Raw genomic sequence first — 57671 nt, 5'->3', positions numbered from 1 at the left:
CATCTCCGCGGGTATCGAGCATCCCGACTGGTTCGTGGGCGGCGAGCTCAACATCGTCGACGCCTGCCTGGGGCGCTGGGACGGTGACGCCTCGGTCGCGAACCGGCCGGCCGTCATCCACACGGCCGAGGACGGCACGACCACGACGGTGACCTACCGTGAGCTCACCCGGCAGGTGGAGCGGGTCAGCGCCGGCCTGCGCCGGCTCGGGATCGGCAGGGGCGACGCGGTCGCCCTGTTCCTGCCGATGATCCCCGAGGCCGTCGTCGCCTCCTACGCGGTCGCCCGCATCGGCGCGGTCCTGGTGCCGCTGTTCTCCGGGTTCRCACCCTCCGCCATCGCCTCCCGTATCCAGGACGCCGACGCCAGGGCGGTCGTCGTCGCCGACGGCACCATCCGGCGCCGCCGCGCGGTGGCCATGAAACCGCTGCTCGACGAGGCGTTGCGGTCCTGCCCGACGGTGGAGCACGTCGTCGTCGTCGGCAACCTCGACGACGCCCCGGAGACCTCCGCGACCAGGGATGTCCAGTGGAGCGACCTGCTCACCGGCCCGGATGACGCCGGCCCGGGTAACGCCGGCCCGGATGGCGCTGGCGAGGCCGAGGCGCTGCGTGCGACCGACACCCTGCTGCTGGCGTACACCTCCGGGACGACGGGCCGGCCCAAGGGCGCCGTCCACACTCACGCAGGCTTCCTGGTGAAGGTGGCCAGCGAGGTCGCCTACTCCTTCGACGTCGGCCCGGGAGGCGTGTTCTGCTGGGTGACGGACATGGGCTGGATCATGGGCCCATTGTCGATCTTCGGGACGCACGCCAACGGCGCGACGCTGCTGCTCTACGAGGGCTCGCCCGACGTGCCCGACACCAACCGCCTGTGGGACCTGGTGGACCGGCACCGCGTCACCATGCTCGGGGTCTCGCCGACGCTGATCCGCACGCTGCGCTCCAGCGAGAAGATCTCGCTGGACGACTTCGACCTGTCGTCGGTGCGCGTGCTCGGCTCGACGGGCGAGCCATGGGACCCCGACTCCTACGAATGGCTGGYCAGGGACGTCTTCGGAGGGCGGGTCCCGATCATCAATTTCTCGGGCGGCACCGAGGTCGGCGGATCCTTCCTCGCGCCGTACCCGGTCGAGCCCATCCGCAGCTGCTCGCTGGGCGGCCCGTCGCTGGGCATGGACGTCGACGTGGTGGACGACCGGGCACAGCCGGTGCGCGGTGAGGTCGGCGAGCTGGTGTGCCGTCAGCCCTGGCCGGCGATGACGCGCGGGGTGTGGCGGGACGAGGCCCGCTATCTTGAGGCGTACTGGTCGACCTTCCCCGGCCTGTGGCGCCACGGCGACTTCGCCCTGGTCGACAAGGACGGGCAGTGGTTCATCCTGGGCCGCTCCGATGACGTCATGAACGTGGCGGGCAAGCGCCTGGCACCGGCCGAGGTCGAATCTGTCATGATCACCCATCCGGCGGTGGCCGAGGCGGCGGCGGTCGGCGTCCCGGACCCGAAGAAGGGCGAGGCCGTCTGGGCGTTCTGGGTTCCCCGTCCGGACGCGACGGAGGACGTCTCGGCGCAGCTGCGGGAGATGGTCGCGGCCGAGCTCGGCAAGCCCTTCGCCCCGGGGCTGGTCCGGCGGGTGTCGCAACTGCCCAAGACGCGGTCGGCGAAGATACTGCGGCGCGCGGTGCGGGCGGYGGCCCTGGGCCGGGATCCCGGGGACCTCTCCGGCGCGGAGAACCCGGACGCGGTGGAGGAGATCCGCGCGGCGGTCGGGCTGGACGCCTGAGCCCGGTATGGACCGGCGTGTGACGACGGGGCCGTGGCAGGCTGACKAGAGCCTGTCACGCCCCGTTGTTGGGAACCGATATCTCGGTGCGTTCCTCGACCTCGAGGACCGCCTGGGCGTAGGAGTGGACGTGACGGTTCATCCGGCGTACCGCGGCCTCGGGGTCCCGCGCGCGAATGGCCCTGGTGATGGACACGTGCGCCTTCGCCGCCAGCCGTCGCACCTCGTCGTTGATGAACCGCTCGTTCTCGGTGGCCGTGTAGATCGCCCGCGACAGGGCGGTCATGAGGCCGATCAGCAACTCGTTGTGGCTGGCGGTGGCCACGCCCACGTGCCAGTCGACGTTGGCCTGCAGGAACGCCGCCAGCGTGCTGCCGGTGTCGGCGATGGCCTCGTTGGCGGCATCGAGCACCTTCAGGTCGTCCTCCGTGCGGTACCGGGCGGCGAGCTGGGCGCAGAACGGCTCGATGGCCTCGCGGGTCTCCAGCAGCGCGGCCAGYCGGATCTGCTGGCCTCTGATCACCAGGCTCACCGAGGTCTCGACCGCGTCCTTGCTCGGCCGCTGGACAAAGGCGCCACCGGCCCGACCGGCCTTGATCCGGACCAGGCCCTGAACCTCAAGGATGCGCAGGGCCTCCCGGACGGTTGAACGGCTCATCCGGGTCTGCGTGACCAGCTCACGCTCTGGTGGAAGCGGTGTGTCCTCGGTGAACTCGCCGGTGAGGATGCGCTCGCGAAGCTCGTTCGCCAGCACGTCCGATGYCTTGGGGACCTCCATGGGAGCGAGCCGGATCGCCGATCGATCCTTCTTCAACGCGTCGGCCATGTGATTCTCTCTATCGATGGTCTATTGGTCAGACCTAAGTTACCATCCGAACATCGTGCGCAGGGCAATCATGGACGAGCATGACAGGAGCGGGCATGCGGTGGGATCTGGCCGACGAGCAGGAGATGTTCCGGGACTCGTTGGGCGAGTGGCTGGACCGTTTTGCCCCCGCCGAGACCGTGCACAACTGGCTCGGCGCCGGTGACGCCGCCACCTTCGAGGGGCTGTTCGTCTCGGAGGGCTGGCTGGCCGTGGGGTTCGCGGAGGAGTACGGCGGCCAGGGCGGCGGCCTGTTGGAGCTCGCGCTCACGGCCGAGCGGCTGGGGCGTCACAGCGCCCCGTCCAGCGCGTGGACGGCGTCGGTGCTCGCCGTCGAGGCGTTGACCGGCCTGCCGGGGCGGGCCGCCGCGGTGCTCACCGACGGTAGCTTCGCGGCTCTCGCCGTGGACGCCGACAGGCCGCCGGACGAGCCCGGCCCGGTTGTCCAGGTGGAGGCCGACCGGGTCGGCCTGGACGGCCTGGACGGCCAGGAGATCGGAGTCCTGCGCGGCACCGTACGGTCGGTCCTCGGCGCGGACCGCGCCCGGTACCTGGTCGTTCCGGCGAGCACGGCCGCGGGGCGGGCGTTGTTCCTGGTCGACGTCGACACCGAGGGTGTGGGGATCAGAGCTCGCGAACTGCTGGACCGCAGCCGCTCGGTGGCGGATGTGGATCTCGCCGACGTTCCCGCCCGGCGGCTGGACGTCGACGCCGAGCGGGTGCTCGCCCAGGCCGCGCTGCGGGCGGCCGTTCTCGTCGCTGCCGACAGTCTCGGGGCCGCGGAGCGCATGCTGCGTCTCGCGGTGGAGTACAGCAAGCAGCGGCGGCAGTTCGGGGTCCCGATCGGCTCGTTCCAGGCGGTGAAGCACGCGGCTGCCTCCATCCTGGTCTCGGTCGAGGCAGCCCGGTCCATCGTCTACTTCGCCGCCGCGTCCGTGGACCAGGGGAACGAGGATGCGGCGCTGCACGCGGCGACCGCGAAGGCGCAGGTCACGGCCGCTGGTGAGCAGGCGGCCGACAGTGCGCTGACCATGCACGGCGCCATCGGCTACACCTGGGAGCACGAACTGCAGCTCGCCTACAAGCGGGCAAAGCTGAACAAACGGCTCTTCGGCGCGCCGGGCGTGTGGAACGAGCGGCTGGCCGCGGCACTGCCTCTGCTGCCCGTCAGCTGATACAGACTTTTTGGTCTGTCCTTTGATACGCTCCATCCAAAAGCTGTCGTGCCTGGCCGAACAGGAGACCTGCCGTGGACTTCGACCTGACAGAGGACCAGGCGACGATCCGCAAAGCTGTCGCCGAACTCGCGAGCAAGTTTGACGATCAGTACTGGTTAGAGAAGGACTCCGCACACGAGTTCCCGACCGAGTTCTACGACGCGTTCGCCAGGGGCGGCTGGTTGGGGATCACCACGCCCGAGGAGTACGGCGGTCACGGCTTCGGTATCACCGAGGCGTCGATCCTGCTCGAAGAGGTGTCGGCGTCCGGCGGCGGCATGAACGCCGCGAGCTCGATGCACCTGTCGATCTTCGGGATGCACCCGGTCATCGTCCACGGCTCGGAAGAGCTCAAGCAGCGCAACCTGCCCCGCATCGTCAACGGCGACCTGCACGTGTGCTTCGGGGTCACCGAGCCGGGCGCGGGGCTCGACACCACGCGCATCACCACGTTCGCCCGCCGGGACGGCGACCACTACGTGGTCAACGGGCGCAAGGTGTGGATCTCCAAGGCGCTGGAGTCCGAGAAGGTCCTCCTGCTCACCAGGACGACCAAGTACGAGGACGTGAAGAAGAAGACCGACGGCATGACCCTCTTCCTGACCAACCTCGACCGCAACGCGGTCGACATCCGGCCGATCAGGAAGATGGGGCGCAACGCGGTCAGCTCGAACGAGCTCTTCATCGACGACCTGCGCATTCCGGTGGAGGACCGGGTCGGCGAGGAGGGCGCGGGGTTCCGGTACCTGCTGGACGGGCTGAACCCGGAGCGGATGCTGATAGCCGCCGAGGCGCTCGGGCTGGGCCGCGCCGCGCTGCGGCAGGCCGTCCGCTACGGCAACGAGCGCGAGGTGTTCGGCCGTCCCATCGGCAAGAACCAGGGCCTGCAGTTCCCGCTGGCCGACTCGCTGGCCCAYCTCGACGCGGCCGAACTGGTGCTGCGCAAGGCGACCTGGCTCTACGACCAGGGCAAGCCCTGCGCCCGGGAGGCGAACACCGCCAAGTACCTGTGCGCCGACGCCGGTTTCCAGGCGGCCGACCGGGCGCTGCAGACGCACGGCGGAATGGGCTACTCCGAGGAGTACCCCGTCGCGCGCTACTTCCGGGAGGCGCGGCTGCTGCGGATCGCCCCGATCAGCCAGGAAATGGTCCTGAACTATCTCGGCCCACACGTTCTCGGTCTGCCCAGGAGCTACTGATGTTCGGTTTGCACGGCCGCTCGGCACTGGTGACGGGGGCGGGCAGCGGGATCGGGGCGGCGGTCGCGGAGGCGTTCGCGGCCGCGGGTGCCGCGGTCCTCGTCTCCGACATCGACGAACAGGCGGCGAAGTCGGTGGCGGAACGGATCCGCGCCACCGGGGGTACGACGGACTCCTTCGCCCTCGACGTCCGCGACGGCACGGCCGCCGCCGAGGCCGCCCGGCGCGCGGCGGCGCTCGCCGACGGCACCCTGCACATCCTGGTCAACAACGCCGGCGCGATCGCACCGGCGATGTTCCCCGACCTCACCCAGGAGGCGTTCCGCCGGATCATCGACATCCACCTGGTCGGCAGCTTCGTGTGCAGCCAGGCCGCCCTGCCGTACCTGCCCGAGGACGGCAGCGGGCGCATCATCAACGTGACCTCGGCCGCGGGGCTGCAGGGCACGATCGGGCAGGCCAACTACGGGGCGGCGAAGGCCGGCATCATCGGCCTGACGAAGTCGCTGGCCAAGGAACTCGCGCGGCGCAACGTCACGGTCAACGCGCTGGCCCCGCTGGCGGCCACACCCATGACGCAGAACATCCGCAGCAACGAGAAGCTGGCGCAGAAGACGCTGGCGAGAATCCCGCTCGGCCGCTGGGCGCAGCCGGCGGAGATCGCCGGCTGTTTCGTGTTCTTCGCCTCCGACGCGGCCGCGTACATCACGGGCCAGGTGCTGCCCGTCGACGGTGGAACGGTGATGTGATGACCAGGGCGACCACGAGCCCCTTCCTGCGCACCGGCCGCGAGGTGCTGATAGCGGAGGCCGTCCGCACACCCATCGGCAGGTCGCACCCGGAGCGGGGCTGGTACCGCGACACCCACCCCAACGCGATTCTCGCCGCCTGTTACACCGAGCTGATCGCCCGCGGCGGTATCGCTCCCGACGTGGTCGAGGACCTCGTCATCGGCTGTACGGCGCCCTTCGGCGAGCAGTCGCGCAACATCGGGCGCAACGCCTGGCTGCAGGCCGGCTACCCGCCCGAGGTACCCGCCGTCACCCTCGACCGGCGCTGCGGGTCGGCGCAGACCGCGCTCGCCATGGCGGCCGCGCTGATCGGCTCCGGCACGCACGACGTGGTCATCGCCGGCGGCGTCGAGCACATGGGGCACGTCCCCATCAACTCGCCGGGCAAGATCTCCGAGCTGTACGGCGACCCGTGGCCGCGGGAGCTGCGCGACCGGTACTCCTTCGTCCACCAGGGCGAGAGCGCCGAGCTGATCGCGGACCGCTGGCAGATCAGCCGCACGGAGATGGACGAGTTCGCGGTGCGCTCGCACCAGCTGGCCGTCGCGGCGGTCGACGAGGGCCGCTTCGCCGCCGAGATGGTGCCCCTGGAACTGGCGGGGGAGACCCGTAGCAGCGACCAGAGCATCCGGCCGGGCACCAACCTGGAGACGCTGGCCGGCCTGAAGCCCTCCTTCCGCCCGGAGGACGGGCGCATCACGGCCGGCAGCTCGTCACCGATCTCCGACGGCGCCGCCGCCGTGCTGCTCGCCTCCCGCCCGGCCGCGCAGCGCTACGGCCTGAAGGTCCGGGCCCGCGTCCTCGACCAGACCACGGTCGGGGTCGACCCGATCATCATGTTGACCGGCCCCATCCCCGCGACGCGCAAGCTGCTCGAGCGCAACGGGCTCACGATCGACGACATCGACCTGATCGAGATCAACGAGGCGTTCAGCTCCGTGGTACTCGCCTGGGAACGCGAGCTCAAGCCCGACATGGACCGGGTCAACGTCAACGGCGGGGCCATCGCGCTCGGGCATCCCGTCGGCGCCACCGGCTCGCGCCTGACTGCCACGATCCTCGCCGAGATGCAACGGCGCGACGCCGAGCTCGGCCTGATCACGATGTGCTGCGGCGGCGGGCTCGGCACCGCCACTCTGGTGCAGCGGCTCGACGGATGATCGATCTCACGAGGTACCTGGCGCCGGGTGCCGGTGTCTGGTGGGGCCAGGCGAGCGCGGAACCGCAGCCGCTGGTGCACGCGCTGCTCGACCAGATCGACCGGCTCGGCCCGCGGCGCGCCTTCTGCGGGCTGAGCTGGGACAAGCGGCTCACCCGGGAGCTGCCCGAGACGCTTCGTCTGGTCTCCTACGGCGGCCTGGGCGAGTTACGGGTGCTCAGCCGCGCCGGGCGCCTCGACGTGCTGCCGTGCCACTACTCCGCGCTGCCGCGGATGTTCGCCGAGGGGCATCTGCCCCGTGACGTCGGCTTCGTCCAGGTCTCGCCGCCGGACGCCGACGGCACCTGCTCGCTCGGTGTCGGCGTGGACTACGCCGCCGACGCCGTGCGGCACACCCCCGTGCTGATCGCCGAGATCAACCAGCGGATGCCGGCGACCGTCGGCACGCCACGGATCCCGCTGAGCCGGTTCGCGGCCGTGGTGGAGACCGACCGCCCGCTGCGGCAGGCACCCGAACGTCCGCCGGACAGCACGGACCAGGCCATCGCGCGCAACGTTGCGCAGCTCGTCGAGGACGGGAACACCCTCCAGATGGGTGTCGGTCCGCTTCCATCCGCGGTCCTCGACTGTCTCGTCGGCCACCGGGATCTCGGCTTCCACTCCGGGATGATCTCCGATGGCATCCTGCGCCTGGTCGACAAGGGCGTGCTGACCGGGGCACGCAAGGAGATCGACCGGGGCGTCATCGTCACCGGCGCGGCGCTCGGCAGCACCGAACTGTACGAACGGCTGGTCGAGCTGCCGGTCGAGTTCCGCCCCGCCAGCTACACGCACGCCCCGGCGACACTGTCCCACCTGCGTTCGCTGGTGTCGATCAACTCGGCCATCGAGGTCGACCTGACCGGGCAGGTCGGAGCCGAGGTACGGCGCGGCGTCCTGATCGGGGCGGTCGGCGGCCAGGTCGACTTCTCGCGGGCGGCGGCACTGACCGGGACCCGTTCCATCATCGCGCTGCGCGCGCGTTCCGGGGCTCAGTCCACGATCAGGCCGGCTCTCGAGGCAGGCGTGGTGACGACGTCCCGGTCGGACGTGGACGTGGTCGTGACGGAGTACGGCGCCGCACACCTGCGTGGCTGTGACCTTGTGGAACGTGCCCGGCGCCTGATCGCCATCGCCGCGCCGGAGCATCAGGAAGCCCTCGAGCGGGCTACCTCGGACAGATCCTGAGCAGCCCGGTCAGGCCCGCGGCGGAACAGATCCACGGAGAACGGAGAGGAGCCCRAACAATGAGCACGCACCGCCCCGACCGTGTGCACATCCGGGAGGTCGGCCCACGGGACGGTTTCCAGAACGAGCCGGAACGCATCGCCACCGACAACAAGGTCCGGCTCATCAACGCCCTGGGCCGAGCCGGTTTCAAACGAATCGAGGTGGCCAGCTTCGTCCGCCCGGACGTGATCCCACAGCTTGCCGACGGCGTGCAGGTACTTGAGCGCATCGACGTGCCCGACGACGTGTCGCTCATGGTCCTCGTCCCGAACAGCAAGGGGCTKGACAACGCGCTGAAGGTGCGCCACCTCTTCCACGAGGTCGCGGTCTTCGTGTCCGCGTCGGAGACGCACAACAAGAAGAACGTCAACCGCACCGTCGACGAGACGATGGCCGACAACGACGTCATGGTCGGCCGGATCCGGGCGGAGGGGCTGCGCTGCGCCGCCGTCATCGCGACGTCCTTCGGCTGCCCGTACGAGGGCAGGATCGAGCTGAAGCGGGTGCTGGACATCGCGGAGCGGTTCGCCGAGGCGGGGGCGACCGAGGTCGGCTTCGGTGACACCACCGGGATGGCCAACCCCGCGTACGCCGGCGAGTTCTTCACCGCGGCGCTCGAACGGCTGCCCGGCGTCGAGGTCACCGCCCACTTCCACAACACGCGAGGGCAGGGGCTGGCCAACGCGTTCGCCGCGCTGGAAGCCGGCTGCTCCAGCTTCGAGTCGAGCTTCGGTGAGCTCGGTGGCTGCCCCGTCCCGGCCGGGTCGACCGGCAACATCGCCACCGAGGACCTGGTGAGCATGTTCCACGAGATGGGCGTGGCCACCGGCCTGTCGCTGCCCGCGATCATCGAGGCGGCCCGCGAGGCGCAGTCGGTGCTCGGCCGCACCCTCACCAGCCACTCGCTCATTGCCGGGCCGGTCAACTGGCCGTCCAGCGCCGCCTGACGGCTTTTCCGCCGGCACGGTTTTCCCGGCGGCACGGCTTTTCCACCGACACGACGAACACACGACACGACGAGCACAGCGGAGACAAACATGAGCAATCGGGTCGCCTTCGTCACCGGCGGCGCGCAGGGCATCGGCGAGGGCATCTCGCGGACGCTCGGGGCCAGGGGTTTCCAGGTCGCCGTCGCCGACCTCAACTTCGAGGCGGCGACGGCCACCGCCGCGGCCGTCAACGCTGCCGGCGGCAAGGCCATCGCCGTCCACGTGGACGTGACGGACACCGCCTCCGTCCAGGCCGGGGTGAAGGCGGTGACCGGCGAGCTCGGCCCGGTCGAGATCGCCGTGAACAACGCCGGCTGGGACGACTTCCTCAAGTTCGTCGACACCACCGAGGAGTTCTGGGACCGCATCCTGGAAATCAACTTCAAGGGGGCGCTGCGGGTCACCAAGACCGTGGTACCCGGCATGCTGGAGCGGGGCTGGGGGCGCATCATCAACATCGGCTCCGACGCGGGCCGGGTCGGCTCCTCGCTCGAGGCGGTGTACTCCGGCGCCAAGGGCGGCATCATCGCCTTCACCAAGACGCTCGCCCGCGAGGTGGCCACCAGGGGGGTCACCGCGAACACCGTCTGCCCCGGCCCCACCGACACGCCCGCCCTGCGCAAGTTCGCCGACAACGCCGGCCAGGACGCCGAGAAGGTCATCGCCGGAATGACGCGGTCGGTGCCCCTGCGCCGCCTGGCGCAGCCGAGCGACGTGGCAGCGGCCGTCGCGTTCTTCGCCTCCGACGACAGCGGCTACATCACCGGTCAGACGCTGTCGGTCAGCGGCGGGCTCACGATGGCCTGACCGGCCCGCCGGCCCGGCCGAAGACGTTCCACCCGGAAAGATATCCACACAGGATGGCAGGCGGCGGCCGGCACCCGTTTCACGGGTCGTGTCCGTGGCCACCGCGGATCCACGAGCTGTTGATGAGGATGGCACAATGCCCGACCCTGGTAGGCCCGACGCTGGTAGGCCCGACGCTGGTAGGCCCGACGTTGGTAACACGGCCGTCAGATGGGATCGCGTGGCGGACGGCGTTCTGCGTGTGACGCTGGAGCGGCCGCCCGCGAACGCGCTCGGCAAACCCATTATCGAAGGGCTGGCCGCCGCGCTGGACGAGCTGGACGCGGCGGGCAACGTCATAACCGTCGTCACGTCCGCCATTCCGGGTTTCTTCGCCGCCGGCGCGGATATCAAGCACATGTCCGGGGTGGACGCCGAGTCCTTCCTGGCCTATGGCAACGAGCTGCGTGGCGTGCTCGACCGACTTGCCGCGCCGAACCGCGTCACGATCGCGGCCATTGACGGGCTGGCCCTTGGCGGTGGGCTTGAGCTCGCGATGGCGTGCACGCTGCGGATTGCCGGGGCCGGGGCGCGCCTCGGTCTGCCCGAGGCCAGGCTCGGCCTGATCCCCGGCGCGGGCGGCACCCAGCGGCTGCCTCGGCTCGTCGGCCGTGGCCGGGCCCTCGACATCATGCTGACGGCCAGGCAGGTGCCCGCGCCGGAAGCCCACGCGATCGGCCTCGTCGACCGGCTCGTCGCGGACGGGCAGGCCGAGCAGGAGGCGCTCAAACTCGCTGCCGAACTGCGCCGACTGTCACAGCCCGCCCTGCACGCCGTGGTCCGGACGGTCGACGCCGCGTTCGACCTGCCGCTGCCGGCGGGCTTCGCCTACGAAGTCGCCCAGGAACAGGAGCTGTTCGAGTCGGGCGAAGCAAAAGAGGGGCTGGCGGCGTTCCTGGAGAAGCGTCCGCCGAAATTCGTCTGACARCCGGCCCGGTCGACCGGTCAGCCCGCCGTCGGGGTGGGCCGGTATCCGTAACGGCAGTGGATTTGCTCCTCGGATTCTGACGGGATTTTTTCCATGGCAGTGAATCGTTATACGTTGACCGACGAACAGCGATCAGAGCTGATTATGCTGGTTCGCGGTTCGGTCGAGGAACGGGCGGTTGCCGACCGGGCGCGGATGGTTCTGTGGTGGGACGAAGGTATGTCGGCCCGCGCGATAGCCGCTCTGCTGCATGTGTCGCCACCCACCGTGTACCTGTGGCCGGCCCGTTTCGCCAGGCTCGGGATCGAGGGACTTTACGACGCGCCGCGGCCCGCGCCGCCGCCTGTTCATGACGGGCGGGTGCGTGCGAGGATTCTCGCGCTGACCCGGCAGTCACCTCCCGCGGAGACCGGGCTGCGGCGCTGGTCGAGCCGTGCGATGGCGCGGTATCTGCAGCGCTCCGAGGGAGTCGCGGTGTCACACACCTTCATCGCCGACCTCTGGCGGGAGAACAATCTTCAGCCGTATCGGACGGGAACCTTCAGGCTGCCGGCCGGCCCGGGCCCGCGGGCGCCGGACAGCGCCGCTGCCGACCGGTTCCAGCGTTTACCGCGTGGCGAGATGCACACGAACAGTTGAGGGGAAGAACTGTGGGGAGCCTCGAGGAGACGGCGTTCGAGACCATCCGGATCGAACGTCCCACGGACGGCATCGTCGTCGCCACACTGAACCGTCCGGAGCGGCTGAACGCGATGACGGTGCGCATGTTCGAGGAACTCGAGGACCTGGCCCTGGCGGTGGACAGCGACCTCGACGCGCGCGTCCTGATCATCACGGGCGCGGGGGACCGGGCCTTCTGCGCCGGCTACGACCTCGACGACGCCGAGGAGCTGTCGAGCCTGTCGCCCATGGGCATGCTCGTACGCCAGGAGCGTGCCGCCCGGGCGCTGGCGACGGTCCGCTCGATCCGGATCCCGGTGATCGCGGCGATCAACGGCACCGCCGCGGGCGGCGGGATGTCACTCGTGCTCGTCGCCGACATCCGGCTGGCCACGCCGTCGGCCAAGTTCAACGCCGCCTTCGTGCGCATCGGCCTGTCCGCCGGGGACATGGGCTCCTCCTGGCTGCTGCCGCGCATCGTCGGCCCCGGACGCAGCGCCGACATCGCCTTTACCGCGCGTTTCGTCGGAGCGGAGGAGGCCGAGGAGATCGGTCTCGTCAACAGGATCGTCCCGGCGGACAGCCTGCTGGCCGAGGCCATCGCCATGGCCGAGCTCATCCGCGCCAACCCGGCCGGCGGCATACAGCTGTCCAAACGGTCGCTGCAGGCCAACATGGAGGTGTCCTCGTACCCGGCCGCCCTGGAGCTGGAGAACCGCGGCCAGGTGGTGCTCACCAGGGACGAGGAGATCGATATCCCGGCGGCCCTCGAGGCTCTCAGGCAGGAGTACGCCGACGCGCTGGGGCACACCGGCGCTCCTGTTCCCGGGCCARCCGCTGCCGGGCCAGCTGTTGCCGGGCCGGCCGTTTCCAGGCCGGTGACGACGGATCGGACCAACAGTGGGGAAGGCGGTTTCATGCTCCAGTTCGAGCCACCGAAGTTGGAGACGCTGACACTCGAGCCCCTTGAGGGCGGCAGCGTGTTGTTGACGGTCAACCGTCCCACCCGGATGAACTCGCTGACGGTCAAGATGTTCGAGGAGTTCAACACCGTCGCCTACGCGCTGCGGGACACCGACGCCAGGGCGCTGATCCTCACCGGGTCGGGCGACCGCGCGTTCTGCGCGGGTTTCGACCTGGACGAGATCGGCGTCATCGCCACCATGGGCGTGCGTGAGTTCCTGCGTTTCCAGGAGGTGGCCGCCGGAGGTTTCGCGGCGATCCGCGGCCTTCCCTTCCCCGTGATCGCGGCCATCCACGGGGCGGCCTCGGGAGGCGGGCTGGCCCTCGCGCTCGCCGCGGACATCCGCCTGGTCGCGCCGACCGCCAAGTTCAACGCCCCGTTCGTCCGGCTCGGGCTGTCCATCGGGGACCTGGGCACCTCGTGGCAGCTGACGCGGCTGGTCGGGCCCGGCCGGGCGGCTGAGATCGCCTACACCGTGCGTACCGTCGAGGCCGAGGAGGCGGTCCGCATCGGGCTGGCGAACCGGCTCGTGCCGTCGGAGACGCTGTTGGAGGAGGCGTTCACGGTGGCGAGGCAGATCGCCAGCAACTCGCCCGCCGGTATTCGCATGTCCAAGCGCGCGCTGCAGCACAACCTGGAGAACGCCTCCTTCGCGGCGGCACTTGAGCTGGAGAACCGCGGCCAGGCGCTGCTGACGCGCGGCGAGGACATGACCGAGGCCCTGACGGCGTTCAGGACACGCCGGCCGCCACGGTTCACCGGCCGGTAGGGGACAGCCGAGGGAGACGGTCGGAAGGACACGCCGTCGGACGCCTGGCCGGCAGGCGGACCGGCGGCGCGAAAAACGGGGAGGTTTCAGCGGGAAAGCGAGTTCGAGAAGCCGAGAAAACGAAAGAACGCCCCCGGAAAATCGCCGTCCGGGGGCATTCTTTCAGGTTCGAGGAGGGACAGGAGGGGAGGCACCCGTCAGACGTTGCGCTGGGCCTTGCTCTGCGCGCTCGCCAGCTGGCTGCGCTCGCGAATGTCCGCCCAGTCCTGGTCGCTCAGGGTGGTCAGGCCCGCGAACGTGCCCGGGCCGGCCAGCTTCTGCCCCCCGTCCATCGCGATCGTCTCGCCGGTGAGGTAGTCGCAGGCGTCCGACAGGAGGAAGATCACGAGGTTTGCCAGTTCCTCGACGGTGCCCACGCGGCGCATCGGGATCTGGTCGGCCTGGGTCGCCCCGACCGAGCTCCTGTCCGTGGGGTTGAGCATCTCCCAGGCGTAGTCCGTCGGGATGGGCCMGGGCGCGAGGGCGTTGACGCGGATGCCGTAGCGGGCCCACTCGACCGCCAGCGACATGGTCATGGCGTGCACGGCGGCCTTGCCCATCGCGGAGGGGACCACGAACGCGGAGCCGGTCCAGATCCAGGTGGTGAGCATGGACAGCACCGCTCCTGGCAGCCCCTCGGCGATCCACCGGCGGCCGGCGGCGTGGGTGGTGTTGAAGGAGCCGTTCATCACGGTCGAGCTGACAGCCTCGAAGGCGCGCGCRCTCAGGCTGGCGGTCGGCGCGATGAAGTTCGCCGCGGCATTGTTGACGACGCTGGTCAACGGCCCGTACCGGGCCCAGATCTCGGCGATGGCCACGTCGACGAGATCTGCCCTGCGCACGTCGACCGTCTGCACCTGGACGCTGCCCGGCCGGGAGGCCGACGCCTGCGCGGCGGCATCCTCCAGGACGGCCTGCCTGCGTCCCCACAGGTGGACCTCGGCGCCGTGCTGCACCAGGTGAGCCGCCACTCCCCGGCCGAGGCCGGTCCCACCGCCGGTGATGAGAATCCGCTTTCCCTGCAGCACGTCGGGTGAGTAGATGGACTTCGAGCTGTCAGCCATGGGTGTCCCTTGTCGGCTCTGCCGACTCTGTTGGCCCTCTAGTGGGGTCCTGTCGGCCCTGGTGGAGCCCCCTGGGGCTTTTTCTGGTTGCTTCGGGGGCTTCTGGTGGCCTTGTCCGTGTTGGCGCTGCTGTCCGCTGCGCGCCCGCGGTMATGAGGGCCGTAAGCCGCGTCCGCGGCACCGCTGTCGTGTTCCTGTGCTTTGCCGCGGTGCCGCGGACGGGACTTCAGTTACCCCGGTACACGGAGAAGTCCGGCGGGCGCTTCTCGTTGAAGGCGGTGATACCTTCCCTGGCCTCGGGGGACTCACCGAACAGCTTGAGGTTGGAGTACGCCAGCTGCCCGATTCCCGCGAAGTGCTCGGTGTCGGTGTTCAGCGACTGCTTGAGCACCTTGAGCGAGGTGGGTGACAGCAGGAGGATCTCATCCGCCCAGGCGCGGACCTCCGCCCGCAACTGGTCGGCCGGAACCACCTTGTTGACCAGGCCCCAGTCCGCGGCCTGCTGGGCGCTGTACTGGCGGCAGAGGAACCAGATCTCGCGGGCGCGTTTCTCACCGATCACGCGGGCGAGATAGCCGGTGCCGAAACCGGCGTCGAACGACCCGACCCGCGGGCCGTTCTGGCCGAAACGAGCGGTCTCGGACGCGATACTGAGGTCGCACAACAGGTGCAGAACGTGGCCGCCGCCGATGGCGAAACCGTTCACCGCCGCGATGACAGGCTTGGGCACGTCACGAATGACCCGGTGCAGGGCGTCCACCTCGAACAGACCGCTGTCCGACGGCCCGTAGTCGCCGGTCTCCAGACGCTGTTTCTGGTCACCGCCGGTGCAGAAGGCCTTCTCGCCGGCGCCGGTGAGGGCGATGACGCCCACCTCATCGCTGGCCCAGGCGCGCTTGAAGCTCTTGATCAGCTCGTCGACGGTGCGGGCCCGGAACGAATTGTAACGTTCCGGTCGATTGATGGTGATCCAGGCCAGGCCGTTCTCGACCTTGTACGTCACGTCAGTGAACTGGTCGTCCATTGAACCGATGACCCTCTTCGATCAGGAAGCGAGCAGGGCCGCTGCTCGTCAGGGAGTAGATGACAGGATCTTCCTGGCTGCCCGCCCGGAAAACGCCGGCGCGCCGGAGGGCAAATGTACTGGCACGAACGGCCTTTTTCAAGGCGGCGTCGGGCCGGGTATTTGAATACCACTGACGGGAGACGGGAATTACCTCCAAAGGGGGACCGGAGCTGTGGTTCGGGCGGGTGTCACCCTCACCGAAGGTGATGGATCGTCGTCGGACGGGTCCGGTGGCAAGGTCGACCAGCCGGTCGACGGAGCCTCGTCGCGCCGCTCGTGCGCGCCGGTCGGCGGGGGAGAACTCCCCCGGGTCTGTCGGGCTGGCCGGGACTGCCTCCCTGGCCGCGGGCTTCCTCGCCATGGGTCGGTGGTCCTCGGCAGAGCTTTTGGTAGCGTAGGGAGAGATTGTGATTACATCGTGTTTCTAAGGTGGTACCTCATGTATCCGCAAGGGGTACGAGGATTTCCCCTATGGGTGATGCAGGACACAGTTCTGCCGCCTACCGTTGACCCGACCAGACGCCAGCGTCGTCGCCTGCGGTTCGCCTCTGGGCAACATCGACAGGAGAGGGGGCCGTTGATCATCCTCCCACCTTCGGTGGACCTGGATTCAAGATCATGTACAAGGAGAGCTCGTGGTCGCGATCGCACCTGTGAACGCCCGCCCGATACCGGACGAGATCGCTCGTCAGATCGTCTTACCTGAGGGGCACGCCGACGAGGACCGGTTGTTTGCCGCCTACCAGTGGCTGCGCGAGAACAATCCGCTCGGCCAGGTCAGGGTGGAAGGCTACGATCCGGTCTGGCTGGTCACCAAGCATGCCGACATCRTGGAGATCGAGCGGCAGCCGGACATTTTCAGCAGCGGTGGTGGTGCCCAGCCGGGCTCCCACAACCCGATTCTGCAGAACCAGGCYGGTGACGAGTTCACCAGGAGCCTCACCGGTGGCAGCCTGCGCATTCTCGACGCCCTCCCCTACCTTGACCCGCCGGAGCACACCGCGGTCAAGGACGTCGCGGTCGAGTGGTTCCGTCCCGCGAACCTGAAGAAGTGGGAGGACACCATCCGGGAGCTTGCCCGGGAGGCCATCGGCAAGTTCCTGCACGAAGGCGAGAACAATATCGACTTCGTCAAGGAGTTCGCGCTCTTCTATCCGCTGCACGTCATCATGACCCTCTTCGGCGTGCCCGAGGAGGACGAGCCGAGGATGATGGCGCTGAGCCAGGAGTTCTTCGGCACGGAGGACCCCGAGGCGCGCCGGGCGGATGTCGAGGCGCTCACCCCGGAGGCGGCCGCGCAGCAGTGGTCCGCGGCGATCAGGGACTTCTACGCCTACTTCGACGTGCTGGTGGAGAACCGGCGGAAGGAGCCCAGGGACGACCTCGCCACGATCATCGCRCTCGCGAAGGGGGAGGACGGCGAGTTCTACCCGAAGGAGTTCGCCTACGGCTGGTTCATCGCGATCGCCACGGCCGGTCACGACACGACGTCGAGCACGCTCTCGGGCGCGCTCGAACAGCTCGCGCTCCATCCCGACCAGCTGCAAAGGGTCCAGGAGGATCTGTCGCTCGTCCCGCACCTGGTCAACGAGGCGCTGCGCTGGGCGTCCCCGGTCAAGCAGTTCACCCGGCAGGCCACCCAGGACTACACGCTGAACGGAAGCGAGATCAGGAAGGGTGACCGGCTGATGCTGCTGTACCAGTCGGCCAACCGCGACAGCGACATATTCGACGATCCCGGCTCGTTCCGGATCGACCGCCGGCCGAACAAGCACATCGCCTTTGGCTACGGCCCCCACATGTGCATCGGCCAGCACGTGGCCAAGCTCGAGCTGAAGATCATGTTCGAGGAGCTGCTGCCGCGTATCAGGAAGGTCAGCCTGATCGGTGAGCGCAAGGTCGTCCAGACGAACTTCGTCGGCGGGCTGAAGAAACTGCCGGTAAGTCTGGAGCTGCGGTGACCCACCAGCAGGTTTCCTCCGACGACCGCCGGGTGGTGGTCGTCGGAGGAGGTCATGCGGGTGGCACGCTGGTCGGGCTGCTCCGGCAGGCCGGCTTCGCCGGTGAGATCGTGCTGTTCGGTCAGGAGACGGAGCTGCCGTACCACCGCCCGCCCCTGTCCAAGAAGTTCATCGACGGCGATCTCGAGCAGTGGCTGCGCGCGCCGGAGTTCTACCAGGAGCAGGGCATCTCCGTCCGGCTGGGCGAGTCGGTCGAGTCGATCGATCCCGCGGCGCGCCGCGTGCACACGAGCAGCGCGCAGGCCCTCGACTACGACGTGCTCGTCCTCGCCACCGGGGCCGAGCCCCGGCGGCTGCCGACGCCCGGGTCCGATCTTGCCGGCGTTCTCACCCTGCGCACCCTCGCTGATGCCCGTGTCCTGCGTAAGGCCGTCATCAGCGGGAGCCGGATCGCGATCATCGGTGGTGGGTACGTCGGCCTGGAGGTCGCGGCGGTGGCGCGGGCGGGCGGCGTCGAGGTGACGGTCATCGAACGCGAGGAGCGGGTGCTCGCGAGAGTGGCGAGCCGCCGGCTGTCGGAGATCATGCAGGCGTACCACCGGGAGCGCGGCACGACGATCATCACCGGGGCGCAGGTCGTCGGCCTGTCCGGCGAGGACGGCCGGGTCAGGGACGTGCTTCTCGGCGACGGGACGCGAGTGCCGTGCGACATCGCCCTGGTGGGCATCGGCGCCGTCCCGCGCGACGAGCTCGCGGCGGCGGCCGGCCTGGTCGTCGACCAGGGGATCCTGGTCGACGACCAGGCACGCACCAGCGATCCGGCGATCTTCGCGATCGGGGACGTAACCCGCCGGCCACTGCCGGGCATCGACGGGCTGCTGCGGCTGGAGAGCATCCCCAGCGCGGTGGAGCAGGCCAAGCAGGCCGCGGCCGCGATCGTCGGCGCGGCGCCCCCCCACGCGGAGGTGCCCTGGTTCTGGTCCGACCAGTTCGACCTGAAGCTCAAGATAGCCGGGGTCGTGTCCGCGCCGCCCGGTACCGTCCTGCGCGGTGACCCGGCATCGGGGCGCTTCGCCCTGTTCCATCACACGGACGGCAGGATCACGGCGGTGGAGTCCGCGAACTCGCCGGGCGACTTCATGGCCGGCAAGAAGTTCATCGCCGGTGGCGAGCGGGTCGACCCGGTGCGGCTGRCCGACCCCGCCGTGCCGCTTCGCAACGCTGTCATCAAATAAACCGCCATCAAATAAACCGCCACCAGACAGACCATTACCAGACAAACCATAACCAGAACAAGCTGTCACTACGTCAGGCCGTCAGCAAGCCATATGAAACAATCGGATGAGCACGGAGCGCGCAATGCCCGTAGTCACCTATGTTCTGCCCGACGGCTCCGAACGCGCGGTCGACGTCCCACCTGGGCAGACCGTGATGGATGGTTCGGTTCGCAACAACCTGCCGGGAATCGTCGCCGAGTGCGGCGGTAGCTGCTCGTGCGCGACGTGCCACGTCTACGTCGATCCGGAGTCGCAGGCGTTCTTCGACGAGATGACCGACGAGGAACGCGAGCTGCTGGAGTTCTCCGACGGCGCGCAGGACAACTCCCGGCTGTCCTGCCAKCTCGTCATCACCGGCGAATGTGAAGGGGTCCGGGTGACGGTGTCGGCCGAGAACGGCTGATCCGGATCCTTCCGGGACGCCGGCCGGCGGGATGCCCGCCGGCCGGCGGTGACACATCGGAGCCCTGGCCGACCGGCTCGCCTCCGGTAGCTCGGCTGGCCGGCAGTTCGGCGGTCAACAACATGCAATCAGCGGAACAGACGAGGGAGCGGGCATGGTGGACATCACTGCTGCGGTGGTGACAGCGGTCGGTGGAGAGTTTTTGCTGGACAAGCTCTCCCTCGACGGGCCGGCGGCGGACGAGGTACTCGTCGAGATCGCCGGGGTCGGGCTGTGCCACACCGACCTGGCGGTCAAGGAGGGGCATCTGCCCTTCCCACTGCCCGGCGTTCTCGGCCACGAGGGCAGCGGCGTGGTCGTCGAGGTGGGCAGCGCCGTCACCAAGGTCCAGAAAGGTGACAGGGTGGTCCTGAGCTTCAACAGCTGCGGGACGTGCCCGCAGTGCAAGAAGGACTCGCCGGCCTACTGCCACAATTTCATGGCCTTCAACTTCAGCGGTGTCCGGCCCGACGGGACCAGCGCGCTGAGCATTGCCGGGACCACGGCGGGCAGCAACTTCTTCGGGCAGTCGTCGTTCGGGACACATGCCCTCGCGCACGAACGGAACGTGGTCAGGGTCACCGACCCCACCGCTCCGCTGGCCCTGCTGGGGCCGCTGGGATGCGRCATTCAGACGGGTGCCGGCGCGGTGCTGAACTCGCTCGACGCCGAGGCCGGCTCCTCGCTGCTGGTCCTCGGCGGCGGCTCTGTCGGCCTGTCCGCTGTGCTCGCCGCAGTCGTCCGCGAGCTCTCGGTGATCATTGTCGTCGAGCCGATCCAGTCCCGCCGGGATCTCGCGCTCTCCCTGGGCGCGACCCATGTGATCGACCCGGCGGCCGGGCCGCTGTCCGAGCAGGTTCGCGCGATCATCCCTGGCGGCGTGGACTACGCGGTCGACACGACCGCGATTGTGTCCGTTCTCGAGCAGACGTTGCTGTCGTTGGCGCCCCACGCGTCCCTGGGGATTCTCGGCGTCCCGTCCGACCCGACGGCCGCGCTGTCGCTCAACCTGATTCAGGCCCAGGTGCTGGGAGTGACCATCTACGGGATCGTGGAGGGCGACAGCGACCCGGACCGGTTCATCCCCGAGCTGCTCGCGCTGCACCAGGCCGGGAAGTTCCCCTTCGACAAGCTGATCACCACGGTGCCGTTCACACAGATCAACGAAGCCGTGGCGGCGCAGCACCGCGGCGAGGCGGTGAAGATCGTTCTTGTCCACGAGTGAACGTGGCGGGAGTAAGCGCGGCGGCCCGCACAGGATTCCGTTCTCGTGAGGAGAATGCAATGACGACGACGATCGACTACGACCAGTTCTACATCGACGGCGGCTGGCAGGCGCCGGCCTCGAACGGCAGTATCCCCGTGCACTCGGCCAGCACCGAGGAGCGGGTGGGCAGCGTCCCGGAGGGGACCGAACGGGACATCGACCTGGCGGTGGCGGCGGCGCGCCGCGCCTTCGACGATCCGGACGGATGGTCCAGGTGGTCACCGGCGCGCCGCGCGGAGGCGCTGGAGCGGTTCGCGGCCGCGCTGGAGGCACGCGGCGCGGAGACCGCGCGCCGGGTCAGCGTCCAGAACGGGATGCCGATCTGGTTAGCCAACCAGTTCGAAGCGGGCTTCCCGCCGTTGCTGCTGCGCTACTACAGCGGTCTGGTCGCGGAGAGCGGCCTGGAGGAGATACGCCCCGGCATTCTGGGCGGCCGCTCCCTGGTCATCCGTGAGCCCGTCGGTGTGGTCGGCGCCGTGGTTCCGTGGAACGTGCCGCAGGCGATCTCCTTCCTGAAGATCGCGCCGGCGCTGGYCAGCGGCTCCACCGTCGTGATCAAGCCTGCGCCGGAGACCGTGCTGGACGCCTTCCTCGTGGGTGAGGCCGCGCTGGAGGCCGGGCTGCCCCCGGGCGTGCTCAACATCGTCCCCGGCGGCCGCGAGGTCGGTGCCTACCTCGTCTCCCATCCCGGGGTCGACAAGGTCTCCTTCACCGGGTCGACCGCCGCCGGGCGCGCGATCGCCGAGACCTGCGGCCGGCTGCTGCGGCCGGTGACCCTTGAGCTGGGTGGCAAGTCGGCCGCCATCGTGCTCGACGACGCCGACCTGGCGGCCAACATCCAGAGCTTCTTCGCCTCGACCCTGCTCAACAACGGCCAGATCTGCTGGCTCGGCACGCGGATCCTCGCCCCCCAGCGCCGATACCAGGAGGTCGTCGACACCATCACCGGGCTCGCCAGCTCGCTGGCGGTGGGGGACCCGCTCGACCCGGCGACCCAGCTGGGTCCGCTGGTGTCGTCCCGGCAGCGGGAGCGGGTGGAGTCCTACATCGCCAAGGGCGAGAGCGAAGGGGCCCGGCTGACCACCGGCGGCAAGCGGCCCAAGGACCTCGACAGGGGATGGTACGTCGAGCCCACGGTCTTCGCGGACGTGGACAACAAGCAGACCATCGCCCAGGAGGAGATCTTCGGGCCGGTGCTGGCGGTGATCCCGTACTCCTCCGAGGAGGAGGCCGTCGCCATCGCGAACGACACCGACTACGGCCTCGGCGGATCGGTGTGGACGGCTGATCCGGAACGCGGCACCGCGCTCGCCCGGAAGGTCCAGTCCGGCACGATCGGGATCAACGCCTACGTCAACGACCCCACCGCGCCGTTCGGCGGGATCAAGTCGAGCGGGATCGGCCGCGAACTCGGCCCGGAGGGGCTGCACGCCTTCCAGGTCCTCAAGACGATCTATCTCGACGCGTCCAGCAGCTGACCCCGAGCGCCATGTGACGTGTGCGCGCGGACGGGACGGATGTTCCTGCCGGCCGGTTGGGGCGCTGGTCGTCAGTGAGCCGTCCGACGTCCATGGCTCGCAGGTCTCCCGTCGCGCGGGGCCGGTTACCGCCGGCCCCGCGCGACGGGAATGCCGCTGGGACGGGCGGACAGCGGTGGTGCCATGACCAGTCAACGAGGAGGGATCATGGGAATCTCGATACGCGAGTCCCTGACCACGTATCCGGGACGCTACTTCGCCGCCTGGAACGGGCGGGATCTGGAAGTTGTCCCCGGTCTGCTGGCAGGCCGTTTCAGGTGGGTCGACCCGTCGCTGCCGGCCGACATCACCGATCTCGAAGGGGCACACGGGTTCTTCCAGGCGGCCTGGCAGGGGTTTCCCGACCTGCGTTTCGAAGCGGTGGGCGATCCCCTTGTCGACGAGATCACCGGTCGTGTCGCCCAGGAATGGCGCATGATCGGGACTCACACCGGTGAGGGCTTCCCGCCCGGGGTGCCACCCACCGGCCGGGCGTTCGACCTGGCGGGCACCGACGTCTTCACCGTCGACCCCGAAGGCCGCGCGACCGCCATCCACGCCTACTGGGACGTCACGACGCTGGCCCGTCAGCTCGGGCTCGCCTGAAACGAAAGCCAGGACAGGCCCGGCACAGGGGAGACGGGAGAGCGGGGGCGGGCCACGACGATCGCCACGTCGGCGGCTACGAGCTCCGTCATCTCCGGTTCCCCGGTTACCGGACGTACCTGGCGCGGGGGCATGGACAGGTGCGGACCTCGCGTAACCGGACAGTCGCGACGGCACGGGGCGGATGCCGCTCCGCCCCGGTCGTACGCCTCGCCGTGCCGGGCGCCGGCCGGCCGGCGGCGATGCCGCGGACGCTGGCCGGCCGCGCCCGTCCGCCCGCCCGGTCAGGTGATGCGGACCATGTCCTGGCGGTGCAGCGCGACGATCTTCTCCATTGCGACCATGTCCTGCTCCCGGATCGCGGCGACGAGGTTGCCGTGCACCTCCAGGTTGTGGCGGCGCAGCTCCTCACTGCCCTCCACGTACGTCGCCTTCGTGAGCGTGGCGCTGAGGATCGACACGATCGTCTGGTAGAGCCCGACCAGGACCTCGATCCGGGACGCCCGCGCGATGGCCAGGTGCAGGCGCATGTTCGCGGCCAGATAGGCGTGCGGGTCGTCCGTCGCAGCCTGCATGTCGTGCAGGGCCCATTCCATCGCCCGCACGTCCTCGGGCGAGGCGCGCCGCAGCGCCACTGGTGGGAAGAGCGTGTCCAGGTAGGCGCGTGCCTCGAAGAGATGCTCGGGGTCGACGGTCAGCCCCTGGTGCCACAGGTCGACACCGCCGAGACGGACCTGGGGCGGTGGGTTGGCCACGAACACCCCGCCGTTGGGCCCGGGCCGGACCGTGATCAGGTCGCGTTCGCGCAGGATGCCCAGGGCCTCGTTCATCACCGAGGGGCTGACCTCGAAACGGCTGATCAGTTCGGTGCGCAGCCCGAGCCGGCTGCCGGCGGGCAGCCGCTCGGCGAGGATCCAGGCCTCGATCTCCGCCGCGACCTGCTGCGCGCGAGAACTTCGAGGCGTCGCGTCAGCTGGCATCGTCCGCGCTCCTTACTGGTCCGCGTCCCACTGGTCCACATCCCGGTCCACATCGGTACCCCGGCTGGCGGTACTCCGGCTGGCGGTACTCCGGCCGGTGGCATTCCGGCCGGCGGTGCTCCGGCCGGCGGTGCTCCGGTCGGCAGGGGCCTGCCCATGGATCGGACGAATATCCGATCATCACCGAATCTTGTAACAAGATTATGCTGCCTCCTGTCGGCAGACTCCACTGATAGTAGCTGTTCATAAGGGCACAGTCGGACGTTGCAGATCTGATCTTCAGATATATGCTTGAAACATGTATGCAGAATAGTTATGGTTGCGCCAGTCGGATGGCAGACCTTGGCGGTCCCGGAGAAGGACTGGTGCCAATTGATCATCTATCGACCGGCCCCTGAGCGGACGTCCGTGAACACGCCGTCCTCGCCCGCCGACGACGCCTGCGGCGGGTAGCGCCATGACAGGCGAGGTGGCGGCAGGGGAAGCGGTGGCCGGCGACGTGCCGGTCGGCGAGCGGCCGCCCGACGCGGGCCTGGTCGACACAGGCCTGGTCGACGTGCACACGCACGCCATCGCGCCGTGGCTGCCCGATCTCGCCAGCCGTGACGGCTGGCGGGGCTGGCCCTGCGTCCAACGGCTCGGCGACACCCGGGCGCGCATCCTCGTCGGCGGGCGGCCGTACCGCGACATCGACGACCGCTGCTGGTCGGCGCGGCGCCGGCTGGCCGACATGGACGCCGAAGGCGTCGCGGTGCAGGTGCTGTCCCCGATCCCGATCACTTTCTGTCATGACGCCCCGGCCGGCGGCGCGGCGGTCCTCGCGCGGTCGCAGAACGACTTCCTCGCCTCGCTGGTCGCCGAGTACCCCCGGCGTTTCCGCGCCCTGGGCGCGGTGCCGTTGCAGGATCCCGCCGCGGCCGTCACCGAGCTGTACCGGTGCGTGCGGGAGCTGGGCTTCCTCGGTGTCGAGATCGGCACCCGGGTCGGCCAGGCCGAGCTGGGTGACCCCGAGTTCGACCCGTTCTTCGCCGCCGCCGGGGAGCTCGGCGCCCTGGTGCTGGTGCATCCCGCCGACTCGACGCTGGATCCGCGGCTGGCCCGGCTCGGGGTGGGTTTCGGCGCCGGCATGCCGTCCGAGACCGGGATCGCGATCGCAGGCCTGCTGGCCGGCGGTGCCCCCGCACGCCGGCCGGGGCTGCGGCTGTGCCTGGCGCACGGCGGTGGCTGCCTGCCGTGGCTGCTGCCCCGGCTGGACCGGGGCCGGCTCATCAGCGATCCGGCGCTGCCAGCGGACCAGTTACCGAGCGCGCTGGCCCGTTCGTTCTACAGCGACTCGCTGACCTACGACGTGGACAGCCTGCTGCTGGCGGTGGCGCGCTTCGGCGCCGAGCACGTCCTGCTCGGTACCGACTATCCCTTCGCAGCGCGGGAGAGCCCGGCGGGCGCGGTGCTCGCCGGGCCGCACGAGCGGCTGACCGCCGGCCTGCGGGCCGCCATCGGCCGGCAGAACGCGCTCGAGCTCATCGGCCTGGACAGACGGCTCGTGCCAACGGGCCGTCCGGGCGAACCAAAGGAGTGAGACATGGCGGAGTTTCTCGGGCTCGGGCTGACCCATTATCCGTTACTCGCCGGCACCGACGAGCACATGGCCGGGCTGCTGCGGTGGACGTTGCAGGATCCCGACATCCCCGAGGCGGAGAAGGATCCGGCGTCCTGGCCGGAGCTGATGCGCCGGGAGTGGGCTGACGACCAGGGAGTCGCGGCCGCCGCCGAGCACCGCCGCGAGCTGCGCGCGGGCCTTGCCCGGTGCCGGGCCGCGCTCGACGCCTTCCAGCCGGACCTGCTCGTGGTGTGGGGCGACGACCAGTACGAGAACTTCCGGGAGGAGGTGATACCGCCCTTCTGCGTGCTGGCCTACGACGACACCGAGGTGCACCCGTTCGCGCTGATGAACGAACGGGGCAGCCCGAACGCCTGGGGCCGGCCGGACGACATGACGTTCGCCCTGCGCTCCGACGCCGCCGCGGCCCGGGCGCTCACCGACGACCTGCTCCAGGACGGTTTCGACGTCGCCTACTCCTACCGGAAGCGGGTCGGTGCCCACTTCCCCCACGCGATCGTCAACACCCAGCTGTTCCTGGACTACGACCACGCCGGTACCGAGTTCCCCTACCGGTTGTTGCCGATCACGGTGARCTGCTACGGCCAGCACGCGATCGCCCGCCGGGGCGCGCTGGCCCGGTTCGCCGAGATCCGCGACGAGCAGCTGGACCCGGTCGGCCCGTCCCCGGCGCGCTGCTTCGACCTCGGGCGGGCGGTGGCGCGCGCGCTGAACCACGGCAACAAGCGGATCGCCCTGGTGGCCTCGTCCAGCTGGTCGCACGCGTTCCTCACCGACGCCTCCTGGCACCTGCGCCCCGACACCGCGGCCGACCTGCGGCTGTACGAGGCGTTCGTGCGGGGCGACTACGCGACGTGGACCAGCGTCACCAGTGCTCAGATCGTGCGGGCCGGACAGCACGAGATGCTCAACTGGTTCTGCCTGGCCGGCGCCATGGACGAGCTCGGCATGCCGCTGAGCTGGTCCACCTTCGTGGTCACCGACGTCTTCAACTCCAACAAGTGTTTCGCGATCTTCGAGGGAAAGGCCGGTCTGTGAGCGCAACGACGGTCACCGACGAGGCCACCGGGCGGACGGTCGACGCCGGTGGCATCCCGACGCACTACCACGACCTCGGCTCCGGGGACCCGGTGCTGCTGCTGCACGGATCCGGGCCCGGGGTCTCGGCGTGGGCGAACTGGCGTCTGACGATCCCCGTGCTGGCACAGCAGTTCCGGGTGATCGCCCCCGACATCGTCGGCTTCGGCCACACCGAACGGCCCGCCGACATCCACTACTCGCTGGCCACCTGGATCGACCACACCTGGGCGCTGCTGGACGCGCTCGAGCTCGAGCGGGTGTCGGTGGTCGGCAACTCGCTTGGCGGGCGGATCGCGCTGGGGATGGCCTCGCAGCACCCCGAACGGCTGGGCCGGATGGTGCTGATGGGTGTCCCCGGCGTGGGGATGACGCCCACCGAGGGTCTGCGCGCGCTGCGGGAGTACGAGCCGTCGCTGGAGAACATGCGCCGGCTGCTGCTCGACTGCTTCGCGGTCGACCCGACCATCATCACCGACGACCTGGTGCGGATCCGGCACGAGGCCAGCGTCGCCCCGGGCGCCTTCGAGGCCTACCGCGACATGTTCTTCAGCCCCCGCCACGCCGGCAGCCAGCTCGCCATCGAGGCGGACGAGGTCGTCACCATCACCACCCCGACACTGCTGGTGCACGGACGGGAGGACAAGGTCGTCCCGGTCGAGGTCGCCTGGAACATGGTCCGCCTGCTGCCCGACGCCGACCTGGCGGTCTTCGCCCGCTGCGGGCACTGGACGCAGATCGAGCGTGCCGACGACTTCTCCGAGATCGTGCGCCGTTTCCTGGCGCGCCCGTCCGCCGTCCGTTCGTGATCTTCCCGCGGAGATGATCCCGTGACTTCCATATCGAGAACATCAGAATTACCAAGAGTGTCGACGGCGCTGCTCGACGCGGCGCCCGCTACCGACAACCGATTTCCGCTGGTCGACGAGGACACCGACCAGCACCGGTTCCGCGTCCATCGCTCGACGATGACCTCACCGGAGGTGTTCCGCGCGGAGCTGGACCGGGTGTTCAGCCACTCGTGGCTCTACGTCGGCCACGAGTCCGAGGTGTCCAGGCCGGGAGACTATGTCCGCCGGCCGATCGGCGGCCGGCCGGTGTTCATGGTCCGTGGGGCGAAGAGCGGCCGGATAAACGTCTTCCACAACACCTGCACCCATCGGGGCGCGGTGGTCTGCCGGCAGCCGGCCGGCAACGCCAAGGCGTTCTCGTGCTTCTACCACGCCTGGACCTTCGACTCCGAAGGACGCCTGATGGGGATCCCCGACCGGGACGCGTACGGCGGGGAGCTCGATCTGGCCGCGCTGTCCCTCAGGCCGGTGGCCCGGGTGGAAAGCTACCGGGGGTTCGTGTTCGCCAGCTTCGACCCGGACATCGAGGACCTGGTCAGCTACCTCGCCGGCGCGATCGAGTACCTGGACCTGGTGATCGACTCCACCGACGGGGAAATGGAGATCATCAAGGGGACCAACGAGTACTGCATCGAGGCGAACTGGAAGCTGCTCGCCGAGAACAGCATCGACGGCTACCACGYCGTCTCCACCCACGACACCTACTTCAAGTACCTGCTGGCGCTGGGCACCGACCTCGCCGGCGGAGTGAACGGCACCTCCTACGACCTGGGCAACGGGCACGCCGTGCTGGAGTACCGGGCCCCCTGGGGGCGGCCGATCGCCAAGTGGGAGCCGCTGTTCGGCGAGGACTCCCGGGAGGAGATCGCCCGCATGCGCGCCGACCTGATCTCCCGGCACGGCGAGGTGCGCGGCAGCCGGATGGCCGACACCAACCGCAACCTGCTGATCTACCCGAACCTGGTCGTCAACGACATCATGGCGATCACGGTGCGTACCTTCATGCCGCTGGCACCCAACCGGATGGACGTCACCGCGTGGGAGCTCGCGCCCCGCGACGAGCTCGCCCAGCTGCGCCAGCGCCGGCTCGACAGCTTCCTGACCTTCCTCGGCCCGGCCGGTTTCGCCACCCCGGACGACCTGGAGGCGCTGGAGTCCTGCCAGCAGGGGTTCACCAGCGGCGGCGTGGAGTGGAACGACATCTCCCGCGGGATGGCCCGCACCCCCGCGGCCAACGACGAGGCGCAGATGCGCGCCTTCTGGCGACGCTGGAGCCAGCAGATGGGCACGGCCGGCTACGGGGAGAGGGAGTCCCGATGACCACGACCACAGGTGCCCCGGCCAGTCCGGCCGCCCGGCCCGCCGAGGCGGCCCAGACCGCGCAGCCGGCCCAACCCACCTGGCCGACCTGGCCGGTCCGACCCGACGAGGTCGTCGACCTGGACGCGCTCGGTCGGTCGCGGATCGAGGACTTCCTCTGCCTGGAGGCCCAGTTACTCGACGCCTGGGATCTCGACACCTGGCTCACGCTGTTCGCGCCCGAGGCGTCCTATGTCGTGCCGTGCAACGACAGCCCGGACGGCGACCCCGCCCGGGACCTCGTCCTCATCGACGACGACGAACTGCGCCTGCGGCTGCGGGTGGAGCGCCTCAACAGCCGCCGGGCGCACCGCGAGTACCCGCACTCGCGCACGAACCACCAGTTCAGCAACGTCGTGGTGGGCGTGCGGGAGGGCGACGAGCTGCCGGTCGTGGCGTCCTTCACGGTGTGGCGGTTCCGCAACGGCAAGGCGTCCTACTACGTGGGGAAGTACCACTACCGGTTCGTCGCGATCGACGGGCGGCTGCGGATCCGGTCCAAGCGCGTGGTCCTGGACATGACGACCCTGCGCCCGGCCGGCGACCTGGCGATCATCCTGTGACTGCCCCGCTGCAGGGCCGCACTGCGGTGGTCACCGGCGGGGCGACCGGGATCGGGCTGGGGATCACGCGCCGGCTGCTCGCCGACGGGGCCCGTGTGCTGGTCGCGGCCCTGCACACCGAGGAGCTCAAGCGCGCCTACGGCGAGCTGGGCGACCACCGCACCGGTGTGGACCTGGCCGGGCACGTCGGGGATCTGTCCCGGCCAGGCGCGGGCGAGGAGCTGCTGCGGGCGGCGGTCGACGCCTTCGGCGGCGTCGACATCCTGGTCAACAACGCCGGCGGCGGGGTGATCAGGCCGACGCTGGAACACACCGAGCAGACCCTGCGGGCGACGATCGACAACAACCTGTGGACGGTGCTGCGCTGCACGCTGGCGGTGCTGCCGCACATGGCCGCCCGGGGGTACGGCCGGATCATCAGCATCGGTGCCGAGTCGGTGCGCAACGGGCTGGTGGACCATGCCGTGTACAACGCCGCCAAGGGCGGGGTGCACGCCCTGACCACCGGCCTGGCGCGTGAGTTCGCCACCGCCGGGATCACCGTCAACGTCGTCGCCCCGTCCTACGTGCGCACTCCGGAGCTTGACGCGGGCCTGCGCGCGGGCTCGCTGTCGGACCGGCTGGTGCACGTCATCGACCGCGCCGTCGAGCTGATCCCGCTGAACCGGCCCGGCGACGTGGACGACGTCGCCGCGGCCGTGGCATACCTGGCCCGTCAGGACTCGGGGTTCGTCACCGGGCAGGTCCTCAGCGTCAACGGCGGCAGCAGCATGGGCTGACCGGCGGCCGTGCCGGCGGCGCGGCCCTGCCGGCGACGGCACGGCCGTACCGCCGGCGGGAAGCTTCGGACAGGAAGATCCTCAGGGCAGGAAGCTTCAGCACATCGGGAGTACGTGTCACCATGACGAGCTCACCCACATCCGCCGGCACCGTGCCCGACCTGGAGCGGTACCGGCAGGCAGCCGACCGGCTGACGGCGGCGACCCGGYAGCGCACACCCTGTCCGCCCGTGCGGGACCTGCTGGGCGAGTCGGACATCGCCGCCGCGTACGCGGTGCAGCAGCTGCTCACCAGGGCGGCGGTGGGCTCCCACCGCAGCCTCGTCGGGCACAAGATCGGACTGACCTCCCCCGCGGTCCAGCGACAGCTCGGCGTCRACCAGCCCGACAGCGGTGTGCTCTTCGCCGACATGGCCAGGGCCGAGGGCTCCCCGATCGACCCGGCGGACCTGCTCCAGCCGCGGATCGAGGCCGAGGTGGCGTTCGTCCTCGGCGCCGACCTCGACCAACCCAATCTTGATCTTGAAACGGCGCGGGCCTCGGTGGCCCAGGTCCTGCCGGCGCTGGAGATCGTCGACAGCAGGATCGCGAACTGGGACATCAGCATCGTCGACACGGTCGCGGACAACGCCTCCTGCGGCCTGTTCGTCCTCGGCGCCCACCGCCAGCCGCTCGGCGATCTGGACCTGACCACCCTGACCATGGCCATGACCGCCGACGAGCGGGTGGTCTCCGAGGGTGTCGGCGCGGCCTGCCTCGGGGATCCGTGCCAGGCGCTGCTGTGGTTGGCACGCACCGCCCGGGAGTTCGGATCCCCGCTGCGCGCGGGCGATCTGGTCCTCTCCGGCGCGCTCGGCCCGATGGTCCCCGTGACGCCCGGCACCACCTACCGGGCGACCATCACCGGGCTTGGCACCGTCACCGCATCCTTCCGGAAGGATCTTTCATGAGCACCACCAAGGTCGCGGTCATCGGCTCGGGGAACATCGGCACCGATCTGATGATCAAAATCATGCGGCTCTCGTCCACGCTGGAGATAGCGGCCATGGTGGGCATCGATCCCGCCTCGGACGGGCTGGCCCGCGCGGCCCGCCTGAAGGTGCCGACCACGGCGAACGGGGTCCAGGGCCTGATCGACCTGCCGGGCTTCGACGAGATCGGCGTCGTGTTCGACGCGACGTCGGCCAAGGCCCACGTGGCGAACGCGCGCGCGCTGGCCGGGTACGGCAAGCGGCTGGTTGACCTGACCCCCGCCGCGATCGGGCCGTACGTCGTCCCGGCGGTCAACCTCTCCCAGCACCTCGACGCGCCCAACGTGAACATGGTGACCTGCGGCGGGCAGGCCACCATCCCGATGATCGCCGCGGTGTCCCGGGTGACCCGCGTCCGCTACGGGGAGATCGTGGCGTCGATCGCCTCGAAGTCGGCCGGCCCGGGCACCCGCGCGAACATCGACGAGTTCACCGAGACCACCGCGCGCGCCATCGAGGTCGTCGGCGGCGCGGACGTCGGGAAAGCGATCATCGTCCTCAACCCGGCCGAACCGCCGATGATCATGCGTGACACCGTGCTGTGCCTGGCGGACGACGCCGACCCCGACGACATCCGCGCCAGCATCGCCGCGATGGCCGCCGAGGTGGCCCGTTACGTGCCCGGATACCGGCTCAAGCAGCAGGTCCAGATCGCCCCTGTCGACCCGGACGAGCCGCTGCGAACCCTGATCGGCGACGCCGGCCCGCGGCCGGCCTGGAAGGTGTCGGTCTTCCTGGAGGTCGAGGGAGCCGCCCACTACCTGCCGGCATACGCCGGGAACCTCGACATCATGACCTCGGCCGCGCTACAAACCGCTGAACGACTGTCCGCCGCGGGGTCGCCGGCCGTCGCGTGGCCCGCGACGGTGGGGGAGCCGGCAGCGTCACCGGCGGTGTCAGCCGTTCCAGTCAGCTCGGAGGTGGCCCTGTGACCCCGCCCAGGCTCTACATCCAGGATGTGACCCTTCGGGACGGGATGCACGCCATCCGTCATCGCCTCGCCCCGGAGCGGGTACGCACGATCGCCGCCGCGCTGGACGCCGCCGGTGTGGACGCCATTGAGGTCGCCCACGGCGACGGCCTGGCGGGCGCCAGCCTGACCTACGGGCCGGGCAGCAACAGCGACTGGGAGTGGATCTCCGCGGCCACCGAGGTGATCACCAACGCCGTGCTCACCACCCTCCTGCTGCCCGGCATCGGCACCATCCACCATCTTGAACGGGCCTTCGACCTCGGCGTCAGGTCCGTGYGGGTGGCCACCCACGCCACCGAGGCCGACATCAGCCCGCAGCACATCACCCGGGCCCGCGAGCTCGGTATGGACGTCTCCGGCTTCCTGATGATGAGCCACCTGGCACCTCCGGCCGAGCTGGCGCGGCAGGCGAAGATCATGGAGGACGCCGGCGCGCACTGCGTGTACGTGACCGACTCCGGCGGGCGCCTGACGATGGGCGACGTCCGCGACCGGGTCCGCGCCTACCGGGACGTCCTCGACCCGGCCACCCAGATCGGTGTGCACGCCCACGAGAACCTGTCGCTGTCCGTGGCCAACTCGGTGGTGGCCGTCGAGGAAGGTGTCACCCGGGTCGACGCGTCGCTCGCCGGCCAGGGCGCCGGCGCCGGCAACTGCCCGATCGAGGCGTTCATCGCGGTGGCGAACCTGCTGGGCTGGCAGCACGGCTGCGACCTGTTCGCGCTCCAGGACGCCGCCGACGACATCGTCCGCCCACTGCAGGACCGGCCGGTGCGGGTGGACCGGGAGACGCTGACCCTCGGCTACGCCGGTGTCTATTCCAGCTTCCTGCGGCACGCCGAGCGGGCGGCCCGTGAGCACGGGCTGGACACCCGCGACATCCTGGTGGAGGTGGGCCGCCGCGGCCTCGTCGGCGGCCAGGAGGACATGATCGTCGACGTCGCGCTCGACCTCGTCGCGGCCGGCGCCGCCCGGGGCGGCGCGGTTCCCACCGGCGTTGGCGGCAACGACGCCGTCCTGGCCGGCGCTGTCGGCGGTGGCGCCGTCCCTGCCGGCGCCGTCCCTGCCGGCGCCGTCCCTGCCGGCGCCGTCCCTGCCGGTGCTGTCGAAGCCGGGCGGCCCGGGTGAGCGCGGCGGGACCGGCTGCCGCGCACCGGCCGCCGGTCGTACGGATACTGGTCGTACAGTCGCTGACCGCACAGCTGAGGGCCGCACAGCCGGGAGTCCCAGCGCTCACGGGGTTACCACTCAGGGAGGACAGTTGACATCACAGGCGCCGGGTGCAGGTGGTCTGGCCGCGTTCCGCGCGGCGCGGGACTTCCTGCTCGCCCACCGGGAGGACTACGACAGCGCGTACGCCGGGTTCCACTGGCCGGAGCTGACGGAGTTCAACTGGGCGTTGGAGTGGTTCGACCATCTCGGTGCCGACCCGGACAGCTCCGGCCGGACCGCGTTATGGATCGTCGAACAGGACGGCTCGGAGCGGCGTCAGACCTTCGCGCAGCTGTCCGCCCGCTCGAACCAGGTGGCCAACTGGCTGCGCGGGCGGGGCGTGACGCGCGGTGACCGTATCGTGCTCATGCTGGGCAACCAGGTCGAGCTGTGGGAGACGCTGCTCGCGGCGATCAAGCTCGGCGCGGTCGTCATCCCGGCGACCACGCTGCTCGCGTCCGCCGACCTGCGGGACCGGATCACCCGTGGCCAGGCCCGCTACGTCGTTGTCGGCGCGGCCGACACCGACAAGTTCGCCGACGTGCCCGGCGAGTACGACCGGATCGCGGTCGGAGCGCCGGTGGCGGGCTGGGCCTCCTACGCCGACGCGGCCCAGGCGCCCGCCGCGTTCGTCCCGGATGGTGTGACCCGGGCCAGCGACCCGTTGCTGCTCTACTTCACCTCGGGCACCACCGCGGCCCCGAAGCTCGTCGAGCACACCCACGCCTCCTACCCGGCCGGGCATCTGTCGACGATGTACTGGATCGGGCTCACACCCGGTGACGTGCATCTGAACATCTCCTCGCCGGGCTGGGCCAAGCACGCGTGGAGCAACGTCTTCGCTCCCTGGAACGCCGGGGCCACGGTGTTGATCTACAACTACAGCCGGTTCGACGCCGCCGCGCTGCTGGCGCAGATCGACCGGTGCGGGGTGGACAGCTTCTGCGCGCCCCCGACGGTGTGGCGGATGCTGATCCAGGCCGACCTCACGGTKGTGCGCAACCCGCCACGCAAGATCGTCGGTGCGGGCGAGCCGCTCAACCCCGAGGTCATCGAGCAGGTGGAGAAGGCCTGGGGGGTGCGCATCCGGGAYGGCTTCGGGCAGACTGAGACCACCGTGCAGATCGCCAACTCGCCGGGCCAGCTCGTCAAGCCGGGCTCCATGGGACGCCCGGTGCCCGGATACCACGTCACGCTGGTCGACGTCACCACCGGTAAGCCGGCGCAGGAGGGTGAGATCTGCCTGGACCTCGCCCAGCGTCCGCTGGGGCTGATGGTCGGCTACCGGGACGACGCCGTACGCAACGCCGAGGCGATGGCGGGTGGCTACTACCACACCGGTGACGTGGCCTCGCGTGACGCCGACGGGTACATCACCTACATCGGCCGCGCGGACGACGTGTTCAAGGCGTCGGACTACCGGATCTCGCCGTTCGAGCTGGAGAGCGTGCTGATCGAGCATCCCGCCGTCGCCGAGGCCGCCGTTGTCCCGTCACCGGACGCAATCCGGCTGGCGGTCCCGAAGGCGTACGTGGTACTCACCGACGGTCACGCGCCCGACCGGGACACCGCGCTGTCGATTCTGCGCCACGCCCGCCAGCAGCTCGCGCCGTACAAGCGGATACGCCGCCTTGAATTCGCCGAGCTGCCCAAGACGATATCCGGCAAGATCCGGCGGGTGGAACTTCGCCGTCGGGAGGAGGAACTGCATCCGCTCGGCGCCGCCGCGGCCGCTGTGGCGGGCAGTGGGGCGGCCGTCCGTGAATACCGCGACGAGGAGTTTCCGGAGCTGCGGGGGTGACGCTTTTCCGGACCGGCGGGAACTGTTCTGACAGGACCCGCCGTCCGGGAGGCGCCGGTAACGGTGCGCGCCGGGAGAAGACGCCTAGTTGTTCCAGAGGGATTTTTTTCCGAAAGAACTGGCGGGTTCCGGCCGGCGGCGTTGCATTGTGTTCAGATAGCGTGAGACGGCCTCTGCCCGGTTGGTGGCTCCGAGCTTGCGCAGAATGTGTTTCACGTGCACTTTCACGGTGCCCTCGGAAACCATCAGGCGGGTGGCGAYCCGCGCATTGGTGGCGCCGTCGGCCATATGCCGCAGAACTTCGATCTCCCGACGGGTCAGAGGCGAGTCCACAACGTCCTCGATCGCCCTGACCAGCACGTTCGTCCCGATAACCGGAACGGGCTCGGCGGGGGCGCCGGCGGGTTTCAGGGACATGTCGTCCGCCGTGAAGGATGCCATCAGGTCGGATATACCCGCCGTATAGGTACACAACTGGTCGCGAAGGGCCAGCATCCGGTCGGCGAACACGGCACGCTCGATCGCGTAGCCCAGGCCCTCCATGAACAGCCCGATGGCCTCGCGGTCCAGAGTGTCCACGTGCCGCCGGTCGGTGTACGCGTCGGCGTGCATGAAGCCGATCACCGACGACATCGACACGATCGGTGCGGCGACGTAGGAACGTGAGCCAGTTACAATCTTGAGCAGGGGATGTACCTGCGGGTTTGCCTGGGCATCCCTGATCAGGATCGGCTGCCGCCGGTGGACCATGTCGGTCTCCAGCACCTGCTGGTCCAGCAGGACCGGGTCCGTGCTGCCGGCCTTCACCATCAGTGCGGCAAGATCCGGATCGCCTCGGACGTAGGCCGACCTCGCCACCCAGCGGGAGTTCTGGATCTGGGACAGCAGAGCACGTCCGAAACCGAGTTTTTCGACCTCGGCGGGAGCTCTGGTTATCAGGTCCTGGACCGTGGAGAGATCCCGCAACCGGCTCAACGTATTGCGTACGTCGGCCAGCGTCGACGTTCGCTGGGCCAGCATCGCGTCACGCAGGGATATCCGGATCTGGCAGAGCCGGGTGAGCGCCGCGATCAGTTCCGCGTGCGCCTGGCCGCCGGTCTGCTCCACGCCGGCGGCCAGCCGTTCGGTAATGGCGTCCTGGGCCGCCGCCAGGGACATCTCCGCGGTGTGCGCGTCCAACGGGGTGATGCTCAGCGGCGCACAGTCCCAGCCGGTCAGCCTGGCTACCAGCTGGAGAATGGAACGCACACGTTCGAGCTCGTTGCGTGGCAGCTCGGGACGGCGGAGGAACCAGTTCTCGCCCCGCGCCGCGCGCGAGCGTCCGCCACCATCACCGGAGCTGGTAGTGGACATGATGGCCTCCGTTTCCTCGTCATCGAGAGCCGTCCGGAACACGAATCGCGGTCGGTGCCGCCGGGGCGACGCGCGGGCCGGTCCGCCTGACGCGGAAAGGTGCTGCCTGTCCAAGATTGAATAGTAGGACGACGACGGGCTCCGGGCCAGCAGGTACCGGGTTCCGAGGGGCGTTCCGAAGGGGCGCTGAGGGATGTTGAGGGGGGTGCTGAGGGGGTGCTGAGAAGTTTTGTGGTGCCTGCTCCGGCGCTGGTCGTCAGCGTACATCCGTTTGGCGCGGCGCCCGGTGCGGGTTGTCCGGTATGCCCTGTCGGCGATCACTGTTGATCCCTTCGGGGCGGATAGCGGTCACGCTCCGCCAGGCTTTCGACCGGCCCGGTGGAGCTCCTCGTACCAGCGCCCCCGTATCGGCCTCCCTCCGCGCCGGCGGCTGGAGCCGTCCCGCGAAGCCGAGTCCGTGATCGTCGGTACGGGATGTTGGACGGAGGTGTTGACCCGTTGCCGGTCGGCCCTGGTTGGGTCATGATGCTGAAAAGGCCGCATGTGGCGATCTTGCGGCTGTTGTGGTGTGACCAGGCTGGGCACCGTTGGCCCCGATTCGATCGGGATCCCGGTGTTCCGCCGTTGGTGGCCATGCTCCGGCGTTGGTGTCGTCGGTGACGCGGCATCGCCGACGCGCCCTGCTGGTAGCCGACTGTGCGCGACCGTGACGAGGCAATCATCCTTTGTGACGGCGTGCCGGTGCGGTGTCATCTCGGGAATGGGACAGGCATAGCGGCCAACGCGATCGTGGTTGTCGCGTTCCGCACCTTATTCTAAGGCGGAATAAAATGATTTCTTTCGAATTCTCCGAGGAACAGGAGGACTTCCGGCGTGCGCTCGTCCAGTTCGCTGAGAATGTACTACTGCCCGGTTATCGGGACCGGGCGGCCCGTACGGACTACCCGTTCGACATCCAGCGTCAGCTCGCCGATCTCGGTGTGCTCGGCATCGGCCTGCCCGAGCAGTTCGGCGGCACCGGCGTCGAGGATCCGATCACGCTCGGGCTCGCGGCGGAGACGCTGGCCTACGGCGACGTGAACATCGCGTCCGCGCCGGTGCAGGTCGGGCTTGTGGGATCTCAGCTGGCACACGGCACCACGGCCGTGCAGAAGGAGTACCTGCCGCGGCTGATCGCCGGTGAGATCACGGTGGCGATCGCGCTCACCGAGCCCGGCTCCGGCTCCGACGCAGGCGCGCTGCGCACGGTCGCCGAGCCGGTGGCCGGCGGCTGGCGGCTGCGCGGTGAGAAGACCGCCATCTCGTGGGCCTGCAACGCCACCGCGACGCTCGTCTACGCCCGCGAGCCGGGGTCCGCGCGCTCGAAGGGGGTGAGCTGTTTCGTCGTCCCGACCGATACTCCGGGCGTGACCGTCAGCCACATGCCGGGGATGGGCTGCCTGCCGCTGGGCTGGGGATCGATCCACTTCGACGAGGTGTTCGTGCCGACGGAGAACCTCATCGGTGAGTACGGCCGGGGCTTCCACAGTGTCATGAGCCACTTTGATTTCAGCCGTGCCGCGCTGGGCCTGATGTGTCTCGGCGCGGCCCGGGCCAGCCTCGACGAAGCCGCTGACTATGCCCTGCAGCGGGAGGCTTTTGGCCGTCCGATCGCCGAGTACCAGGGCATATCTTTTCTTCTTGCCGAGCAGGCCACCTATCTGGAGGCCGCACGGTGGCTGTGCTATCGGGCGTTGTGGCTGCGCCATGCCGGCCGGCCGCACACCGCGCATGCCTCCATGAGCAAGTGGTGGCCGCCAATTGTCGCCAAGGACGCGATCGAGGCGGCCATGAAGATCTACGGTAACCTCGGCTACGCGACCGAGTTCCCGTTGCAGCAGAGATTTCGTGATGTCATGGCCTATCTGGTCGCGGACGGCACGGCAGAGATCCAGAAGCGCATTATCGCCAAGGACGTTCTGGGTGGGAGGCACGGGAAATGATCACGGTCGGGCTGGACGTGCACGAGTCGATTCTCTCGACGAGCCCACAGCAGCGGCGTGATCTGCTCGGTCGTGTCCATGCCGCGGGGCTCGACCACGTGGTCGTCGCCGATCATGTCAGCTTCCACGGCGGCCGGGGCTTCGACGGGCTGGTGTCCGCCACCGCGGCCCTGACCAGCAACGACGATCTGCCCGTGCTGCTGGGCGTCTACCAGCTCGCGCTGCGGCATCCGACCACCGTCGCCCGCCAGCTCGCCTCGGTCTCCCAACTGGCGCCGGGCCGGCTGATCCTCGGGGTCGGCGTGGGTGGGGAGGACCGCTCCGAGCCGCTCAACTGCGGCGTCGACCCGTCGACCCGGGGACGCCGCCTCGACGAGAGCCTGCGCGTGCTGCGTGCGCTCGCCTTGGGCGATGCGGTCGATCACAGCGGGGAGTTCTTCGAGCTCAAGGACGCGCGGGTGCTGCCGGCTCCGACGCCCAGGATCCCGATCGTGATCGGCGGCTCGTCGGCGGCCGCGGTACGGCGGACCGTGCGCTTCGGCGACGGCTGGCTGGGGATCTTCTGCTCCGCCCGGCGCTTCGCCGCGACCCGCGAGCAGATCGCCGAGGTGGCCCAGCAGGAGGGCAGGCCGCTGCCGTCCTGGTACGGACTGAACCTCTGGTGCGGGATCGACACCCAGGCGAGCAGGGCCAGACAGCTGGTGGCCGAGCGGATGGAGCGGCTCTACCACCTGCCCTACGAGAAGTTCGAGCGGCTGGCGCCCGCCGGCACGCCGGAACAGGTGGGGGAGTGGCTGCTGCCCTACCTCGAGGCCGGCTGCGAGCACTTCACACTGGTGGCGACCAGCACGAGCTGGGAGGCCAGCGTCGAGTACACGGCCGAGGTGAAGCGGTACCTGCTCGAGCACGCGCCAGCCTGATCCGCCCTGGGCGCGCCCGGCCCTCGTCCGCCYCGGGCGCGCCCGCGGGAGGCCCGGATGTTCTTACCGGCCGACATCAACAAAATATCAACGCGAAACACCGGCCGAACAAGTAGCGTATGATCATGCTTCCCGCGCGTTCTCCCGGTTCCCGGGGAACCCGGGCCTRCCGCCGGCGGGAAAGCCGTTCTCCGGGTGGGCCATGGCCTATCCGATGACCTACCTGGTGGCCCACCTGTCGTCGTGAGCTCGTTGCCGTCGGGGGAAAGCCTCTCTTTGGAGGGGCAACTACCCCCCCACTGGGAGATGTGATCCGGCACACAAAACGGTACCGTTCGTTCCTGGCGCGTTGCCTCGCCGAACTTTTCCCGGCAACGCGAATACCGCAACAATCCCGGTCGGCGATGGCATCACAGGAGGAGATGCTGCCGTGCTGGTAGACCTTCGGACGCGTGCTGGGACAGGTATTGTCCGCGGCCATCTCGCCGAGGATCTCCGCCGGTGGTTGGTGAGCCTGGCCAGAGCGGGCGTGAATGCTCGCGCCCGCTTTTCGCCCTGGATTACCTGCTTGCCGGGACGGCGGCCGTGATGAACCGTGACGCGCCCGCGGTCCGCCGCGTGCGGCAGTCATATCGCCGGCCGACTCGGTGCGTCGACGAAAGGAGGCATGGGCATGACAAGTTCCCCGGTGGGCGGCTGGCTCGACGGCGTGGACATGGTCGCCGTGGTGCGCGGGAGTTCGCGCGGGTTCACCGTGCTCGTCCTCGGCGGGCTCGTTGCCCCCGCCGTGGCGACGGTGTCCGGGGCGCTTGGCGCGCTGGTCCTCACCGGCTCGGCCGCGGCCGCTTTCGTGGTGGCAGCTCTGCGTCAGGGAACGACCACCGATGGTGGGCGGCACGGTGCGCTGGCCGCGGTCGGCGCCTATCTGCTGGTGCTTCCGCTGGTACTGCTGGCACAGGCTGGACGGAATCCGGTGCAGATCTCGATGACTCTCGCGGCCGCGGTGATCGTGGGGTTCGTGGCCGGCTCGGTGGCTACCCGGCGGCGGTCGCCCGGCAGCGGCCGCAGTGGCGGTAACAGCCACAGTGCCGCTGGCCGCCGTGGTGGCGCTGGTAGCCACAGCGGTGCCGCCAACCGTGGTGCCGCCAACAGCCGCGGTGGTGCCGCCAGACATGGTGGTGCCGCCAGGCATGGTGGCGTCAGCAGTCGCGGCGCTGCCGCCGGCCGCGGCCGCGGTGGCCGCGTCGGCGTGCGGTCGGCGGGTGAGCGCGCATGAGCGTACCGGCTGTGACCGCCCCGTCGGTTCCTGGCAGCCGCCGCCGGGTGCGCAGGAACAAGGCGCCGAAATGGGTTGACGCCATACGGCGACCGCTCCAGCAGGGCGGGGAGATGGTGCAGCTGGCCGGGCAGGTTTTCGGCAGCGCGATCCGCCACCCTGTCGGCTACTGGGGTGAAGTGCGCGACCAGATGTTCGAGATCCTCAAGCTGTGCTGGATACCGATGATGGTGTCCTGTACGGCGTTCGGTTTCGGCGCGCCGGGCCTGCAGGGCGGCAACCTCTTCCTGCTCTTCGGCATCCCCGAACGTCTCGGCTCCTTCTTCATCATGGCCAGCGTCCGCGAGTTCGCTCCGTGGATCAACGCGATGGTGGTCGCCGGTGTCATGGGCACCGCGATGACAGCGGACCTCGGCGCGCGCCGGATCCGTGAGGAGATCGACGCGATGGAGGTGCTCGGCGTCGATCCCATCCGCACCCTGATCGTCCCACGGGTACTGGCGATCACGCTCATGACCGGACTGCTCGACCTGGTCGCGCTCGCGTTCGGTGTGCTCGGCGGTTACATGRCCTCGGTGTGGGTGCTCGGCGCCAACAGCAGCGCGTTCTTTGAGAACTTCTTCGCCAATGCCACCGTCACCGACGTGTGGGCCAGCGTCGCGAAAACGACGATCTTCGGCCTGCTCATCGGAGTCGTGTGCTGCTACAAGGGCCTGCGCACCCAGGGTGGGCCGATCGGTGTGGGACGCGCGGTCAACCAGGCCGTGGTCATCTCCTTCGCCGCCATCTGGATCTTCAACTACGTCTTCACAACCATCTTGCTCGGGCTCAACCCCGACATGCAGGTCTTCAAGTAAGGGCCGAGAGCGACCATGACCACCCCAGTGGACAAGCCATGACCACGCCCGTGGACGAGTTCGACCGGCTCGGGCAGCCGCGGGTCGCGGCGCCGAAGCCGCAGGATACTGTGATCACGCTGGGCGGTATGCAGCGTGGGGTGAAACAGGCCGTCACCACCGGTGGCGAGATCGCCCAGTTCTCTGCCCGGACCATTCGTGACTTCGGCGACATCCGTCACTACGCCTCGGAGGTCTTCCACCAGGCCGGCATCCTGATCCTGTCCAGCGGCCTGATCATCTGGTCGATGCAGTTCATCATGGGGATGCAGTGCGGGCTGGAGGCCAGCTACACCCTCAAGCAGATCGGCGCCCCGCTGTACTCGGGTATTTTCAACGCCTACTGTTCGCTGCGTGAGATGGCGCCGTACATGTACGGCTACATCTTCGCGGCGAAGGTCGGCTGCGGGCTGGTCGCCGAGATCGGTTCGATGCGGATCGCCGACGAGATCGACGCCATGGAGGTCATGGGCGTCAGGTCGCGCAGCTATCTGGTCGGTACCCGGATCATGGCCGCCTGGATAGCGATGCCGTTCCTGTTCACGGTCGGGCTCGGGCTCATGTACATATCGATGTACCTGGTGACCGTCGTGCAGCTGGGCGGGGTGTCCGCCGGTGGCTACAACTACATCTTCTGGCTCTACCAGAATCCGCTCGACTTTCTCTTCTCAATGATCAAGATGTTGTCGATGGGCACGACGATCGTGTTCGTCAGTTGTTACTACGGCTACACCGCCAGCGGTGGATCCGTCGGGGTCGGCAAGAACACCGCGAAATCGATGATGCTGAACATGGTGTTGATCCATGTCATTGGGCTGCTCACCACGCAGCTTTTCTGGGGGCTCAGCCCCAACGCCCCGATCGCGAACTAGCGCCGACTGGTAGCCGTCAGGAGGACAAGTGCCCACCCAGAATTCCGCCGAGATCATCCCGGGGATGACCCTGCCCGAGCCGCGGCTGTTGGACACCAACGGCCGCGTGCACAGCATGGAAGTACGCAACGTGCACAAGACGTTCGGTGACTTCCGCGTGCTCCAGGGGCTGAACCTGAACTTCGTGGACGACGCGATCACCACGATCCTCGGCCCGTCCGGTACCGGCAAGAGCGTTATGATCAAGCATCTTGTCGGACTGCTCGCGCCCGACGCCGGTGAGGTCCTCATCTTCGGCAGGGACATCTGGAAGATCTCCGAGCGCGAACGCTACGAAATACGCAAGCGGTTCGGCGTGCTGTTCCAGGACGGCGCGCTGTTCGGTTCGATGAACATCTACGACAACACGGCCTTCCCGCTGCGCAAGCACACCGACATGTCCGAGTCCGAGATCTCCGACATCGTGCTGGAGAGGCTCACCGAGGTGGGCCTGGAGAAGTCACTGACCAAATATCCGAGCGAGGTCTCCGGTGGTATGCGCAAGCGCGCCGGTTTCGCGCGGGCACTGGTGCTGAACCCGGACATCGTGCTGTTCGACGAGCCGGACTCCGGTCTGRACCCGGTACGCACGAGCCTGCTCAACGACCTGATCCTGGAAATGCACAGCCGGCACAAGGGTACCTACATGCTGGTGACCCACGACATCCGCACGGCGCGCAAGGTCAGCGACTACGTGGGTGTGATCTGGAAGGGCAAGGTCGTGCACTACGGCGAGGCCGAAGAGGCATTCAACTCCGACAACCCGTTTGTCCGGCAGTTCCTGTCCGGCGAATCGGCCGGGCCACTGGGGATGGACTGACAGAGGATGAGAAGGATCGGGCTGGTCGCGCTGGCCGCCGTGGTCGTGCTGGTCGCGAGCGGTTGGACGCTGTTCGGCAACGACTACCGGGTCGGGGTGCTGCTGGGGTCGGCGACCAACATTGTCAAGGGTGGCTCGGTGATGGTGAACGGCTTCGAGGCCGGGTCCGTCTCCGGTATCAGGGTCAAGGACGGCAAGGCGTATCTCGAGCTGACCCTCGACTCCGACCATGCGCCGCTGCATTCCGGCGCGACCGTCTCCGTTGCCTGGAAGGCGTTGCTGGGGGAGCGGCTGGTGGAGGTCCACGACGGGCCGACGAGCAACCCGCGGATCCCGTCCGGGGGAATGCTCGAGGGGACGATGGACCAGCCGACCGAGCTGGACCAGGTCCTCAACGCGCTCGATCCCACGACACGCACCCACCTGTCGTCGCTGGTACGTGAGCTCGACGGCACGCTGCAGGGCAACGAGCAGGACGTCAGGGCCACCCTGCAGTCGGCCGGCCCCGCGCTGTCCGCCGTGGGCCAGGTGCTCAAGGGGATCGGCACCGACGGTCCGGCGATCAAGAACCTGGTCGTCACCCTGAACCAGTTGACCAGCACGCTCGCGGCCCGTGACGGCAACCTGCGCGGCATCATCAACGACCTGACGCACCTGACCTCGGTGGTGGCCGGGCAGCGCCAGCAGCTGTCGACGTCGTTGCAGAAACTGCCCGGCACGCTGGACCAGGCGAACAGCACGCTGGCCGTGGTGCCCGGGGTCGCGGACAAGGCCGTGCCACTGCTGAACGACCTGCGCCCCGCGGCCGAGAAGCTGCCGTCGGTGTCGCGCAACCTCCGGCCGCTGCTCGCGGACCTGCGCCCGGTCATCGCCGACCTGCGCCCGACGCTGGTGGCCGCGGACGAGCTGCTGGACATCACACCCGGGCTGCTCGACCAGGCGCACGCGGCCGTGCCCGGGACCACCGCCGCGCTGGACTACCTGCAGCCGGCGTTCGCCTTCCTGCGCCCGTACACGCCGGAGGCGGTGTCCTTCCTCGGCCAGTGGGGGTCGGCCTTCGCCAACTACGACGCCAACGGCCACTATGCGCGAGGCCACATCCAGGCCGGCGCCACCAGCGTCAACCACAACCCGGGCGTGCTTGTGCCTGGTCTGCGCAACGATCCCTACCCGTTGCCCGGCGCCATCGGGAACCAGCCCTGGACCGACGCCTTCGGGAGCAGCGCTCGATGACGAACCTGACAAGAAGGAACCTGGCGCCGAGCCGCCGCCGTGGGTCGCTGCCGCGGCTGGTCGGGGTCGCGCTGGTGGCGCTGCTGGCCACCGCCGCCACGACCACCGGGCTGGTGGCGAACGGCAGCCCGTCCAGCTGGGTGGTGCACGCGAAGTTCGCCGACGCCAGCCCGCTGCTGGTGGGCAACGAGGTCAAGCTGAAAGGCGTCAAGGTCGGCCGGATCGCGGGCATGCGGGTGGACTCGGACGGCCACGCGGACGTGACGATGGAGCTCGACCCGGCCGCGATGCCGCTGCACACCGACGCCCGCCTGACCGTACGTCCGCTCAGCCTGCTCGGCGAGCGCTTCCTGGAGCTCGACCAGGGCAGCCCGGCCGCGCCCGCGCTGCCGCGCGGAGGCGTGATCCCGGCCACGCAGACCGGGCGGAACACCGACCTCGACGAGGTGCTCAACACCGTCGACGAGCCGACCGGCGAGTCCCTGGCCGCGCTGGTGACCGTGCTCGGCGAGGGCCTGCAGGGCAACGGCGGCAACATCGACGACACCGTCCGGGCGCTCGCGCCGGCGATGCGCGACACCGACTCCCTGGCGAAGGTGCTCGACGAGCAGAACACCCTGCTGAACAACCTGGTGGACAACGTCGAGCCGGTCGCGGACGCGCTCGCGCGCGACGACGGCAGGACCCTCGACAACCTGGTCTCCTCCACCCAGCGGCTGCTGGGCACCACGGCGGCCAGGCAGCAGGTGCTCGAGCGGACCCTCGCCGAGCTACCGGCCACCCTGAGCAGCGCGCGGGCCACGCTCGCCGAGCTGACCTCGACGGCGGGGGCCACCGTGCCGACCCTGAAGGCGATCCGTCCCACCACCGACAACCTCAGTCAGATAAGCGCCGAGCTCGACCGGTTCGCCGCCTCGGCCGATCCCGCGCTGGCGAGCCTGAACCCGGTGCTGCAGAAAGCACAGGCACTGCTCGACGAGGCCAGGCCGGTGGTCAGCACGCTGCGCCCCAGCGGGCCGGACACGGTGGCGGTCGCCTCGTCGCTCAGGCCGCTCGTCGGCGAGCTGAGCGACAACATCGTCAACGTCTTCAACTTCATCAAGTACTGGGCGCTGGCCACCAACGGCTCGGACGGGGTGTCGCACTACTTCCGCGGAATGGTCGTGGTCACCCCGGAGATTCTCACCGGCCTGGTTCCCGGGCTCGGTTCCAACCTCGGCGTCGGTGGCTCACCGCTGCCTCTGACCAAGAATCCCAGTGGCCAGCCGTTCGACCAGGCAGTGACCGGGCCCCAGCAGCCGGGCGGCGGCCCGGCGGGGCAGACGGGTGGCGTCACCGGCCTTCTCAGCGGCCTGCTTGCCCCCGCGCCGACCGCGGACGGCGGTGTCACCGGGCTCAACCAGCAACAGGAGAGTGGCATGCTCGGCTTCCTGCTCGGAGGCAGCTGATGGCAGGCGGGACGGCAAACGGCTGGGCACGCCAGCGTTCGCTCCTGATCGGCATCGGGCTGGTGGTGGCGTTCGCCATCTCGATCTACATCGCGCTCACCGCCAGCGGTGGCCTGCCCGGAACGAGCGGGCGCAGCGTGAAGGCGGCCTTCGACGAGGTCGGCTCGCTGCGCAATGGCGACGACGTCCGCATCGCCGGCGTCCGGGTCGGGCAGGTCAAGGACGTCCGCATCGTCGACGGCCAGCCGCTGGTCACCCTGAGATTCGACAAGGGGCGCAAGATATACCGCGACGCGTCGGCGCTGACCGCCACGGTCAGCGCGCGCTCCGCCCTGGGACAGAAGTACGTGGACTTCCGGCCGGGCACGCCGGACACCGGGGAGCTGGGTCGTAACGAGATCATCCCGGCCTCGAAGACCGGGGACGCCCAGGAGCTCTCCGACGTGCTGCGAGTGCTCGACCAGCCCACCCGCGACGCCCTGGGCTCGACGCTGCGCGAGGTCGGCGGCGGGGCGAGCGGCCACTCCCAGGACTTCAAGGACGCCGCCGCCGCGCTGCCGCAGGAGCTGCCCGACCTCGCCACGGTCTCCCGGGCGCTGTCGGTGAACAACGGCGCGGACCTCACCGACCTGCTGCGCGCCGCCGACAGCCTGTCCCAGTCGTTCGAGGGGCACCAGCAGCAGCTGGCCGAGCTGGTCGACCGGGTCAGCACAACCCTTCAGGCGCTCGACGTCGACGACCAGGCCCCGCTCGGCGCCACCCTGGACAGGGTCCCGCAGACGCTGGTCGACGCCCGTGGCGCACTCGACCAGCTGCGCGCGCCGCTGGCCCAGACGGGCCAGGCGATGACCGGGCTGCAACCGGGCGCCGTCGCGCTCGGCAACGCCACCGAGGACGTCCGGGGTGTGCTGCGCGAGGGCGTGCCACCGCTGGAGAAGGTCCCCGGCGTCGCGGGGCAGGCCGACCCGGTGGTGCCCCAGCTGACGAAGGTCCTCAGCGACGCGAAACCGCTGGCACCGCGGCTGGTCGATGCCCTGGGCAACGCCCGGCAGCCGTTGGGGGTCGCCGCGCCGTACGCGCCGGAGGTGTCGCTGTTCTTCTCCTACATGGCGGACGCGCTCTCCGACGGGGACGCCGCCGGGCACTGGCTACGGATCTATCCGGTCATCGGCAGCGAGACGGTCAGCGGCATCCTGCCGCTGCGGGATCCGCTCACCAACCGCAACGCCTACCCGGTCCCTGGGCAGGCCGCCCGCGACAAGAGCACGTCGGTTCTCGGGAACCGGCGGTGAGGGGCTGACATGGCCGCGATCACAAGACACCTACGTGTGACGCCGCTGCGGCTCGGGGCGCTGTTCATCGTCGTCTCGCTGCTGGCCGGCCTGGCGCTGTTCAACAAGAACCGCATCCTCGTCACCCTGCGGTCCGGGGACAGCTTCGACATCGAGTTCACCGCCGACAACCGGCTGGCGCCCTACCGCAGCCAGGTCAAGGTGGCGTTCGTACCGGTCGGCGTGGTCACCGGCGTCAGGGAGACCGACAACGGCGGCGCGCGGGTCACGGTGAAGGTGGACGGCGACATCCGCGGCAAGCTCGGGACCGAGCCGAGCGCGGTGATCCGCCCGACCACCCTGCTCGGCGGCAACTACTTCGTCGACCTGGTCYCCGGCGGCCGGCCCGGCAGGTTCACCGGCACCATCCCGGTGGAGCGCACCAAGCTGCCGGTGGAACTGGACAAGATCGTCGCCGCGCTGCAGCCCTCCGCGCTCGACGGTCTGCGCAAGACGACCGCCAACCTCGACGAGACGCTGGGCAACGGCGGAAGCGAGGCGATCGACCAGCTCGTGGCCCACGCGCCGGACACCCTGGACCCGGCCGCGGCGGTGGCCGGCGCGGCACTGGGCAGCAAACCCGACACCGACCTGCCCAGGCTGGTGACCAACCTGCAGGCCACCGCGCGCGAGCTCATCGACAAGCAGGGCCAGCTCGACGCCATCGTCACGGACCTGAACACCACCACATCGGTGCTCTCCAGGCGCACGACCGACATCTCCACCGCGGTCTCCCGCCTGCCGTCCACCCTGGACGCCACCGACGCGGGCCTGGCCCGGCTGAAGACGACGCTGGAGAAGCTGCGCGACACCGCCGGGCCGGCGCAGCCGGTGGTGCGCAAGCTGGACACCGTGCTGACGACCGCGGACCCCGTGCTGGCCGAGGCGCGGCCCGTGGTCAACCAGCTGCGCGGCGTCCTGGTCGACGCCCGCCCGCTCGTGCAGGACCTCGTGCCGGCCGGCCGGCAGGCCACCACCGTGCTCGACGACCTCAGCGGCCCCGTGCTCGACCGGCTCAACGGGCCGGTCAAGCAGTTCGTGCTCGCGCCGTACCACGGCACCGGGCCGTACGCGGCGGCCAGTTCGGACAAACCCCTGTACCAGGAGCTGGCATACATGGCCACCACGCTCGCCCGCACCTCGGTGCTCTCCGACCGCAACGGGGCCCTGATCGCCCTGCAGCCCGGTGTCGGGGTGGGCTCGGTCGGCGGCCTGCCGATCAGCCTCGAGCAGCTGCTCGTCGGACTGTCCAACCAGACCGGGGTCGCGCTGCAGAAGGGAGCCCAGCCGCGATGAGCAGCCGTGTACAGCGCCTCCGGCGGATCTGGGGGCGGATCGGGACCGAGCCCGGTCTCAGGCGCAACGTGCTGGCGCTGGCGGTGCTGATCGCGCTGGCCGCGATCTCCGGCAGCATCATCCTCAGCAAGCAGCGGCTCAGCGTGCCCTGGGACAACAAGTTCACCTTCTACGCGACCTTTGCCGGCACCCCCGGGGTCAGCCCCGGCCACGGCCAGGAGGTGCGCATCGCCGGAGTGCCGGCCGGCGAGATCGTGGGCGCGGGCGTCGACAACGCCGGGCACGCCCGGCTCGAGCTAGCCATCGACCCGAAGTACCGGGTCTACGACAACGCCCGCGTCGTCCTGCGGCCGAAGAGCCCGCTCAACGAGATGTACGTCGAGCTGAGCCCCGGCTCCCCGCAGCAGGGCAAGCGGCTGTCCAAGGGCGGCACGCTGCTGCTGGCGAGCTCACAGCGGCCGATCGAGATCGACGAGGTGCTCGGCCATCTCGACGACAACGCCCRCTCCGCGCTGACCTCCCTGCTGGAGGAGTCCGACGCGGCCCTGGCCTCCGCGCCACAGCAGCTCCCCGAGGGGCTGACCGCCACCGACACGGTGGTGACCAGGCTCCAGCCGGTGCTCGCCTCGTTGCAGACCCGCCGGGACACCATCCAGCGGCTGGTCACCGCGCTCAGCCAGATCTCCACGGCCATCGGCGGTGACGACGGCCGGCTGCGCACGCTCGCCGACTCGTTGCAGACGACGCTGGGCGCGGTGGGGGAGCACAGCTCGGCGGCCGACTCCGCGCTCGCCCAGCTGCCCGATCTGACCAACCAGCTCAAGCTGGCCACCGAGGCGGTGCAGGCACTCAGCGGCGAGCTGGATCCGACGCTGGACAACCTCAGGAACGCCTCGTCGTCCCTGCCCGGCTCGCTGACCAGACTCGACGGCACGCTGCGGCAGCTGGACAAGACCCTCGACCAGYTCGGCCCGGTCGTGCAGAAGGCCGACCCGGTGGTCAAGGACCTGCGGCCCTATGTCGGGCAGCTGGGCGTGGCGCTGCCTGATCTGACCGCAAGCACCGGGCGGCTGGATCCGGTCACCGCCACGCTCGTGTCGTACCTGCCCGACCTCGGCGGCTTCATCCTCAACACCCGGTCGATGACGAGCCTGGCGGACGCCAACGGCGGGATCCTGCGCGCCCTGCTCGAGGTCACCCCCAGCTCGCTGCCGGTCACCGGCCTGAAGTCCCTGTCCACTCCGACGGTGAGGTAGACGGTCGCGATGCGGATCCCACACGCCGTGATGCCGGTCGTCCGGCTGGCGTTCCTGCTGGTGTTCATGACCTTCTGCGCGCTGACGTTCGGCTACCTCTGGGTGAACTCCGGCGGCAAGCTGCCGGTGATCTCCGATTCGGGGTACCAGGTCGGGCTGCACATGGCCCGGGTGTCCAACCTCGTCAACGACTCCGACGTGATGGTGGCCGGGGTCAAGGTCGGCAAGGTGGACACGCTCTCCGTGGACGGCAACAACGCCGACATCGTGGTGCGGCTGAACTCCGCCTACCCGCTGCACCAGGGCGCCGTCGTGCAGGTGCGGGAGAAGACCCTCGTCAACGAGACCTTCCTGGAGATCGCGGACGGCGACGGGCCGGCGCTGCCCAGCGGCGCCCGGCTGCCCGACGGCGCGGGCCGGCCCGCCACCGAGCTGGACGACGTGCTGGCGAGCCTGGACGCGGACACCCGCGCCTCGCTCGCGAGCAGCGTGCGGTCGCTTGGCGCGGCCACCGAGGACGGCAGGCAGAGCGTCTCCCAGGCGCTGCAGGGCCTCGGTGACCTCGGCCGCGAGGGCCGGACCGCGCTCGACGCCCTGGCCGCGCAGTCGAAGGACCTTGAGCAGGTGACCAGTTCGGCGGCCACCCTGCTCGCCGCGCTCAACACCCGTCAGGGGCAGATCGGCCAGCTCGTCGAGGACGCGAACCTGCTCGCGCAGGCCACCGCGGACAACCGCGCGCCGGTGGAGGAGATCGTGCGTAAGCTGCCCGGCGTGCTGGACACCACCAGGAACGCCACCACCGGGCTGCGCAACGTCGCCACGGCACTGTCCCCGGTCGCGCAGAACCTCCAGGCCGCGGCGCCGGACCTCTCGGCCGCGCTGACCGAGCTCCCGCAGACCTCGGCGGACCTGCGCGGGCTGCTGCCCGCCCTGGATGGCGTGCTGGTCGCCGCGCCGGACACCCTCACCCGGGTGCCCCCCGTCGCGGGCGACCTCACGGCGCTCATCCCGAGCCTGCGGGTGGACCTGGCCGACCTCAACCCGACCCTGGCCTACCTGCGGCCCTACGGGCACGACATCGTGGCGTTCTTCACCAACTTCGGCCAGTCGGCGGCCACCGGTGACGCCAACGGCCGGGCGCTGCGGATCTTCCTGGGCCTCAACGAGCAGTCGGTCAAGGGCCTCCCGCTCAACACGAACATCGGCCCGCTGAACAAGTCCAACCCGTTCCCGCCGGCGGGAGCGTCCACCAACCCCGGTCCCCGAAACGACCCGTATCCGCGGGTGCAGCCGGACCCACGATGATCAGGAGGCGATTACCCGCCCTCCTCGCGGTTCTCGCCGCTGTGCTGGCCGCCGGTTTCATCATCGGCGGCCTGGCGAGAAGCCGGGTCGAGACCGGGATCGGCTCGTTCCTGCCGGCCCACGACCGCACCGTGGAGCAGCTCGACGAGCTGGCCTCCTCGTTCGGCGGCGACCCGATCGTGATCCTGCTGGAGAGCACGCAGCCACGGCTGCTGCTCGACAGCGACCATCTGCACCGCCTGCTGCGCCTGGAAGGGCAGCTGACCGGGCTCGGCGACGTCGCCGCGGTCTACGGGCCCGCCACGACGCTGAACCAGATCGCCGGGCAGATGCAGGACTTCCTCGCCGAGCTCTCCGGCCGCCGGGACGCGGTGCGAGCCACCGCCGAGGTCGCGGCGCGGGGCGCCGGCGCGACCGAGCAGAAGGCCCGCGAGGCCGGTGACAGCGCGATCGCCCAGTTCGACCAGCGCTACGGCCCGCTGGTCGTGCAGGGGCTGCCCGCCGGGCTGCCGACGCTGGGCAACGAGCGGTTCGTCCAGTCGGTGGTCTTCGCCCAGGGCCAGGCGCCCCGTCCCCAGTGGCGGTTCGTGGTGCCCTCGCAGAACGCGGTGGCGGTGCTCGTCCGCCCACGCCAGGGCATCGACGCCGGCGCCGCGCAGCGCCTGGTCGACCGGGTGCGCGGCACCGTGCGCGGCGCGGGCCTCGACGGTGCGCGGGTGACGGTGTCCGGGGTGCCGGTGCTCGCGGCCGGTGTCAGCGACCAGGTTCGCTCCGAGGCCCCGCGCCTCGGCGGCATCGCCGTCGTCCTGATCGGTGCCTGTTTCCTGTTCGTGCCGTGGACGCGCCGGCGCCGCCGCCTGCTCCCGCTGGCCTCGACGCTGGTCGCGATCGGTCTGACGCTGGCGATCCTGGGCTGGGCGGGCAGGCCGCTGTCCCTGGGTGTGGTGGCCTTCCTGCCGGTGCTGCTCGGGATCGGCAGCTACTATCCGACCTACTTCACCCGCAACGCCCGGCGCCGGGTCGTGCTGACCGTCGCCGCCGCCACCTCGGCGAGTTTCGCGACGTTGCTCCTCTCGCCGCTGCCGTTCGTACGCGATCTCGGCCTGACGCTGTCGATCGGTGTGCTCGTCTCCGCCGGTCTCGGCGCGCTCCTGCCGGCCGTACCCGCCGGCTCCGCCCGTGCCGACGAGCCGGCAGCGGCCGAGTCCGTTCCGGCGCACCAGCCGTCCCGGGCGCGCCGCCGCGGGACGGGGCTGGCCGTGGCGGTGGCCGTGGTCGTCGCCGCGGCCGGCTGGGCGGCGCTGCCGGGCCTGCGGCTCGACAGCGACTTCGAGTCGCTCGCGGCCGGCGCGTCCACGCTGAAGGACGCGCAGCACGTCGAGAGCGTCGTCGGCTCCTCCGGGGAGCTCTCCGTGGTGCTGCGCGGGGTGGACGTCACCAGCCCGGCGGCGGTGGAGTGGATGCGCGTCACCCAGCAGCGCCTCATCGCCGACCACGGTGACCAGCTGCGCCCGGTGGTCTCACCGCCCACGCTGCTGCAGTTCCTCGGGCCGGACAGCACCGCCGAGCAGATTGGGGCGGCGCTGCGGCTGCTGCCGCCGTATCTGGCCGGTTCGGTGATCCGGGGCGACCACCAGGTCGCCACCATGGTCTTCGGGGTCCGCATGGACGACCTCGACGCGCTGCGGGCGTTGCGGGACGACATCGGCCGCGTCCTCGTCCCGCCGTCGGGATTCCAGGTGGAGATCGCCGGGCTGTCCATGGTGGCGGTGCGGGGCCAGGAAATGCTCTCCTCCGAGCGGACACTCGGCAACCTGCTCGGGATCTCCGCGGCGGCGGCCGTGCTCGCGGTGGGGTTGCGCCGTCGCGGCGACGCCCTGCGGGCGCTGGCGGCCGCGGCGCTGGCGACCGGCGCCGGGCTGTTCCTGCTGTGGGTGCTCGGTATCCCGCTCAGCCCGATCACCGTGGGCCTGGGCTCGCTGACCGCCGCGGTGGGATGCGAGTTCACCGTGCTGCTGAGCGAGGCGGCCCGCCGGGGTGGACGCGCGCTGCGCACCCCGGTGCTACTGGCGGCGACTACTTCGGCGGTCGGCTATCTCGTCCTCGCCGCCTCTGATCTGGCCGTGATCCGGCAGTTTGGAGTGCTGCTCGCCGGTGCGGTGGGTCTCGCGCTTGCCGCCGCAGGGGTAGTCGTGGCGGTGGCGCATCCGCGATCCTCCAGGGTGCGGCCCGAACCCGGGCCACGCCCAGTAGCGCACGAGTTGGTTGGAGTGAAGTAGATGCCTGCCGAAGCCGACACCGATGTCGAGCCGGACGCATTAGCCGAGGACGGAGGCGTCCCGGCCGCCGGAAGCACCGGGAGGGGTGGCGGCGAGCCGGCCAGGGACGAACCCGCCAGGGGTCCGCTCGCCACAGACGCACCGGCCAGCAACGGATCCGCCGAGAGCAAGCCCGGCAAGGGCGGATCTGTCGGGGGCGACAATACGGAGGGTGAACCCGTCGGGGACGAACCTGCCAAGGACAGGTCGGCCGAGGCCAAGCCCGCGGTGACCAAGCCGGCAGTGGACAAGCCGGCGGTGGACAAGCTTGTCGCGGGCGAGCCGGTCAGGGACAGGCAGGCCGAGGACAAGCGGGCTGAGGACAAGCCCGCGGGGGACGACAGTACGGAGGACGACAGTACGGAGAGTGAATCCGCCGGGGGCGAACCGGCCAAGGGCAAGCTTGCGACGGCCGAGCCCGCCAGGGACGAACCCGCCGGGAACGACCTTACGGAAAGTGAGCCCGTCAGCGACAAACGCGCGGCGGACGGGCCCGGCGAGGACAGGCCCGCCGGGGACGCTCGTCCGGAGGGCGAATCCGACGAGGACGAGCCCGCCGGGGAGAAGCCCCGCGCGAAGGGCGGCGGGGACAGGGACGCCGACGAGCCAGCCGGCGGGAAGAACGCCGACGAGCCCGCCGCGGACGACGGTTCGGACACCGGCGCGGACACCGATGAGCGCTCACGCCCGCGCCGCGTCATCGGGCGGGTCCGCCAGATCCGTCCGCCCCGCTCGTTACGGGGGCGCATCGTGCTGGCGGCCGTCCTGGTCGTGCTGCTCGGCGGTGGGGTGGGCGGCTACCTGTGGCACGCGGCCGGCGCGCTGCCCGACGGTGTCGCCTTCCGGGTCGCCGGCCAGGACGTCAGCGTCGACGAGCTCGACCGTCGGGCCGAGACGCTGCGTGCCCTCTACGGGATCCAGGCGCCGGCCGACGACCCCGCCAAGCTCGACACCTTCCGCCGCGATGTCGCCAAGTCCTACGCGGTCGGCATCATCCTCGACCACGCCGCCACCGACGCGAAGATCGTGATCGCGGACAAGGCGGCGCAGGACGCCCTGAGCCGGTTCATCGAGCAGCAGTACGGCGACGGCAGCGGCGCCAGGGACCAGTTCATCCAGGCGCTCGGCACCGTCGGCACCAACGAGCAGGCGGTGCTCACGGAGATGAAGCGCCAGCTTGCCATCAACCAGCTCTTCGAGCGCATCGCCGGTACTCCCGAGATCTCCGACAGCGAGCTGCGCACCCAGTTCGACCAGCACAAGGACGAGCTCGCCACCCCGGAACGCCGCGACCTGCGCAACATCGTCGTGTCGTCGCAGGCCGAGGCCGACCAGATCGTGCGGGACGCCGCCGCCGGCACGCCGTTCGAGCAGCTCGCGCAGCAGCGCAGCCTGGACGGGAGCACCAAGGACAACGGGGGTGCGCTCGGCGCCGTCGGCGCGAGCCAGCTCGACGCCGCGTACGCCCYGGTGGCGTTCGCCGCCCCGGTCGGTGGCGTGTTCGGCCCGGTCCAGACCCAGTACGGCTGGAACGTCGGCAAGGTGATCCAGATCCTGCCACCGGCCCCGGCCGTGTTCGACCAGATCAAGGACGACCTGCGCCAGCAGCTGCAGATGGAGCGCCAGCTCACCATCTGGCGGGACTGGATGGCCGGCGCGATCCGGAAGGCCCATGTCAGATACGCCGACGGCTACCGCCCCGCGGATCCGGACTCGCCGCCACAGACCGACAACGCCACCAGCGCCTCTGTTCCGGCCACGCAGTCCTCCGCGCCACCGGCAGGCGGCTGATGAACCGGCGGCGGGAGCGGGGCCCGGCCACGGGCCCACGATGGTGATCTCCGTCATCGTCCAGGTCGGCCTCGGCCTGATCGTGTTCGCGGTCGGGTGGTGGGGTCGTCACAACGCCGAAGTTCTCGTCCCCGTCCGGCCGTTCGACGACAACCGGGAACGCCGGGTGCGGGTGGCCCGCCGCGGCGCGGTCGCCTGCCAGGTGGTCGGGGTGCTCCTGGCGCTGACGAATCTCCTCCTGCTGTTCTGAGAATCCCCGCACGGCCGCGGGCGGGTATCCCGTACCCGATCCGGGAAACGCTTTTCGGAGATATCGGGAAAACGCAGGCCGGTCGAGCGGGGACGCCCGCGCCGAGCGGGGTCGGGAAACGCCCGCGGCCGGGCGGGAGCGGCCGTGCCGGGCGGGAACGTGATTTACGGAAGGCGTGTCCCGCCGGAACGGTACGGCAGCGGAACGACGCGGCGGCAGGGAGGGGTTTGCGGTGGGGTCGCCGGGTGGGTGACGGCCCCACCGCTAGCGCTTCCGCAGGTGATTTCGTGTCGATTCGGCGAGTAGCATGATCGCGCCGACCACGAACGCGAAGAAGACCAGCACGGCCTCCCAGTGAGCGCCGGTGGCCAGTACGACAACCGCCACGACGGCCAGCACCTGCAGCACCTGCTGGGCCCACCGTATGCGCAGCAGCAGCGCCACGAGCGCGGCCAGGACGGCGATGCCCACCCCCAGCGCGAGCAGGTCCTGCGGCCGCACCTGCTCGGCTGTGCGAACCGTGCCCTCGCCGAGCTGGTCGCTCAGGTCCCGCGCGGCGCGCTGGTCGGGGTCGCTGGCCAACGCGTCCATCCCGGCCCACAGCGTGGTGAATCCCACCACCAGCCAGCACACGACAGCCACGCCGAGCAGTGCCGGGAAGCCACCGGACCGACCGGCTGTGGCACGTCTCGCGGTGTCCCCACCCGTCGGTGTCACGGGGCTGTTCGTCGCGGTGCTGCCCGTCACGGTGTTTTCCGTCGTCGCCTGCCGGTGGCTCCCGCTGGCGCGGTCGGGACGCGGCCGTGACCGCGCGGYCGGGGTGTCGCGGTGCCGGGGTGAAGTCGCCATTGCCGTTCCTTTCCTCCGCCGCGTAACGAAAGTAACAGCCGGCCGTGGCGCGGTACCGGGCGAAGTATTCCTATCGAGGGATCGAAACACCCCGCACGAGCGATGAGACGCACGCCGGGCCGCAATAGCTTCTGTGCACTGGTACACGATACGGGCCGCTGATTCCAGGCGTCCTTCCCCGCATCCGACAGGAGAAGAGATCATGGCTTTCTTCGCCGACGCCGCCGAAGTGGACAAGTACATCGGCGAGATGTTCCGGCTGGCCGGCGACCATCCCGAGGTCGGCGACAGGATCAAGGCGGCGAACATCGTCCTGCGGGTCGAGTACTCGGATCCGGACTGTGTGCTGACTGTCGCCTTCCAGGACCCGGTACGCGCCGAGCCCGGCGAGACCGACCTGACGCCGGACATCACGCTGGTCATGCGGGCCGACATCGCGAACCAGTTCTGGCGCGGGGAGTACAACCTGGCCGTCGGCCTGGCCAAGGGACAGGTCAGGGCCAAGGGGCCGGTCAGCAAGATCCTCAAGTTGGTGCCGCTCACCAAGCCGCTTTTCCCCGTCTACCGCGATCTTGTCAAGGACAAGGACGCGGCGATCTCCTGAGCGCGGAAAGGCGGGAGCCTGCGATGACAAAGCCGACGGGACCGCCGAGATCGTTCTGGATCCGAGGAGCTGAGCACACGATGACCACGACCGCGGTGCGTAACTTTCCCATGCTGATCGGTGGGGAGTGGGTCGAGTCCGCCGACCTGCTGGAGATCCGCGACCCGCAGAACGACGAGCTTGTCGCGACCGCGGCCAGCGGCGGCGCGGCACACATCGACCGGGCGGTCGAGGCCGCCCGTGCCGCCTTCCGGGAGGGCTCGTGGTCGCAGGCGGCCCCGGCCGAGCGGGCCCGCCTGCTGCGGGCCGTCGCGGCGAAGGTCGGTGACCGCCTCGACGAACTGGTCGAGCTGGAGATCATGGCCAACGGTGCCACGATCCGGCAGGCCACCGGCTTCCACATCGGCTACGTCGCGCCGCACCTGGAGTACTTCGCCGACCTGGCCGAGCGATACGCCTTCGAGCGGCCGGCCCCGCGGGCGACCTTCCCGACGCTCGCGCAGAGCACGGTGCGCAAGGAACCCATCGGGGTGGTCGGCGCGATCGCGCCGTGGAACTTCCCGTTGCTGCTGGCGCTGTGGAAGATCGCCCCCGCGCTGGCCGCGGGCAACAGCGTCGTGGTCAAGCCGGACGAGAAGACCCCGTTGTCCACGTTGGAGTTCGCCCGGATCGCCGAGGAGTGCGGCCTGCCGCCGGGTGTGCTGAACGTGGTGCCGGGGCCCGGCCCCGAGGCGGGGGCGCGGCTGGCATCCCATCCGGACGTCGGTAAGATCGCCTTCACCGGCTCCACCGAGGTCGGCCGCGAGATCATGCGGCTCGCGGCGGGCACGGTCAAGAAGGTCACTCTGGAACTCGGTGGGAAGTCACCGTCCATCGTGCTCGACGACGCCGACCTTGAGATCGCCGTCGA

50 protein-coding genes and 1 pseudogene (2 of these 51 cut by a window edge) are annotated in these 57671 nt (G+C 69.9%); 45 read left to right on the top strand and 6 right to left on the bottom strand.

What is annotated here, in order from left to right:
* Window positions 1–1780: the 3' portion of an AMP-binding protein gene (locus BL254_RS10010; protein WP_076843162.1), read on the top strand. The gene continues 158 nt to the left of window position 1, outside the view; only the last 1780 of its 1938 coding nucleotides appear in the window; its start codon lies beyond the left edge, outside the window; its stop codon occupies window positions 1778–1780.
* A gap of 55 nt (window positions 1781–1835) precedes the next feature.
* Here the strand turns inward: BL254_RS10010 and BL254_RS10005 are convergent, their stop codons facing one another.
* Window positions 1836–2606: a FadR/GntR family transcriptional regulator gene (locus tag BL254_RS10005; protein WP_076843141.1), complete on the bottom strand. Its 771-nt coding sequence runs from the start codon at window positions 2604–2606 to the stop codon at window positions 1836–1838.
* A gap of 95 nt (window positions 2607–2701) precedes the next feature.
* Here BL254_RS10005 and BL254_RS10000 point away from each other — a divergent pair, with 95 nt between their 5' ends.
* The 11 genes and pseudogenes from BL254_RS10000 (at window position 2702) to BL254_RS29350 (ending at window position 13436) form a co-directional block, all read left to right on the top strand.
* On the top strand, window positions 2702–3820 hold the full coding sequence (locus BL254_RS10000) for an acyl-CoA dehydrogenase family protein (protein ID WP_047223272.1): 1119 nt from the start codon (window positions 2702–2704) through the stop codon (window positions 3818–3820).
* A gap of 74 nt (window positions 3821–3894) precedes the next feature.
* Window positions 3895–5061 (top strand): acyl-CoA dehydrogenase family protein, encoded by a 1167-nt coding sequence (locus BL254_RS09995; protein WP_047223271.1) that lies wholly within the window; start codon window positions 3895–3897, stop codon window positions 5059–5061.
* Window positions 5061–5810 carry an SDR family NAD(P)-dependent oxidoreductase gene (locus BL254_RS09990; protein WP_047223270.1) on the top strand — a complete coding sequence of 250 codons (750 nt, stop codon included), beginning with the start codon at window positions 5061–5063 and terminating at the stop codon, window positions 5808–5810. Before BL254_RS09995 ends, BL254_RS09990 begins: the two co-directional genes overlap by 1 nt.
* Entirely contained in the window at window positions 5810–7012 is a 1203-nt protein-coding gene (locus BL254_RS09985; protein ID WP_047223269.1) for a thiolase family protein, read from the top strand. The genes BL254_RS09990 and BL254_RS09985 overlap by 1 nt, the downstream gene beginning before the upstream one ends.
* Entirely contained in the window at window positions 7009–8238 is a 1230-nt protein-coding gene (locus tag BL254_RS09980; RefSeq protein WP_047223268.1) for an acetyl-CoA hydrolase/transferase family protein, read from the top strand. Before BL254_RS09985 ends, BL254_RS09980 begins: the two co-directional genes overlap by 4 nt.
* A 59-nt stretch (window positions 8239–8297) precedes the next feature.
* A complete protein-coding gene (locus BL254_RS09975; RefSeq protein ID WP_047223267.1) occupies window positions 8298–9227 on the top strand; it encodes a hydroxymethylglutaryl-CoA lyase in 930 nt (309 codons plus the stop codon).
* A gap of 90 nt (window positions 9228–9317) precedes the next feature.
* Window positions 9318–10076 (top strand): SDR family NAD(P)-dependent oxidoreductase, encoded by a 759-nt coding sequence (locus BL254_RS09970; protein ID WP_013873381.1) that lies wholly within the window; start codon window positions 9318–9320, stop codon window positions 10074–10076.
* Between the two features lie 136 nt (window positions 10077–10212).
* Entirely contained in the window at window positions 10213–11040 is an 828-nt protein-coding gene (locus tag BL254_RS09965) for an enoyl-CoA hydratase/isomerase family protein (RefSeq protein ID WP_076843140.1), read from the top strand.
* 147 nt (window positions 11041–11187) lie between these two features.
* Window positions 11188–11682 carry a helix-turn-helix domain-containing protein gene (locus BL254_RS09960; RefSeq protein ID WP_052914628.1) on the top strand — a complete coding sequence of 165 codons (495 nt, stop codon included), beginning with the start codon at window positions 11188–11190 and terminating at the stop codon, window positions 11680–11682.
* Between the two features lie 11 nt (window positions 11683–11693).
* Window positions 11694–12491, top strand: a pseudogene (locus BL254_RS29355) (enoyl-CoA hydratase/isomerase family protein); the annotation flags it as partial.
* A gap of 129 nt (window positions 12492–12620) precedes the next feature.
* Window positions 12621–13436, top strand: a complete 816-nt coding sequence (locus BL254_RS29350) for an enoyl-CoA hydratase/isomerase family protein (protein WP_047223314.1) — start codon at window positions 12621–12623, stop codon at window positions 13434–13436.
* A gap of 197 nt (window positions 13437–13633) precedes the next feature.
* Here BL254_RS29350 and BL254_RS09945 read toward each other — a convergent pair whose 3' ends face one another.
* On the bottom strand, window positions 13634–14539 hold the full coding sequence (locus BL254_RS09945; protein ID WP_076843139.1) for an SDR family oxidoreductase: 906 nt from the start codon (window positions 14537–14539) through the stop codon (window positions 13634–13636).
* 226 nt (window positions 14540–14765) lie between these two features.
* Complete coding sequence (locus BL254_RS09940) at window positions 14766–15563, bottom strand: enoyl-CoA hydratase-related protein (RefSeq protein ID WP_047223265.1); 798 nt, start codon at window positions 15561–15563, stop codon at window positions 14766–14768.
* A gap of 677 nt (window positions 15564–16240) precedes the next feature.
* Between BL254_RS09940 and BL254_RS09935 the strand changes: the two genes are divergently transcribed.
* The 6 genes from BL254_RS09935 (at window position 16241) to BL254_RS09910 (ending at window position 22675) form a co-directional block, all read left to right on the top strand.
* A complete protein-coding gene (locus tag BL254_RS09935; protein WP_083730956.1) occupies window positions 16241–17566 on the top strand; it encodes a cytochrome P450 in 1326 nt (441 codons plus the stop codon).
* Complete coding sequence (locus BL254_RS09930) at window positions 17563–18801, top strand: NAD(P)/FAD-dependent oxidoreductase (RefSeq protein ID WP_076843138.1); 1239 nt, start codon at window positions 17563–17565, stop codon at window positions 18799–18801. Before BL254_RS09935 ends, BL254_RS09930 begins: the two co-directional genes overlap by 4 nt.
* A gap of 124 nt (window positions 18802–18925) precedes the next feature.
* On the top strand, window positions 18926–19246 hold the full coding sequence (locus tag BL254_RS09925) for a 2Fe-2S iron-sulfur cluster-binding protein (RefSeq protein ID WP_076843137.1): 321 nt from the start codon (window positions 18926–18928) through the stop codon (window positions 19244–19246).
* Between the two features lie 157 nt (window positions 19247–19403).
* Window positions 19404–20510, top strand: coding sequence for an NAD(P)-dependent alcohol dehydrogenase (locus BL254_RS09920; RefSeq protein ID WP_076843160.1), 1107 nt, complete (start codon window positions 19404–19406; stop codon window positions 20508–20510).
* Window positions 20511–20569: 59 nt separating this feature from the next.
* Complete coding sequence (locus BL254_RS09915; RefSeq protein ID WP_076843136.1) at window positions 20570–22030, top strand: aldehyde dehydrogenase; 1461 nt, start codon at window positions 20570–20572, stop codon at window positions 22028–22030.
* A gap of 207 nt (window positions 22031–22237) precedes the next feature.
* Window positions 22238–22675 (top strand): ester cyclase, encoded by a 438-nt coding sequence (locus BL254_RS09910; RefSeq protein WP_047223262.1) that lies wholly within the window; start codon window positions 22238–22240, stop codon window positions 22673–22675.
* Window positions 22676–22959: 284 nt separating this feature from the next.
* On the opposite strand, the gene BL254_RS09905 is transcribed toward BL254_RS09910, so the two are convergent.
* Entirely contained in the window at window positions 22960–23655 is a 696-nt protein-coding gene (locus tag BL254_RS09905; RefSeq protein WP_076843135.1) for a FadR/GntR family transcriptional regulator, read from the bottom strand.
* A gap of 457 nt (window positions 23656–24112) precedes the next feature.
* Between BL254_RS09905 and BL254_RS09900 the strand changes: the two genes are divergently transcribed.
* From BL254_RS09900 to BL254_RS09855, 10 genes are all read left to right on the top strand, one after another.
* On the top strand, window positions 24113–25234 hold the full coding sequence (locus tag BL254_RS09900; protein ID WP_139342249.1) for an amidohydrolase family protein: 1122 nt from the start codon (window positions 24113–24115) through the stop codon (window positions 25232–25234).
* Window positions 25235–25237: 3 nt separating this feature from the next.
* The gene (locus tag BL254_RS09895; RefSeq protein ID WP_076843134.1) at window positions 25238–26314 is read left to right on the top strand and encodes an extradiol ring-cleavage dioxygenase; all 1077 of its coding nucleotides are present in this window, start codon (window positions 25238–25240) and stop codon (window positions 26312–26314) included.
* Window positions 26311–27162 (top strand): alpha/beta fold hydrolase, encoded by an 852-nt coding sequence (locus BL254_RS09890; protein ID WP_047223259.1) that lies wholly within the window; start codon window positions 26311–26313, stop codon window positions 27160–27162. Before BL254_RS09895 ends, BL254_RS09890 begins: the two co-directional genes overlap by 4 nt.
* 159 nt (window positions 27163–27321) lie before the next feature.
* The gene (locus BL254_RS09885; protein ID WP_371390377.1) at window positions 27322–28524 is read left to right on the top strand and encodes an aromatic ring-hydroxylating dioxygenase subunit alpha; all 1203 of its coding nucleotides are present in this window, start codon (window positions 27322–27324) and stop codon (window positions 28522–28524) included.
* The gene (locus BL254_RS09880; protein WP_175648336.1) at window positions 28521–29126 is read left to right on the top strand and encodes an aromatic-ring-hydroxylating dioxygenase subunit beta; all 606 of its coding nucleotides are present in this window, start codon (window positions 28521–28523) and stop codon (window positions 29124–29126) included. Before BL254_RS09885 ends, BL254_RS09880 begins: the two co-directional genes overlap by 4 nt.
* Window positions 29123–29905, top strand: coding sequence for an SDR family NAD(P)-dependent oxidoreductase (locus BL254_RS09875; RefSeq protein WP_047223258.1), 783 nt, complete (start codon window positions 29123–29125; stop codon window positions 29903–29905). Before BL254_RS09880 ends, BL254_RS09875 begins: the two co-directional genes overlap by 4 nt.
* Before the next feature lie 122 nt (window positions 29906–30027).
* Window positions 30028–30855 carry a 2-keto-4-pentenoate hydratase gene (locus BL254_RS09870; RefSeq protein ID WP_076843132.1) on the top strand — a complete coding sequence of 276 codons (828 nt, stop codon included), beginning with the start codon at window positions 30028–30030 and terminating at the stop codon, window positions 30853–30855.
* Complete coding sequence (locus BL254_RS09865; RefSeq protein ID WP_047223256.1) at window positions 30852–31868, top strand: acetaldehyde dehydrogenase (acetylating); 1017 nt, start codon at window positions 30852–30854, stop codon at window positions 31866–31868. The genes BL254_RS09870 and BL254_RS09865 overlap by 4 nt, the downstream gene beginning before the upstream one ends.
* Complete coding sequence (gene dmpG, locus BL254_RS09860; RefSeq protein ID WP_076843158.1) at window positions 31865–33037, top strand: 4-hydroxy-2-oxovalerate aldolase; 1173 nt, start codon at window positions 31865–31867, stop codon at window positions 33035–33037. Before BL254_RS09865 ends, dmpG begins: the two co-directional genes overlap by 4 nt.
* Window positions 33038–33170: 133 nt before the next feature.
* Entirely contained in the window at window positions 33171–34922 is a 1752-nt protein-coding gene (locus BL254_RS09855; protein WP_047223308.1) for an AMP-binding protein, read from the top strand.
* A gap of 84 nt (window positions 34923–35006) precedes the next feature.
* Here the strand turns inward: BL254_RS09855 and BL254_RS09850 are convergent, their stop codons facing one another.
* The gene (locus BL254_RS09850; RefSeq protein ID WP_175648335.1) at window positions 35007–36275 is read right to left on the bottom strand and encodes a LuxR C-terminal-related transcriptional regulator; all 1269 of its coding nucleotides are present in this window, start codon (window positions 36273–36275) and stop codon (window positions 35007–35009) included.
* 830 nt (window positions 36276–37105) lie between these two features.
* Between BL254_RS09850 and BL254_RS09845 the strand changes: the two genes are divergently transcribed.
* The 15 genes from BL254_RS09845 to BL254_RS09775 all read left to right on the top strand — a co-directional run bounded on the left by BL254_RS09845 (window position 37106) and on the right by BL254_RS09775 (window position 55308).
* Entirely contained in the window at window positions 37106–38257 is a 1152-nt protein-coding gene (locus BL254_RS09845) for an acyl-CoA dehydrogenase family protein (RefSeq protein WP_047223255.1), read from the top strand.
* A complete protein-coding gene (locus tag BL254_RS09840) occupies window positions 38254–39177 on the top strand; it encodes an LLM class flavin-dependent oxidoreductase (RefSeq protein WP_076843130.1) in 924 nt (307 codons plus the stop codon). Before BL254_RS09845 ends, BL254_RS09840 begins: the two co-directional genes overlap by 4 nt.
* 673 nt (window positions 39178–39850) lie before the next feature.
* Window positions 39851–40453 carry a hypothetical protein gene (locus tag BL254_RS09835; RefSeq protein ID WP_139342248.1) on the top strand — a complete coding sequence of 201 codons (603 nt, stop codon included), beginning with the start codon at window positions 39851–39853 and terminating at the stop codon, window positions 40451–40453.
* A complete protein-coding gene (locus BL254_RS09830) occupies window positions 40450–41310 on the top strand; it encodes an ABC transporter permease (RefSeq protein WP_083730954.1) in 861 nt (286 codons plus the stop codon). The genes BL254_RS09835 and BL254_RS09830 overlap by 4 nt, the downstream gene beginning before the upstream one ends.
* A 38-nt stretch (window positions 41311–41348) precedes the next feature.
* Window positions 41349–42221 (top strand): ABC transporter permease, encoded by an 873-nt coding sequence (locus BL254_RS09825; RefSeq protein ID WP_076843128.1) that lies wholly within the window; start codon window positions 41349–41351, stop codon window positions 42219–42221.
* Window positions 42222–42285: 64 nt separating this feature from the next.
* Window positions 42286–43080: an ABC transporter ATP-binding protein gene (locus BL254_RS09820; RefSeq protein WP_076843156.1), complete on the top strand. Its 795-nt coding sequence runs from the start codon at window positions 42286–42288 to the stop codon at window positions 43078–43080.
* A gap of 6 nt (window positions 43081–43086) precedes the next feature.
* Window positions 43087–44313 carry an MlaD family protein gene (locus BL254_RS09815; RefSeq protein WP_047223253.1) on the top strand — a complete coding sequence of 409 codons (1227 nt, stop codon included), beginning with the start codon at window positions 43087–43089 and terminating at the stop codon, window positions 44311–44313.
* Window positions 44310–45761: an MlaD family protein gene (locus BL254_RS09810; RefSeq protein ID WP_047223252.1), complete on the top strand. Its 1452-nt coding sequence runs from the start codon at window positions 44310–44312 to the stop codon at window positions 45759–45761. The genes BL254_RS09815 and BL254_RS09810 overlap by 4 nt, the downstream gene beginning before the upstream one ends.
* Window positions 45761–47053: an MlaD family protein gene (locus tag BL254_RS09805; RefSeq protein ID WP_047223251.1), complete on the top strand. Its 1293-nt coding sequence runs from the start codon at window positions 45761–45763 to the stop codon at window positions 47051–47053. The genes BL254_RS09810 and BL254_RS09805 overlap by 1 nt, the downstream gene beginning before the upstream one ends.
* Window positions 47054–47062: 9 nt before the next feature.
* Complete coding sequence (locus BL254_RS09800; RefSeq protein ID WP_076843127.1) at window positions 47063–48388, top strand: MlaD family protein; 1326 nt, start codon at window positions 47063–47065, stop codon at window positions 48386–48388.
* Complete coding sequence (locus BL254_RS09795; RefSeq protein WP_076843126.1) at window positions 48385–49644, top strand: MlaD family protein; 1260 nt, start codon at window positions 48385–48387, stop codon at window positions 49642–49644. Before BL254_RS09800 ends, BL254_RS09795 begins: the two co-directional genes overlap by 4 nt.
* A 9-nt stretch (window positions 49645–49653) precedes the next feature.
* Window positions 49654–50949: an MlaD family protein gene (locus BL254_RS09790; RefSeq protein ID WP_076843125.1), complete on the top strand. Its 1296-nt coding sequence runs from the start codon at window positions 49654–49656 to the stop codon at window positions 50947–50949.
* Window positions 50946–53228 (top strand): RND transporter, encoded by a 2283-nt coding sequence (locus tag BL254_RS09785; RefSeq protein WP_047223248.1) that lies wholly within the window; start codon window positions 50946–50948, stop codon window positions 53226–53228. The genes BL254_RS09790 and BL254_RS09785 overlap by 4 nt, the downstream gene beginning before the upstream one ends.
* A complete protein-coding gene (locus tag BL254_RS09780; RefSeq protein WP_076843124.1) occupies window positions 53229–55058 on the top strand; it encodes a peptidyl-prolyl cis-trans isomerase in 1830 nt (609 codons plus the stop codon).
* Window positions 55059–55098: 40 nt separating this feature from the next.
* Entirely contained in the window at window positions 55099–55308 is a 210-nt protein-coding gene (locus BL254_RS09775) for a hypothetical protein (RefSeq protein WP_047223247.1), read from the top strand.
* Between the two features lie 264 nt (window positions 55309–55572).
* Here the strand turns inward: BL254_RS09775 and BL254_RS09770 are convergent, their stop codons facing one another.
* Window positions 55573–56055, bottom strand: coding sequence for a hypothetical protein (locus tag BL254_RS09770; protein ID WP_139342247.1), 483 nt, complete (start codon window positions 56053–56055; stop codon window positions 55573–55575).
* Window positions 56056–56359: 304 nt separating this feature from the next.
* Between BL254_RS09770 and BL254_RS09765 the strand changes: the two genes are divergently transcribed.
* Together BL254_RS09765 and BL254_RS09760 are read left to right on the top strand one after the other, a co-directional pair.
* Window positions 56360–56761, top strand: a complete 402-nt coding sequence (locus tag BL254_RS09765) for a hypothetical protein (protein ID WP_047223245.1) — start codon at window positions 56360–56362, stop codon at window positions 56759–56761.
* Window positions 56762–56841: 80 nt separating this feature from the next.
* A protein-coding gene (locus BL254_RS09760; protein WP_047223244.1) for an aldehyde dehydrogenase crosses the window boundary here: on the top strand, window positions 56842–57671 show its 5' portion. 688 nt of this gene lie beyond the right edge of the window; the window shows 830 of its 1518 coding nt (coding positions 1–830); the start codon lies at window positions 56842–56844; its stop codon lies beyond the right edge, outside the window.

Source organism: Protofrankia sp. BMG5.30, assembly GCF_001983005.1.
Taxonomy (GTDB): domain Bacteria; phylum Actinomycetota; class Actinomycetes; order Frankiales; family Frankiaceae; genus Protofrankia; species Protofrankia coriariae.
Note: the sequence above shows the minus strand (reverse complement) of the source record. Positions and strands in the feature narration are given on the sequence as shown.

What these genes read in the sequence shown, in the direction of transcription:
- BL254_RS10000 (WP_047223272.1), top strand. Translation starts at nt 2,702, where the DNA reads ATGCGGTGGGATCTGGCCGACGAGCAGGAGATGTTCCGGGACTCGTTG.
- BL254_RS09990 (WP_047223270.1), top strand. Translation starts at nt 5,061, where the DNA reads ATGTTCGGTTTGCACGGCCGCTCGGCACTGGTGACGGGGGCGGGCAGC.
- BL254_RS09985 (WP_047223269.1), top strand. Translation starts at nt 5,810, where the DNA reads ATGACCAGGGCGACCACGAGCCCCTTCCTGCGCACCGGCCGCGAGGTG.
- BL254_RS09980 (WP_047223268.1), top strand. Translation starts at nt 7,009, where the DNA reads ATGATCGATCTCACGAGGTACCTGGCGCCGGGTGCCGGTGTCTGGTGG.
- BL254_RS09970 (WP_013873381.1), top strand. Translation starts at nt 9,318, where the DNA reads ATGAGCAATCGGGTCGCCTTCGTCACCGGCGGCGCGCAGGGCATCGGC.
- BL254_RS09965 (WP_076843140.1), top strand. Translation starts at nt 10,213, where the DNA reads ATGCCCGACCCTGGTAGGCCCGACGCTGGTAGGCCCGACGCTGGTAGG.
- BL254_RS09960 (WP_052914628.1), top strand. Translation starts at nt 11,188, where the DNA reads ATGCTGGTTCGCGGTTCGGTCGAGGAACGGGCGGTTGCCGACCGGGCG.
- BL254_RS29350 (WP_047223314.1), top strand. Translation starts at nt 12,621, where the DNA reads ATGCTCCAGTTCGAGCCACCGAAGTTGGAGACGCTGACACTCGAGCCC.
- BL254_RS09940 (WP_047223265.1), bottom strand. Translation starts at nt 15,563, where the DNA reads ATGGACGACCAGTTCACTGACGTGACGTACAAGGTCGAGAACGGCCTG.
- BL254_RS09910 (WP_047223262.1), top strand. Translation starts at nt 22,238, where the DNA reads ATGGGAATCTCGATACGCGAGTCCCTGACCACGTATCCGGGACGCTAC.
- BL254_RS09905 (WP_076843135.1), bottom strand. Translation starts at nt 23,655, where the DNA reads ATGCCAGCTGACGCGACGCCTCGAAGTTCTCGCGCGCAGCAGGTCGCG.
- BL254_RS09900 (WP_139342249.1), top strand. Translation starts at nt 24,113, where the DNA reads ATGACAGGCGAGGTGGCGGCAGGGGAAGCGGTGGCCGGCGACGTGCCG.
- BL254_RS09880 (WP_175648336.1), top strand. Translation starts at nt 28,521, where the DNA reads ATGACCACGACCACAGGTGCCCCGGCCAGTCCGGCCGCCCGGCCCGCC.
- BL254_RS09865 (WP_047223256.1), top strand. Translation starts at nt 30,852, where the DNA reads ATGAGCACCACCAAGGTCGCGGTCATCGGCTCGGGGAACATCGGCACC.
- BL254_RS09845 (WP_047223255.1), top strand. Translation starts at nt 37,106, where the DNA reads ATGATTTCTTTCGAATTCTCCGAGGAACAGGAGGACTTCCGGCGTGCG.
- BL254_RS09840 (WP_076843130.1), top strand. Translation starts at nt 38,254, where the DNA reads ATGATCACGGTCGGGCTGGACGTGCACGAGTCGATTCTCTCGACGAGC.
- BL254_RS09835 (WP_139342248.1), top strand. Translation starts at nt 39,851, where the DNA reads ATGACAAGTTCCCCGGTGGGCGGCTGGCTCGACGGCGTGGACATGGTC.
- BL254_RS09825 (WP_076843128.1), top strand. Translation starts at nt 41,349, where the DNA reads ATGACCACGCCCGTGGACGAGTTCGACCGGCTCGGGCAGCCGCGGGTC.
- BL254_RS09815 (WP_047223253.1), top strand. Translation starts at nt 43,087, where the DNA reads ATGAGAAGGATCGGGCTGGTCGCGCTGGCCGCCGTGGTCGTGCTGGTC.
- BL254_RS09810 (WP_047223252.1), top strand. Translation starts at nt 44,310, where the DNA reads ATGACGAACCTGACAAGAAGGAACCTGGCGCCGAGCCGCCGCCGTGGG.
- BL254_RS09805 (WP_047223251.1), top strand. Translation starts at nt 45,761, where the DNA reads ATGGCAGGCGGGACGGCAAACGGCTGGGCACGCCAGCGTTCGCTCCTG.
- BL254_RS09790 (WP_076843125.1), top strand. Translation starts at nt 49,654, where the DNA reads ATGCGGATCCCACACGCCGTGATGCCGGTCGTCCGGCTGGCGTTCCTG.
- BL254_RS09785 (WP_047223248.1), top strand. Translation starts at nt 50,946, where the DNA reads ATGATCAGGAGGCGATTACCCGCCCTCCTCGCGGTTCTCGCCGCTGTG.
- BL254_RS09775 (WP_047223247.1), top strand. Translation starts at nt 55,099, where the DNA reads ATGGTGATCTCCGTCATCGTCCAGGTCGGCCTCGGCCTGATCGTGTTC.
- BL254_RS09765 (WP_047223245.1), top strand. Translation starts at nt 56,360, where the DNA reads ATGGCTTTCTTCGCCGACGCCGCCGAAGTGGACAAGTACATCGGCGAG.